Source organism: Gilliamella sp. BG3 (genome assembly GCF_046635605.1).
In the GTDB taxonomy this organism is placed as follows: Bacteria; Pseudomonadota; Gammaproteobacteria; order Enterobacterales; family Orbaceae; genus Gilliamella; species Gilliamella bombi.
The window spans coordinates 1-57,671 of record NZ_JBIDFE010000007.1; the positions used below are offsets into that span (position 1 = coordinate 1).

Annotated in this window: 48 protein-coding genes, 1 tRNA gene and 6 pseudogenes (1 of these 55 running past the window's edge); 23 read left to right on the forward strand and 32 right to left on the reverse strand. The window is 35.2% G+C overall.

Features of this window, described 5'->3' with window-relative positions; all coding sequences use genetic code 11:
* Both ACGH6S_RS04545 and ACGH6S_RS04550 read left to right on the forward strand, forming a co-directional pair.
* Positions 1–384: pseudogene (locus ACGH6S_RS04545) on the forward strand (hypothetical protein); the annotation flags it as partial.
* Between the two features lie 514 nt (positions 385–898).
* Positions 899–2,080, forward strand: a complete 1,182-nt coding sequence (locus ACGH6S_RS04550; RefSeq protein ID WP_411578362.1) for an NAD(P)/FAD-dependent oxidoreductase — start codon at positions 899–901, stop codon at positions 2,078–2,080.
* Here the strand turns inward: ACGH6S_RS04550 and ACGH6S_RS04555 are convergent.
* Complete coding sequence (locus ACGH6S_RS04555; protein WP_141673734.1) at positions 2,073–3,509, reverse strand: sigma-54 interaction domain-containing protein; 1,437 nt, start codon at positions 3,507–3,509, stop codon at positions 2,073–2,075. The two genes, ACGH6S_RS04550 and ACGH6S_RS04555, sit on opposite strands and share 8 nt — an antisense overlap.
* 249 nt (positions 3,510–3,758) lie before the next feature.
* Here ACGH6S_RS04555 and lysA point away from each other — a divergent pair, with 249 nt between their 5' ends.
* The 4 genes from lysA to ACGH6S_RS04575 are packed head-to-tail and all read left to right on the forward strand — an operon-like array spanning position 3,759 to position 9,208.
* Entirely contained in the window at positions 3,759–5,156 is a 1,398-nt protein-coding gene (lysA, locus tag ACGH6S_RS04560) for a diaminopimelate decarboxylase (protein ID WP_065561486.1), read from the forward strand.
* A gap of 52 nt (positions 5,157–5,208) precedes the next feature.
* Positions 5,209–6,615: an APC family permease gene (locus tag ACGH6S_RS04565; RefSeq protein WP_411578363.1), complete on the forward strand. Its 1,407-nt coding sequence runs from the start codon at positions 5,209–5,211 to the stop codon at positions 6,613–6,615.
* A 25-nt stretch (positions 6,616–6,640) separates the two neighbouring features.
* Positions 6,641–7,747: an alanine/ornithine racemase family PLP-dependent enzyme gene (locus ACGH6S_RS04570; protein WP_065635461.1), complete on the forward strand. Its 1,107-nt coding sequence runs from the start codon at positions 6,641–6,643 to the stop codon at positions 7,745–7,747.
* 54 nt (positions 7,748–7,801) lie between these two features.
* Positions 7,802–9,208, forward strand: coding sequence for an amino acid permease (locus ACGH6S_RS04575; RefSeq protein WP_065635460.1), 1,407 nt, complete (start codon positions 7,802–7,804; stop codon positions 9,206–9,208).
* Positions 9,209–9,385: 177 nt separating this feature from the next.
* Here ACGH6S_RS04575 and ACGH6S_RS04580 read toward each other — a convergent pair whose 3' ends face one another.
* From ACGH6S_RS04580 to aas, 13 genes and pseudogenes are all read right to left on the reverse strand, one after another.
* Positions 9,386–9,988 (reverse strand): MarC family protein, encoded by a 603-nt coding sequence (locus ACGH6S_RS04580; protein ID WP_065561484.1) that lies wholly within the window; start codon positions 9,986–9,988, stop codon positions 9,386–9,388.
* Positions 9,989–10,151: 163 nt separating this feature from the next.
* Positions 10,152–10,502 carry a 50S ribosomal protein L19 gene (gene rplS / locus ACGH6S_RS04585; protein WP_034913735.1) on the reverse strand — a complete coding sequence of 117 codons (351 nt, stop codon included), beginning with the start codon at positions 10,500–10,502 and terminating at the stop codon, positions 10,152–10,154.
* Positions 10,503–10,533: 31 nt separating this feature from the next.
* Complete coding sequence (gene trmD / locus ACGH6S_RS04590; protein WP_296300493.1) at positions 10,534–11,286, reverse strand: tRNA (guanosine(37)-N1)-methyltransferase TrmD; 753 nt, start codon at positions 11,284–11,286, stop codon at positions 10,534–10,536.
* Positions 11,287–11,302: 16 nt separating this feature from the next.
* Complete coding sequence (gene rimM / locus ACGH6S_RS04595) at positions 11,303–11,833, reverse strand: ribosome maturation factor RimM (protein ID WP_065609116.1); 531 nt, start codon at positions 11,831–11,833, stop codon at positions 11,303–11,305.
* A gap of 23 nt (positions 11,834–11,856) precedes the next feature.
* Complete coding sequence (gene rpsP / locus ACGH6S_RS04600; protein ID WP_034900786.1) at positions 11,857–12,105, reverse strand: 30S ribosomal protein S16; 249 nt, start codon at positions 12,103–12,105, stop codon at positions 11,857–11,859.
* A 215-nt stretch (positions 12,106–12,320) separates the two neighbouring features.
* Complete coding sequence (locus tag ACGH6S_RS04605; protein ID WP_065589383.1) at positions 12,321–12,695, reverse strand: DUF956 family protein; 375 nt, start codon at positions 12,693–12,695, stop codon at positions 12,321–12,323.
* Between the two features lie 147 nt (positions 12,696–12,842).
* On the reverse strand, positions 12,843–13,754 hold the full coding sequence (locus tag ACGH6S_RS04610) for a PTS system mannose/fructose/sorbose family transporter subunit IID (protein WP_034946776.1): 912 nt from the start codon (positions 13,752–13,754) through the stop codon (positions 12,843–12,845).
* 16 nt (positions 13,755–13,770) lie between these two features.
* Positions 13,771–14,565 carry a PTS mannose/fructose/sorbose transporter subunit IIC gene (locus ACGH6S_RS04615; RefSeq protein WP_065608764.1) on the reverse strand — a complete coding sequence of 265 codons (795 nt, stop codon included), beginning with the start codon at positions 14,563–14,565 and terminating at the stop codon, positions 13,771–13,773.
* A gap of 26 nt (positions 14,566–14,591) precedes the next feature.
* Positions 14,592–15,125: pseudogene (locus ACGH6S_RS04620) on the reverse strand (PTS system mannose/fructose/N-acetylgalactosamine-transporter subunit IIB); the annotation flags it as partial.
* 60 nt (positions 15,126–15,185) lie between these two features.
* Positions 15,186–15,566 (reverse strand): annotated as a pseudogene (locus ACGH6S_RS04625) (PTS sugar transporter subunit IIA); the annotation flags it as partial.
* Between the two features lie 163 nt (positions 15,567–15,729).
* The gene (gene murQ / locus ACGH6S_RS04630) at positions 15,730–16,626 is read right to left on the reverse strand and encodes an N-acetylmuramic acid 6-phosphate etherase (protein ID WP_411578364.1); all 897 of its coding nucleotides are present in this window, start codon (positions 16,624–16,626) and stop codon (positions 15,730–15,732) included.
* On the reverse strand, positions 16,613–17,800 hold the full coding sequence (lplT, locus tag ACGH6S_RS04635) for a lysophospholipid transporter LplT (RefSeq protein WP_034913708.1): 1,188 nt from the start codon (positions 17,798–17,800) through the stop codon (positions 16,613–16,615). The genes murQ and lplT overlap by 14 nt, the downstream gene beginning before the upstream one ends.
* Before the next feature lie 15 nt (positions 17,801–17,815).
* Entirely contained in the window at positions 17,816–19,957 is a 2,142-nt protein-coding gene (gene aas / locus ACGH6S_RS04640) for a bifunctional acyl-ACP--phospholipid O-acyltransferase/long-chain-fatty-acid--ACP ligase (RefSeq protein ID WP_411578365.1), read from the reverse strand.
* Positions 19,958–20,145: 188 nt separating this feature from the next.
* Here aas and ACGH6S_RS04645 point away from each other — a divergent pair, with 188 nt between their 5' ends.
* Positions 20,146–21,120: an ornithine cyclodeaminase family protein gene (locus ACGH6S_RS04645; RefSeq protein WP_411578366.1), complete on the forward strand. Its 975-nt coding sequence runs from the start codon at positions 20,146–20,148 to the stop codon at positions 21,118–21,120.
* A 70-nt stretch (positions 21,121–21,190) separates the two neighbouring features.
* On the opposite strand, the gene gpsA is transcribed toward ACGH6S_RS04645, so the two are convergent.
* Genes gpsA through ACGH6S_RS04660 form a run of 3 tightly spaced genes read right to left on the reverse strand, consistent with a single transcriptional unit; the run spans position 21,191 to position 23,189 of the window.
* Complete coding sequence (gene gpsA / locus ACGH6S_RS04650; protein ID WP_411578402.1) at positions 21,191–22,207, reverse strand: NAD(P)H-dependent glycerol-3-phosphate dehydrogenase; 1,017 nt, start codon at positions 22,205–22,207, stop codon at positions 21,191–21,193.
* Between the two features lie 40 nt (positions 22,208–22,247).
* Complete coding sequence (gene secB, locus ACGH6S_RS04655; protein WP_065561473.1) at positions 22,248–22,724, reverse strand: protein-export chaperone SecB; 477 nt, start codon at positions 22,722–22,724, stop codon at positions 22,248–22,250.
* Positions 22,725–22,748: 24 nt separating this feature from the next.
* Positions 22,749–23,189 (reverse strand): rhodanese-like domain-containing protein, encoded by a 441-nt coding sequence (locus ACGH6S_RS04660; RefSeq protein WP_065589391.1) that lies wholly within the window; start codon positions 23,187–23,189, stop codon positions 22,749–22,751.
* Positions 23,190–23,319: 130 nt separating this feature from the next.
* Between ACGH6S_RS04660 and ACGH6S_RS04665 the strand changes: the two genes are divergently transcribed.
* From ACGH6S_RS04665 to fruA, 13 genes and pseudogenes are all read left to right on the forward strand, one after another.
* The gene (locus tag ACGH6S_RS04665) at positions 23,320–23,523 is read left to right on the forward strand and encodes a hypothetical protein (protein ID WP_411578367.1); all 204 of its coding nucleotides are present in this window, start codon (positions 23,320–23,322) and stop codon (positions 23,521–23,523) included.
* A 175-nt stretch (positions 23,524–23,698) separates the two neighbouring features.
* A pseudogene (locus ACGH6S_RS04670) lies at positions 23,699–23,947 on the forward strand (hypothetical protein); the annotation flags it as partial.
* Positions 23,948–24,173: 226 nt separating this feature from the next.
* Entirely contained in the window at positions 24,174–25,583 is a 1,410-nt protein-coding gene (gene glnA, locus ACGH6S_RS04675; protein WP_411578368.1) for a glutamate--ammonia ligase, read from the forward strand.
* Positions 25,584–25,655: 72 nt separating this feature from the next.
* On the forward strand, positions 25,656–26,705 hold the full coding sequence (gene glnL, locus ACGH6S_RS04680) for a nitrogen regulation protein NR(II) (RefSeq protein ID WP_085164323.1): 1,050 nt from the start codon (positions 25,656–25,658) through the stop codon (positions 26,703–26,705).
* A gap of 10 nt (positions 26,706–26,715) precedes the next feature.
* On the forward strand, positions 26,716–28,170 hold the full coding sequence (glnG, locus tag ACGH6S_RS04685) for a nitrogen regulation protein NR(I) (protein ID WP_411578369.1): 1,455 nt from the start codon (positions 26,716–26,718) through the stop codon (positions 28,168–28,170).
* Between the two features lie 212 nt (positions 28,171–28,382).
* Positions 28,383–29,336 carry a siderophore ABC transporter substrate-binding protein gene (locus ACGH6S_RS04690; RefSeq protein WP_174798691.1) on the forward strand — a complete coding sequence of 318 codons (954 nt, stop codon included), beginning with the start codon at positions 28,383–28,385 and terminating at the stop codon, positions 29,334–29,336.
* Between the two features lie 11 nt (positions 29,337–29,347).
* Positions 29,348–30,304 carry an ABC transporter permease gene (locus ACGH6S_RS04695; RefSeq protein WP_174798709.1) on the forward strand — a complete coding sequence of 319 codons (957 nt, stop codon included), beginning with the start codon at positions 29,348–29,350 and terminating at the stop codon, positions 30,302–30,304.
* Positions 30,294–31,265 carry an iron chelate uptake ABC transporter family permease subunit gene (locus tag ACGH6S_RS04700; protein ID WP_174798690.1) on the forward strand — a complete coding sequence of 324 codons (972 nt, stop codon included), beginning with the start codon at positions 30,294–30,296 and terminating at the stop codon, positions 31,263–31,265. Before ACGH6S_RS04695 ends, ACGH6S_RS04700 begins: the two co-directional genes overlap by 11 nt.
* Positions 31,262–32,017, forward strand: a complete 756-nt coding sequence (locus tag ACGH6S_RS04705) for an ABC transporter ATP-binding protein (protein ID WP_411578370.1) — start codon at positions 31,262–31,264, stop codon at positions 32,015–32,017. Before ACGH6S_RS04700 ends, ACGH6S_RS04705 begins: the two co-directional genes overlap by 4 nt.
* 134 nt (positions 32,018–32,151) lie before the next feature.
* Positions 32,152–33,156 carry a catabolite repressor/activator gene (gene cra, locus ACGH6S_RS04710; protein ID WP_411578371.1) on the forward strand — a complete coding sequence of 335 codons (1,005 nt, stop codon included), beginning with the start codon at positions 32,152–32,154 and terminating at the stop codon, positions 33,154–33,156.
* 214 nt (positions 33,157–33,370) lie between these two features.
* Positions 33,371–34,576, forward strand: a complete 1,206-nt coding sequence (fruB, locus tag ACGH6S_RS04715; protein ID WP_411578372.1) for a fused PTS fructose transporter subunit IIA/HPr protein — start codon at positions 33,371–33,373, stop codon at positions 34,574–34,576.
* The gene (gene fruK, locus ACGH6S_RS04720; protein ID WP_065589400.1) at positions 34,576–35,511 is read left to right on the forward strand and encodes a 1-phosphofructokinase; all 936 of its coding nucleotides are present in this window, start codon (positions 34,576–34,578) and stop codon (positions 35,509–35,511) included. The genes fruB and fruK overlap by 1 nt, the downstream gene beginning before the upstream one ends.
* 8 nt (positions 35,512–35,519) lie before the next feature.
* The gene (fruA, locus tag ACGH6S_RS04725; RefSeq protein ID WP_296301817.1) at positions 35,520–37,214 is read left to right on the forward strand and encodes a PTS fructose transporter subunit IIBC; all 1,695 of its coding nucleotides are present in this window, start codon (positions 35,520–35,522) and stop codon (positions 37,212–37,214) included.
* Positions 37,215–37,277: 63 nt separating this feature from the next.
* Here the strand turns inward: fruA and ACGH6S_RS04730 are convergent, their stop codons facing one another.
* Entirely contained in the window at positions 37,278–37,853 is a 576-nt protein-coding gene (locus ACGH6S_RS04730; protein ID WP_411578373.1) for a TIGR00730 family Rossman fold protein, read from the reverse strand.
* A 148-nt stretch (positions 37,854–38,001) separates the two neighbouring features.
* Between ACGH6S_RS04730 and ACGH6S_RS04735 the strand changes: the two genes are divergently transcribed.
* Positions 38,002–38,077: transfer RNA gene (locus ACGH6S_RS04735), tRNA-Asn, on the forward strand.
* Between the two features lie 322 nt (positions 38,078–38,399).
* Here ACGH6S_RS04735 and mutT read toward each other — a convergent pair.
* The 5 genes from mutT to ACGH6S_RS04760 form a co-directional block, all read right to left on the reverse strand.
* Positions 38,400–38,804 (reverse strand): 8-oxo-dGTP diphosphatase MutT, encoded by a 405-nt coding sequence (gene mutT / locus ACGH6S_RS04740; protein ID WP_065608733.1) that lies wholly within the window; start codon positions 38,802–38,804, stop codon positions 38,400–38,402.
* Between the two features lie 117 nt (positions 38,805–38,921).
* Complete coding sequence (gene secA / locus ACGH6S_RS04745) at positions 38,922–41,654, reverse strand: preprotein translocase subunit SecA (protein ID WP_411578374.1); 2,733 nt, start codon at positions 41,652–41,654, stop codon at positions 38,922–38,924.
* Between the two features lie 77 nt (positions 41,655–41,731).
* Positions 41,732–42,076 carry a hypothetical protein gene (locus ACGH6S_RS04750; protein ID WP_085164302.1) on the reverse strand — a complete coding sequence of 115 codons (345 nt, stop codon included), beginning with the start codon at positions 42,074–42,076 and terminating at the stop codon, positions 41,732–41,734.
* Positions 42,077–42,280: 204 nt separating this feature from the next.
* On the reverse strand, positions 42,281–43,825 hold the full coding sequence (locus ACGH6S_RS04755; RefSeq protein ID WP_174798684.1) for a multicopper oxidase family protein: 1,545 nt from the start codon (positions 43,823–43,825) through the stop codon (positions 42,281–42,283).
* Between the two features lie 121 nt (positions 43,826–43,946).
* Positions 43,947–44,324, reverse strand: coding sequence for a hypothetical protein (locus ACGH6S_RS04760; RefSeq protein WP_411578375.1), 378 nt, complete (start codon positions 44,322–44,324; stop codon positions 43,947–43,949).
* A 219-nt stretch (positions 44,325–44,543) separates the two neighbouring features.
* Here ACGH6S_RS04760 and ACGH6S_RS04765 point away from each other — a divergent pair, with 219 nt between their 5' ends.
* Both ACGH6S_RS04765 and folA read left to right on the forward strand, forming a co-directional pair.
* The gene (locus ACGH6S_RS04765) at positions 44,544–45,608 is read left to right on the forward strand and encodes an MJ1255/VC2487 family glycosyltransferase (RefSeq protein ID WP_411578376.1); all 1,065 of its coding nucleotides are present in this window, start codon (positions 44,544–44,546) and stop codon (positions 45,606–45,608) included.
* Between the two features lie 10 nt (positions 45,609–45,618).
* Positions 45,619–46,122 (forward strand): type 3 dihydrofolate reductase, encoded by a 504-nt coding sequence (gene folA, locus ACGH6S_RS04770; protein ID WP_174798681.1) that lies wholly within the window; start codon positions 45,619–45,621, stop codon positions 46,120–46,122.
* Positions 46,123–46,169: 47 nt separating this feature from the next.
* Here the strand turns inward: folA and relA are convergent, their stop codons facing one another.
* The 9 genes and pseudogenes from relA to ACGH6S_RS04815 all read right to left on the reverse strand — a co-directional run.
* Entirely contained in the window at positions 46,170–48,428 is a 2,259-nt protein-coding gene (gene relA / locus ACGH6S_RS04775; protein WP_411578377.1) for a GTP diphosphokinase, read from the reverse strand.
* A gap of 3 nt (positions 48,429–48,431) precedes the next feature.
* Positions 48,432–49,775: a 23S rRNA (uracil(1939)-C(5))-methyltransferase RlmD gene (gene rlmD, locus ACGH6S_RS04780; protein WP_411578378.1), complete on the reverse strand. Its 1,344-nt coding sequence runs from the start codon at positions 49,773–49,775 to the stop codon at positions 48,432–48,434.
* Positions 49,776–49,787: 12 nt separating this feature from the next.
* Complete coding sequence (coaD, locus tag ACGH6S_RS04785) at positions 49,788–50,276, reverse strand: pantetheine-phosphate adenylyltransferase (protein WP_174798678.1); 489 nt, start codon at positions 50,274–50,276, stop codon at positions 49,788–49,790.
* A gap of 166 nt (positions 50,277–50,442) precedes the next feature.
* Complete coding sequence (gene galM, locus ACGH6S_RS04790) at positions 50,443–51,444, reverse strand: galactose-1-epimerase (protein ID WP_411578379.1); 1,002 nt, start codon at positions 51,442–51,444, stop codon at positions 50,443–50,445.
* Entirely contained in the window at positions 51,435–52,592 is a 1,158-nt protein-coding gene (galK, locus tag ACGH6S_RS04795) for a galactokinase (protein ID WP_411578380.1), read from the reverse strand. Before galK ends, galM begins: the two co-directional genes overlap by 10 nt.
* Positions 52,593–53,642, reverse strand: a pseudogene (gene galT, locus ACGH6S_RS04800) (galactose-1-phosphate uridylyltransferase). It lies immediately after the preceding gene.
* Between the two features lie 44 nt (positions 53,643–53,686).
* A complete protein-coding gene (gene galE / locus ACGH6S_RS04805) occupies positions 53,687–54,700 on the reverse strand; it encodes a UDP-glucose 4-epimerase GalE (protein WP_411578403.1) in 1,014 nt (337 codons plus the stop codon).
* 49 nt (positions 54,701–54,749) lie between these two features.
* A pseudogene (locus ACGH6S_RS04810) lies at positions 54,750–56,023 on the reverse strand (MFS transporter).
* 547 nt (positions 56,024–56,570) lie between these two features.
* Positions 56,571–57,671: the 3' portion of a histidine-type phosphatase gene (locus tag ACGH6S_RS04815; RefSeq protein ID WP_174798676.1), read on the reverse strand. The gene runs 63 nt beyond the window's last position; only the last 1,101 of its 1,164 coding nucleotides appear in the window; the start codon falls outside the window, past its right edge; the stop codon is at positions 56,571–56,573.

The window sequence follows — 57,671 nt, forward strand, 5'->3', positions numbered from 1 at the left end:
AGTGAATTTGGAATTGGTTTATTTGGAATAATTAGTTATCAACTTATTTTATTTGTCGGTGATATCTTTATTGTTTACAATTTAATTGTTGTTGCAATTGTTAATTTCTTATTGGTGCTTATTCCAGCCCTTTTGATGGGAGCAACACTTCCAATTTTAATTACTTATATAGCACAGTTTTGGAAAAATATTGGTCAAACCACTGGACATCTTTATGCGATTAATACTTTTGGTGCGGCAATTGGTGCAATTTTGACAGGATTTATTTTATTTAACTATTTTGCTCTTAATGTTGTAACGATATTTGCTGCACTAGGAAATTTTGTTGTTGCTATATCTGCTTATCTATTTTTTAATAAAATGCGAATAAAAAAGAGCGGATAAGAAGATAGAATAGTACTATAAAGATATTAAAAATGATAAATCGGTGATAGTTGTCGCTGGTTTATCAATATATTATTAAAATCAATTAGTTAATTATTTAAACAATACAAGCTTTTTACTACTAATTAAGTTTAAATAAGTAATAAAGATTATTTTGATATATTTACCCTCCTTTTATAAAAATTGCATAATCATACCTTTATAATTGGATGAAAAATAAAAAGAATGCTGGCTTAATAAATATATTTATAAGTCAATCTTTTAATAAGTTATATAAACGTTATTAATAAAGCTAATAGTAGTATTTACGTTTATGATTTATTTTTTTTTATAAGTTAAGGCGTTGCTTTTAAATTTGGCTTTAGAAAATGGGATATAAGTTCTTTTTCTTTCTTGTTAAAAAGTTTCAGGTAACTATGTGTTTGAGTATAAAATATGTTATTTGATTCAATAACTATGTGTGACAATTGTATACTGTTATAATTTGTTATCTTTTATTTTTTATCTATTAATAATGCAAACTAAAATTACGATTGTGGGTGCTGGCGCCGCTGGGCTTTTTTGCGCAGGTTTACTGGGGCAAAAAGGGTATGATGTTACTGTGATTGATAATGGTAAAAAGTTAGGACGCAAAATTCTAATGTCTGGTGGTGGTAAATGTAATTTTACTAATTTAATGGTTGAACCTAGTAATTATATTTCTTGCAATCCTCATTTTTGTAAATCAGCTTTGAAACAATTTACTCAGTGGGACTTTATCCAATTAGTAAATCAGTATGGTATTGCTTACCATGAAAAAGATCATGGGCAATTATTTTGTGATAATTCAGCGCAAGATATTGTTGATATGCTATTAAACGAGTGCCAAAAAGGGCATGTTCATTTTATGATGCAGACTCAGGTTGAAGATATTAGCAGTGATAAAATAGAATTTAAATTACATACTTCTCGAGGCATTATTGATAGTGATAATCTTATTATTGCTACGGGAGGCTTATCGATGCCTGCCCTTGGCATGACTTCAATTGGCTATAAAATTGCTGAAAAATTGGCTATTCCAGTGATACCAGTCAAAGCAGGATTAGTACCGTTCACGTTACATAAACCTTTACTTGATATATTATCAACCTTGTCTGGTATTGCTGTTGCTGTTGAAGTTTCTAATGAAAGAGTTAGTTTTAAGGAGAATCTATTATTTACTCATCGAGGAATTTCAGGACCAGCTATTTTGCAAATATCAAGCTATTGGCAGGCTGGAGAGTCAATTACTATTAATTTATTACCTGATTTCACATTCGAATCATCGTTTAAACCATTATTAGAGCAGAATCGTAATCAAACTATAAAAAATTGTTTAGCACAGGTTTTACCTAAAAGGCTTGTTGAGGTGTTAATACAACTCAATTTGATAAACGATATAATAGTTAAGCAAATTAATCCCAAACAACAGCAAGACTTGTATAATGCTTTAACACATTGGCATATTACTCCAAATGGGACTGAGGGTTATCGTACTGCGGAGGTGACTCTTGGTGGTATAAGTACTGATGCGTTGTCTTCCAAAACTATGGCAGTTAAAACACACCCCAACCTCTATTTTATTGGTGAGGTTGTCGATGTGTCAGGCTGGTTAGGTGGCTATAATTTTCAATGGGCATGGAGTAGTGCATTTGCTTGTGCTCGATCGTTTAATTAATTACGCCCATTTGAATATGGTATTTTTTTACTTTGTATTGTAACGTTGTGCGTGAAATGTTTAATAGTTTTGCCGCCGTTATAATTTTGCCGTTGGCTTGATTTAATGCGTTAATGATGAGTTGTCGTTCATAGTTTTCAACTTGTTCAATTAAGTTGTTTCCATCAGTAGATGTGTTGATAGGTAAATTTTCTGGTTTATTGATATCATCGTTTTGAGAAGATGAACTATTAAGATCGAATAGATCTTCATCAAGGACAATATTCTGTAATTCACCCGGTTCGTTTTGTAATACCATACTTCTGACAATTGTATTTTCAAGCATACGGACATTACCGGGCCAAGGAGCTGATATTAATTGTTGTAGTGCATGTTCACTGATACCGCTAATTACGACATTGACGTCGTTTTTATGTTTATCAATAAAATAGCGTGCTAACACCGGAATATCTTCTGTTCTGTCGCGTAAAGCGGGGAGTTTTATTAAACCAACGTTTAAGCGAAAAAACAGATCACTTCTCATTTTTCCTGTTTTTAATAGTTCTGTAGGTGGTTCATTCATGGCAGCAACAATACGAACATCTGAATGCATTTCTTTATTACCACCTAATTGCCAGTAGGTTTTTTCTTGTAAGAATCGTAATAATTTACTTTGCATTTCAAGAGGCATAGCATTTAATTCATCAAGGAATAATGTGCCTCCGTTAGCCAGTTCTAAATAACCTTGTCGGTTTTCAGCACCCGTAAATGCGCCTTTGACCGTACCAAATAGGGTGCTTTCAATCAGTGTGGTTGGTAGTGCACTACAGTTGAGCGAGATAAATGCTTTGTCACGGCGTTGGCTTGTTTGGTGGATTAAACGAGCAAATAGCTCTTTACCTGTTCCTGTTTCGCCAACTATTAATACAGGAACATCATTTGCTCCCAAGATGTTAGTTTGATCGATAACCTCTTGCATTGTTTTTGATACAAAAACAATTTCTGGTAATGGTTGTTCTTTATTTTGATATAGCTTGCTATTGAGCTTGAATACTTGGTCTTGTAATTGCCTAACAGTAGATAAATTTCGACCTATTTCTATTGCGCCGATAATTTTTTGATTTTTATTATAAAGAGGAACTGTTGTGTGCATATAATCTACAAGTTTACCTACATGGTTATAATAGCTTTGGTAATTGTTTTGATATTCTTTCCCATGTTGTAGGGCTTGCAACATCGTGCTGTCTTCTTTTCGCATCTTGGGATAAACTTTAAGCATTGGTTTTCCTATAGCTTGTTCTATAGGGTAACCATCAAGTTCAGCACTTTCCTGATTGTAATAAACATATTTGCCTTCTTTATCAATAATCGCCATTGGTTGATGGATTAAATCAAAAAAATGTTTAAATATTTCCAATGATTGTAATAATTCAGGATCGATTGTCATGATATTCGTGCCTTTTGAACTAGGGTGATTTGTTATATTTAGCTTTGTTTAATTTAAACGCCTGTTAATTATCATATAAAAATGACAAATTTTTGTCATAAAAACGGATTTTATACTAAATGATTAAATTTTTACTTGCGTTTTGTTTGTTAATATATTGATTATTTTTTTTTTAAAAGTTGGCATGCTGATTGCACAACAAGTGAGAAGCCATTTTACTTATTTTTTATGTAATCATTAACTGGAGGCTATATGTCCGACAAAATTATGTCAAATTATAACAAATTACGTACTGATCTTGTAACTAAAGATCGTCGTTTTAGCGCTGAAAGTGGCAAACTTTGTTTTGATGGTGTTAATTTAGAAGAGTTAGCCAAAAAATATCCAACGCCTTTTTATGTGTTTTCTGAAAAGGAGATTGATCGTAATGTGCAAGAAATTAAAGAGGCATTTAAAGCTCATCCAAAAACAAAAATTTTCTATGCATCAAAAACTTGTTCAGTAATGGGCGTTCTTAAAGCGATTAAAGATGCAGGAATTTATGCCGAAGCGAACTCAATGTTTGAAGTGCGTAAATGTTTAGATATCGGTTTCCCTGGTAGCCAAATTGTGTTTAATGGTGTTGTTAAAAAACCAGTGGATTTAGAGTTTGCTATCCAAAATGATCTGTATATTATCAACGTAGATAGCTTATATGAGCTTGATATTATTGATGAGATTTCAAGACGTTTGAAAAAGGTAGCAAATGTTTGTGTGCGTGTTGAACCAAATGTTCCGTCAGCAACTCACGCAGAATTAGTCACTGCTTATCATGCTAAATCAGGTATCGATTTAGAACAAGCAGAAGAAACATGTCGTCGTATTTTAGAAATGCCATATGTTCATTTACGCGGTTTACATATGCACGTTGGTGATCAGGTTCCAGAATCAGAGCCTTTTGCTAAAGCTACGAAAGTTTTAGTTGATGAATCACGTCGCTTAGAAGAAGTGCTTGGTATTAAATTTGATTTAATCAACGTAGGTGGGGGGATCCCTGTTCCTTATAAATATGATGAAGAAAATGGTAATCCATTAGAAGATAATATGTATGCAGGTATTACTGCACAAGATTTTGCTGATGCTGTTATTAGTGAAGTACACAAATGGCGTACTGATGTTGAAATCTGTATTGAGCCAGGTCGTAAAGTAACAGGCTCAGCAGGTGTGCTTGTAACTGAAGTTGCCTGTGAAAAACGTAAAACCAATTATGATTTAGATGGCAATATTGAAGAGCATGTTGAGTGGAAATTTGTTGATGCTGGTTATAGTGTGCTATCTGATAGTCAACATTTTGATTGGTTCTTCTATGTTTATAATGCTTCAAAAATCAATGAAACACATGATGAGTACATCAAATTGGCTGGTCCTTTATGTGATGGTGGTGACTATTTCCATGTCGGTGTTAAAGGTGAAGAATTCTTAATGCCAAAAGACACTCAAATCGGTGATATTGTTGCTTTCCTTGATGCTGGTGCTTATACCATCGAAAGCCAAACTGTTTATAACAATCGTCCTCGTACTTCTGTTGTAATGATAGATAAAGAAGGCAAGGATAGATTGATTCGCCGTGAGGACACTTACGAAGATATGGTTGGATACGACATATATTAATCATCAATATCTGGGGCATTTTATGCTCCAGATATGATAAAGTGAGGTTATTATGAGTGATTCTAAAGATTCAAGTCTACTTGGTATTAAAGACATTGTTTTTATGAATGTCATTGCAATACTAAGTTTGCGTCAAATTCCTAATGTTGCTCCTTATGGGGCGTCAGCAATGGTACTTTGGTTACTTGCTGCATTTTGTCTTTTCTTCCCATTAGCTATGGTTTGTGGCGAACTTTCAACCGGTTGGCCAAAAGATGGTGGAATTTTTGTTTGGGTAAAAGAAGCATTTGGTAAACGTATCGGTTGGATAGTTGTTGTTTGCTTTTTGTTCTCTTGCGTTCTTTTCTTCCCGTTAATGTTGCAATTTGGTTTTACTGCAATTGGGTATATGTTTAGTGCTGAGTTAGCTCAAAATCAAGTATTTATTGGTGTTGGCTCTATGGTGGTATTCTGGATTTTAACACTGATGAATATTAAAGGGATGCAATGGACTAAGATTATTAATAGTGTGAGTGCATGGCTTGGTGTATTTATTCCAGCCGCTATTATTGTGCTATTAGCTGTTGTATGGTTATTCACAGGGCATCCTATGGCTACAAGCTATAGTCATGTTAGTGATTGGTTACCTGATTTAAGTAGTTGGGATACTATTGTTTTTCTATCTAGCATGATGTTCGCATTTGCTGGTCTTGAGGTGGCTCCAATGATTGCAGGGCGTACACGAGATCCACAACGAGACTTTCCAAAAGCAATGTTGGTTTCAGCAGTGGTAATTGTTGGTATTTATATGGTCGGAACATGGGCTATTAATACTTTATTACCAGCAGCGGATACTGATATCGTAGCGGGTGTTATGCAAGCAATGGAAGCCTCAGCTAAAGAATTGCATATGCCTTGGTTATTACCAGTAATGGCAATTTGTTTGTTTTTTGGTGCATTAGGACAAATAAACTCATGGTTAGTTGGTCCGATTTATATGCTACAAGAAGCATCAAAAGAAGATAATTTGCTTGGAGAACGCATTGGTCGTTTACATCCAGTATATAAAACACCAGCCTTTGCGTTAATTATTCAAGCTATTATTGTTACAGTACTTTGTTTTTCAACTTTTGTGTCGCCAAGTATTGCAGCGGCATATTGGATGTTAACAGCACTTACAACAATTTGTTATTTTATCCCATATTTAGTGATGTTTATTGCGTATTATCGTTTACGCTTTACTCAACCTGATGTACCGCGTAGCTTTAAAATTCCGGGTAAGGTGTTGCCAATTGTGTTACCAGCACTTGGTTTCTTATCTACTCTATTTGCTGTGGTATTAGTGTTTATTCCACCTGCGCAAATAGATATGGGGGGGTATGTCGAATATATTGCTAAAATTGTTGGTGGTGCAGTACTTGCCATTGGTTTAGCTGAATGGATTTATTATCGAGCCCAAAAACGTAACCGTTTGCAGTAGTAATAATATATAGAGGAGTAAAATTATGTACAAACCTATATTAGAAATTGATTTACGCAAATTAAGAAATAATGCTCGTGTTGAAAAAGATTTATTAGCTAAACACGGTATTGAAGTTATGGCTGTTAATAAAGTTTTTGATGGTTGTGTTGAAACAGCCAAAGCAGTACTTGAAGGCGGTATTGATGTGATTGCTGAATCAAGAACATACAATTTAAAGAAATTAAAAGAAGCTTTAAATTGTAAAACCTGCTTATTACGTAGCCCTTGTTTAAGTGAAATTAGTGATGTTGTTAGATATGCTGATATTAGTTTAAACAGCGAAAAAGCAGTAATTCAGGCACTTTCTGATGAAGCCGTTAAACAACAAAAAGTACATCAAGTTTTATTAATGGTTGATATGGGGGATTTACGCGAAGGTATTTGGTTTGAACATATTGATGAAATCATTGATACGGTTAAACTTATTCTTTCTTTACCCGGTGTTGAGCTCTATGGGCTCGGCACCAATTTTAATTGCTATGGTACTGTACTACCTACAGTTAAAAATGGAGTAGACTTTTTAAAAATAGCGCGTAAAGTAGAGCAAGTTTGTAATATTAAAATAAAGTATTTATCGGCCGGTAATTGTACCAGTTACCACTTATTGGATAAAGGTATTTGGCCAGAAGGATTAAATCATTTGAGAATTGGTGGTTTACACGAGTTTGGTATTGAATATGTGGATATGAAATATCTTGACGAGTTTCATCATTCAAATAAACCCGTTGATAAAGCATGTAGTAATATTTACAAATTATATGCGCAAATCATTGAACTCAATAGTAAACCAACAGTTCCTGTTGGTGAATTAGGTGTAGATGCTTTTTTAAACAGTAAAACCTTTGTTGATAGCGGTACACGCAAACGCGCACTTCTTGCCTTTGGACGTCAAGATGTGCCAGCAGAAAGCTGTATACCCATCAATGATGATATTACTGTATTGGGTCAAACCAGTGATCATACCTTGGTTGATATTGAAGATGTTACTCAAACACTTCGTGTTGGCGATGTTATTGGATTTGAGCTTGATTACACTGCTTTACTAATGGCTTGTCAAACTAATGGTGTAGAAAAACGGTTTATTTATTAATTTGTGTTAACTGCTGGGTAACCAGCAGTTTTTATTAATTACTAGGCGGTTTATATGACAACATCTGAATCACAAGAAAACCCTTATCCCAGTAGTAATTTAAAGAAAAACCTAAAAAATCGTCATTTATTGATGATTTCATTAGGTGGATCAATTGGTACTGGATTATTTATTGGTATTGCAGCTCCACTTAGCACAGTTGGTCCGTTAGGAACAATTATTGCTTATTTAATGGCAGGAAGCATAATGCTTTCAACTATGTTATGTTTAGGTGAACTTTCTTGTGCATTTCCTCATGCAGGTTCATTTCAACACTATGCGTTGATGTTTATACCCAATCCAATTTGGAGTTATACCATCGGTTGGTTGTATTGGCTTAGTTGGGTACTGTCTATGGCGGCAGATTTAACCGCTGCTTCAATGATTGCTCACCAAACCTTCCCTTCGATTCCTATTTATCTTTTTAGTCTATTAATTCTAATTGTTCTTACTTCAGTGCATTTAACCTCTGTTCGTGCATTTGGAGAAAGTGAGTATTGGTTTTCAACTATTAAGGTTCTTGCGATTATTGCATTTATTGGGGTGGGGATTTATTTACTTAATCACCAATATAGCGAAACGCATATCTTACCAACATTTAAAACCGAAAAAGGGTGGTTTCCTAATGGTTTTTTAGCCATATTGGTTTGTATGACTATCGTGACCTATTCCTTTCAGGGTGTCGAATTAATTGGTAGTGCAGCTGGTGAGGCGCAATCTCCACAGTCTGTGTTACCCAAAATTATTACTGGTGTTGCTTTTCGCATTATTCTATTTTATGTTCTGGCTATTGCTGTTTTAGCCCTTGTTTATCCATATGGAACGGTTCATTCTGAAATTAGCCCATTTGTGTGGGTATTTAATAAAGCAGGAATTTCAATAGCTTCGTATTTAATGCTTTTTGTTATTTTTTGTGCGGCAATATCGGCGGCTAATTCTGCAATTTATGCCAGTTCAAGAATGCTGTGGTCTATGGCACAAGATAAACTCGCACCTCAATATTTTTCAGACGTAAATAAGCGTGGAGTGCCCACAAAAGGTATTTTATTTATTGCTATTATTGCGCTAGTTTCACTATTTTCGAAATATATTGCCGCTGAAAAATTGTATATTTATTTAGTAGCGGGAACAGGGCAAGTGGGATGTTTTGCATGGATTATTATTGCTTGGTGTCAATATCAGTTCCGTAAGGGAGTAAATAACGGTAAATATCCCAAAGAGATGGTAAAGTTCAAATCGCCATTATTTCCTTGGCTGGCAGGGGTTTCTATTATTGTTAATATTGTGATTATTATTGGTGTTTGGTTTGGGGAGTCAGGGCATTTTATTTTATTATCAGAAGTTGTTTTAGTAATAATTATTTTGGTTTCTTACTTTTTCTATAAGAAACGAAATTCTTTAATAATAAAAACGTTAGATTAATTTTATTGACCTATTAATTTGTTTGTAATCACCTAATAAATCGGTTTAGGTGATTACATTTAATTTTTAAAATCAGATTATTAATGTTTTTACTATTTGTGATTTATCTTTATTTTAAGGCACTAAGTTAAGTGCGTTTGCTTGGTATAATCTTGATGAAATCCTTTCTGATACAAGTTATTTTAGAAAAGCTGATACACCCGTAAAAACGACTTGCGCAGCAATAGCTGATATTAGCAACCCAGTTAGTTTTGATAAGATAGCAATACCTGTGTTTTTTAATACTTTAGCAATACTTTTTGCACATAATAGCATTGCATAAATCCCTGAAGATGCAATGAATAAAGAAACAGCGCCAATCATATTGGCTGCAAAGCCTACGGAGCTTGTTCCCATAACAATGATAGTACCAATGGAAGCGGGTCCCATACAAAGTGGAATTGCAAGGGGTACAACACTGATATCGTCATCACTGTTAATTTTGTTCTTTTCTGGAGAATCATTCATTAGTGACACTGCAGTGATAAATAGCAACGCTCCAGAACCAATTCGGAATGCATCAAGAGTAAAACCAAAGACACTAAACATGGTATTACCAAAAAAGAATAGTACTATACCGATGATAAATACGGCACAGGATGTTTTGAGTGCTGTTTTGCGTCTAAGCTGTTCGTCGTATTGTTTTGTGCCACTTAAAAATGCACTTAAAACAGCAGGAGGTGTCATTAATGCAAATAGCTTTACAGTTGTGGCAAGGATATTAACAAGATAGTCATCCATAGTGTTACCTTTCAAAGAATAACAATTAAATTCCCTTTAATTTTGTTAACATTATTAGTTGCTAGGGAATGATTTTTGTTAGATACAAAAACGGCCACCAAAAAGGTGACCATGTTTAATCTGATATTTTTTAATTGGTTTTAGACAATTAAACCAATAAAATTTAGTTAAGGCGCTCTTTGATACGAGCTGCTTTACCACGAAGTTCGCGTAAGTAGTAAAGTTTAGCTTGACGTACTTGACCACGACGTTTCACAGTAATTGAATCAACAATTGGTGAGTGAGTTTGGAATACTCGCTCAACACCTTCACCATTCGAAATCTTACGTACGGTAAATGCAGAGTGCAAACCACGGTTGCGAATGCCAATAACAACACCTTCATAAGCTTGAAGACGTTTTTTGTTACCTTCAACAACCCATACTTTTACTTCAACCGTGTCACCAGGGCGAAAAGACGGGATGTCTTTTTTCATTTGTTCTTGTTCTAATTGCTGAATAATTGCATTTTTCATAATATTATCTCTTACTAGTTATACTGAAATATTAATTGCTTAGTTTGTCACTGTATTCTTGTTGGAATTCAGCGAGTAAACATTGCTCTTCATCAGTCAGAGCTAGATTTGCAAGAAGATCTTCTCTTCTTAACCAAGTTCGTCCTAGTGATTGTTTTAATCGCCAGCGACGAATCGCTTCATGGTGACCAGACATTAATACGTCAGGTACCGCCATTCCATCTAACACCTCAGGACGAGTATAGTGTGGATAGTCAAGTAAACCGTTAGCAAAAGAGTCTTCTTTTGCCGATGATTGGTGATTTAGCACGCCAGGAATAAACCTTGCTAATGCATCAATCATGGTCATCGCTGGTATTTCACCACCACTTAACACGTAGTCCCCAATTGACCATTCTTCGTCAATTTCGGTTTGAATAACGCGTTCATCTATACCTTCGTATCGTCCACAAATCAAAATTAAATTTTTATTTTGTGACAATTCGCAAACACCTTGTTGGTCTAATTTGCGCCCTTGTGGGGAAAGATAGATTACTTTTGTATTGTTACCTGCCACTGTTTTTGCCGCATGAATTGCATCTTTAAGTGGTTGTACCATCATTAACATGCCAGGACCACCACCATAAGGCCTATCATCGACAGTCTTATGCTTATCATGCGCAAAATCGCGAGGGTTCCAATACTCTACTGTTAACAGCCCATTTTTAACGGCTCGACCAGTTACGCCATAACAGGTAATAGCTTGAAACATTTCGGGAAAAAGGCTAATTACGCCAATCCACATAGTTTTACCTTACCAATTAAAAAGCAGGATCCCAATCGACCACAATCATTTTTGTTGTTAAATCAACTTGTTTTATAAATTGATTATCAACAAAAGGGATTAAACGTTCTGTTGCTCCAAATGCATCTTTTAGATTTGCTTTAACCACTAATACATCGTTAGATCCGGTTTCCATCAAATCAGTTACCAGTCCTAAATCATAGTTATTAACTGTTTTAACTCGGCACCCAATGAGATCTTTCCAATAAAAATCACCATTGCTAAGTGCTGGTAATTTTTCTGCATCAACAAACACTTCAATATTGGTTAATGCAATGGCTTGATCACGATCATCAATGCCTTTAAGTTTTACAATCATATCATGATTATGCGGTTTAAAGCTCTCTACAATTACCTCTTGCCATTGCCCAGCACGCTGGATATACCAAGGAGTGTAATCAAAAATGCTATCTGGGAATTCTGTAAACGAAAAAATTCTGAGCCATCCGCGAATGCCGTAGCTTGAACCAAGTTTACCAACAACAATAAGATTCTCAGTATTCATCATTACAGTGATTATCAATTACTAAATTAAGCAGCTTTTTGTGCTTGTTTAATTAGTGCATTAACACGATCAGAAACAGTTGCACCTAAACCAACCCAATGATTTACGCGATCAAGATCTAAACGTAATTCTTCTGCTTTACCTTGTGCAATTGGATTAAAAAAGCCAACGCGCTCAATAAAACGGCCATCACGTGGGTTACGGCTATCAGTGACAACTACTTGATAAAAAGGGCGCTTTTTAGAGCCACCACGAGCTAAACGAATAGTTACCATAACATCCTCTTAAATTAAAAAATAATCTTTTTCCTGCCCAACACGGACAAAATCAAAGCCCCAGAATTATACTCTTTCTAGCAAAAAGTGCAATGGCTGTTTGTTGATGAAGCGGTGTTATATTGATTAACTTAAAAAAAGAGTGGGAAAAATGATACTAACTATAATTTATTTAATTTAAGTGGAAATCGATAAATATAATAAAATAGTGATTTTTATTTTTTGTTCTTTTTGTGAAAAAAAGCTCTCTTTAAAACATCAAAAAAGCCAAGTGAGCGTACCATTTTTTGCCCGTCAATATAAACTCGAATGGCTTTTAATACCTTCTTGGGCTCTTTAGATGCAAAGGTGAATGTGCCGTTTTTTTTTGTTTGTATTGAATAACGAGGGATCCATCTACCACCTAACAATACAGAAGCAATCACATAATCAATTTCATTCCATGGTATTTGGATATATTTGCGTGGATCGTGTTGATGATAAAACTCGAAGGCTTTGTCACCAATTATTATATTGCCGTATTCAGATAAGCCTGTAAATGCGGTTGCTTTCATTGTTAAATCAATTTTAGTATTTAATGATTGAACCATCTACCCTATATCCATGCAAAGTTCGAATGATTAATGATACCTTTTCATCACATGGTGTGATGAAAAGGTTAATGTAATATTAAATAGAAAGTTGGCGTTATTTTAAAATATCATACTTTCTAAATATATATAGGCATAGCTATATGTTTATAAAAGACCGATTACATGGCCAACAATACCTACTATAAATAATCCCAAAATAATTAGGATTGGTGATACTTTTTTACGAAGTAACCACATGCAAAAGAAAGTCAATAGTAAGGGGACAAGTCCAGGTATTAATTGATCTAAGTTATTTTGTAAGGTGGTTACCTTTTGTTGAGTCAGTGATAATCCGCTTTGCATTTGAATTAATGCTTGTTGAATGCCTTCAGCACCTGCTGGTAATGTATTCCAATCAATAAAAGCACCATTGTCTAGCTTGACAGTAGATACAACTGGTTGGAATTTAATTGATACCCATCTTTGTACTAAGGCTGCCAGTACAAACATTCCTAAAATAGAAGCTCCTTTGGTGATTTTTTGCAGTAATCCGCCTGATAAATTATCGGTTATTTTAGAGCCTGTACGGTAACCAAATTCTTGGGTATACCACATGAATCCCCAACGAATAATATTCCATAATAAGAAGAATAAAATTGGTCCCATAATATTACCGCTTAGTGCAAGTGAAGCGCCAAGAGCGCCGAGCATTGGACGTACGGTAAACCAGAATACAGGATCACCTACACCCGCTAGTGGTCCCATCATCCCAACTTTTACCCCTTGAATTGCTACGTCATCAACAGCAGCTCCATTAGCCCGTTCCTCTTCAAGTGCAAGAGTTACCCCAAGTACTGGAGAAGCTAAATAAGGGTGAGTATTAAAAAATTCTAGGTGACGCTTAAGAGCTGCAGAGCGAGCCTCTTTGGTGGTGTATAATTTTTTGATAGCAGGGATCATTGAATAGACCCATCCACCATTTTGCATACGTTCATAGTTCCAAGACCCTTGGAGGAAGGTTGAACGCCAAGCAACCGCTAAACGATCTTTTTTGTTTAATTGGATTCTATCAGTCATTTTCTTCTCCAAGTTTTTAGTAATCATTTAAAATATCATCAAGTGGGTCACCTTTGCTACCACCATTGGATGAATTGCCACGTTCTGAAAGATTAAGGTAAATTAGTGCTAATGCTATACCTAAAGCACCAAGTGCAATCAGTGTTAATTGTGATATCGCGGCAACGACAAAACCAATAATGAAAAATGGCCATACTTCGCGGTTTGCCATCATATTGATTACCATCGCATAACCAACAGCAACAACCATTCCACCACCAATAGCCATTCCCGTTGTTAGCCATTCTGGCATTGCTTCTAATGTACTTCTAACAACTTCAGCAGGAATAAAGAGTAACGCAGCAGCTGGGATTGCGATACGTAAACCTTGTAAACAGATACCTAAAATTTGTAACCATTCAATTTTTTGAATATTGCCTTCTTCTGCTGCCGCATCCATCATGTGTACTAATGGAACAGCAATAGTTCGTACAATCATGGTTAAGAATAGCCCTGCAACTGCAAGTGGAATAGCTACAGCTATAGCAGTAGATACGCCTGTTATACCTTGGCCGCCTAATACTAAAATAATTGATGAAGCAACCGATGCTAAAGCTGCATCAGGCGCTACTGCCGCCCCGATATTGGCCCAACCGAGTGCAATCATTTGCAACGAACCGCCCAATACAACACCAGCTTCTAAATTACCTGTTACAAGTCCAATTAAAGAACAAGCCACTAAAGGTTGGTGGAATTGAAACTGATCTAAAATACCTTCCATACCAGCTAGAAAGGCAATAACTATCACTAAAATGATAGCAATAATTGACAATGTCATAACATAACCCCTTAAATAAACTAATTCTTTTGTTGCGCCAATTCTTCTTTCGCTTTTTTCAATAATTCGTCCATATTACTACTAGAGTCATTAGGTACTTTGCGAACATCAAATTTCACATTTTTTGTTTTTAATTTTTCAAATGTATCAACATCATCAACATTCATTGACAGCACTTTATTAACCATAACCTTTCCTACGGAATGGGCCATTGAACCAATATTAAGTTCATTGATATCGACGCCGCCCTCTATGGTTCGTAGCACATCTTGTGGATTTTCAAATAGAAGTAGCGCTTTGGTATTGCCAAAACGAGGATCGCGTGAAACTTCAATAATTTTTTTAACTGGAACAACATTTGCTTTTACACCAGGAGGTGCTGCTTCTTGGATGAGTTTTTTTCTTAATTCATCTTTTGCAACCGAATCAGAAACAACAATAATACGGTTAGGATTGGTTGATTTTGTCCATGCTGTCGCCACTTGTCCATGTAATAGGCGTGAGTCAACACGAGCTAACACAATTTTCATTTTACCATCTCCAACTACTGTTCCTTCGGGGATAGTAGTTGCGTTTTTAGTAGAAGCAGAAGATTGTGTTGGTATTTCGACTGTTGTTCGAACACCTTCTTTGCCTGGTTCAATAATTGCGGCAGCAATTTCTTTCGCCGTTTCCATTGAAAAACGAGATGAATAGGCTTCAATTAACATTGGTAAATTTAAACCAGCAACAATAGCCCAATTGCTATGTTCACCACATAAATTGTTAGCTTGATTAAATGGTGTTCCTCCCCATAAATCTACTAAAAACAGGACTTCTTCTTGATTAGCAAATGTTGCAATCGCTTCAAGCATTCGTTCTTTTAAACTTTCAGGACTATCACTTGGGTGCAAGGTAACAGCTTTAACATTTTCTTGCTCTCCAAATATCATCGATCCTGATTGTAGAATACCTTCCGCAAACTCACCATGAGTTGCTAGGATAATTCCAACCATATAACGACCTCCTAATTTTTTATATTAATTGCATAATATAAAGTATATAAAATAAAAATATCTAGTTATTTTACAGGAAAAAATAAGTTAAAAATTATGTGAGCATCACATTTTAATAAAAAACTTAATTTTTTATTGTTTATTAAAGTAAATTTAGCCTATCTTACAGAGTTTGACGAATAAAACCATTCTCTTTTTTTAGTCTCAGTCTGGCTTGCTCTGCATTTAAACCTGAAAGAATCATCAAAATAGCAGTTTTACAATGCTTATTACTTTCGGTTAATGCGGTAATGGCTTTTTCTCGACTGCAATCTGTAGCCTGCATAACAATGGATATTTGCCGTTCAACAAGTTTGGCGTTGGTAGCTTCTACGTCAACCATCAAATTACTATAAACTTTGCCGATTTTTATCATGCTGGCAGTAGTTAACATGTTGAGAACTAATTTTTGTGCTGTACCTGCTTTCATTCTGGATGAGCCAGTAATTACTTCTGCACCAACAATTGGTGTAATAGCAATATTGGCTAAATTAATCATTGGAGCTGATGGGTTACAGCATAAGCTGATCACTGTTGATCCAATTGATTTAGCATATTGCATAGCACCTATTACATAAGGTGTGCGCCCACTAGCGGCAATGCCAACTAAAACGTCATTTGAGCTAAAATTAATGTTTTTTAAGTCAGTAATTGCCAATTCTGGGTTATCTTCGACGTTTTCAACCGCCTTAAAAATGGCTGTTTTGCCTCCAGCAATTAAGCCAATAACTTGTTCTGGTAATGTGCCATAAGTTGGTGGACATTCACTTGCATCTAAAATACCTAGTCGTCCTGAAGTGCCAGCACCTATATAGATTAGTCTACCTTGATTTGAAAATGCTAAACTAATCGCATCAACGGCTTTTGCGATATTGGGTAGCTCTTTTTCAATAGCCAATGCGACTTTTTTATCTTCATTATTGATGATTTGTAGTATTTCTAATGTTGAACAGTTATCTATTTTTTCGCTATTAGGATTACGACTTTCTGTTATCATTGCTGATAGATTAATGTGATTCATTATTTTTTAATCCTAACCATAATAAAAATATAACTAAAGCAAATAAGCTTCCAAAACCAACACCGATAGCAGTAACCGATAAATTTAAAGCAACGGCTAACGTATAAAATCCTAACATTACCATCATTGCAGTATATTCGCTTAAATTTTGCACTGAAATAACACTACCAGCACCAACTAACTCTTTACCTATTTTTTGAATAAAGGCATTTAATGGCACTAAAAAGAACCCACCTAATGCACCAATAACAATAAGTAGTATATAAGATGAAATGATATGGCTTTGTAATGTAAAAGCGATTACAGCTATTCCCATCATTATTCCTGCTGGAATACAACGTAATGTGTTGTTAATATTAATAAATGTACTAGCTAGACCTGCGCCAATAACAATACCGATAGCAACGATTGCATTAAGGTTTGTTGGTGTTGCGTTGTCATGAATATTTAAGATAGCTGGAACCCAACTAATTAATAGAAAACGTAAAGTAATACCAGCTCCCCAAAATAAACTGGTACCCAATAGTGTAAATAAAACACGTTTATTATTGCATATGATTTCTAATGTATTAGTAAAATCGTTTACCATATTGATAAATTGCCATGAAATATTTTGCCGTGCAGCAGGTAATTTAGGAATAAAAAAATTAGCAATAACAGCTAGCCCATACACTAACACGCACACAAGTAAGGAAGCGCTCACATTAAGATCGGCAATATGACCACCAGCTAGCGAACCAAGTAAAATGGCGGCAATGGTTGATGCTTCTATTAACCCATTTGCTTTAACTAAATTATCACCTGTAGTTAGTTCGCCTAAAATTCCATATTTAGCGGGAGAGTAGGCCGCAGCACCTATACCAACTAAAAAGTAACCAACAAAAGGACTTATATTTAAACAAATACAACCTGCACCTAATAATTTGATGCTATTTGAAATCATCATTGCTTTGCCTTTTGACATGCTGTCAGCAAATTGCCCCACAAAAGGTGAAAGTATGATAAACGGTGCGACAAAACTAATTTGTAATACCGATTGGCTCCATGTTGGATAATGTAAATTCTTAATGAAAGCTAAAATAGCAAAAAAGATTGCATTATCAGCAAATGCTGAAAAAAACTGCGCAAGCATGGTTGCAACCATGCCTTTGCTTAATAGAGAATGTTGTTTCATGTGACATCCTTTAGTTTATTCATCAGCCATTTTTCGTAAAGTAATAAAATCAATTTTCCCCGTACCTAGTAGCGGTAACTCTTTTACTATACGAATATCACGAGGAATAGCTAGTGCTGGAATGCCCAATTCTTGAGATGCCTGATTAAGTTGCTCTCGATTTAATTTTGTTGAGGTAGTAAATAAGACAATTGCTTCCCCTTTAGCTGCATCGGCTTTAACTGTTGCACCGTGCATTGCATCAGAGTCAACTTCTTTTGCTAAGGATTCAACACTTTCTAATGAAACCATTTCACCAGCAATTTTTGCAAATCGTTTCAAGCGTCCTTTAATTGTCAAAAAACCCTCACTATCAATAGCAACGATATCACCGGTATCATACCAACCTTTTTCGGCTTGTCCATTTTCATCAACTGCTACTGGTTCTTCAAGTTTGCCCGGATTTTCCACCCGTAAATAACCTTTCATCACATTAGGTCCTTTGACTTGCAATTGGCCTCCATCGCTAATGCCCGGAATGTGAATTAATCTTGATACCATGCCTGGAAGTAATCGCCCTACAGTCCCAGCTTTAAATGCCATAGGAACATTAAGGGCTACAACAGGTGCACACTCGGTAACGCCATAACCTTCTAAAATACGAATACCATATTTATCTTTCCATTGTTCTCGTACTGCATCTGATAATTTTTCGGCACCTGCAACAACATAGCGTAAACGCATAAAATCATATGGGTGCGCATAACGGGCATAGTTTGCCAAGAAAGTTGGCGTACCAAATAAAACCGTACAATTTTGGTCATAAATAATTTCAGGGACCATACGGTAATGTAATGGATTTGGATATAAAAATGTACGGCTACCTGAAAATAGCGGTAAAAATAATCCTGCTGTAATACCAAAAGCATGGAATAATGGTAGAGCCGACATGAAGCGATCTGCAGGGGTTGGATCTATAACCGTTCGAATTTGTTCAACATTAGCAAGTAGGCTTCCATGACTATGAGCAACACCTTTAGGGTTTCCCTCTGAACCAGAGGTAAACAGTACTAGTGCTTCGTCATCGCTTGATTGTTGGTATTTAATTAAGCGTGGAATATATTGATGTACTGCAACATAAAGCTTATCTTTTAAAGTTAAGTTTTTACGCAAATCTTCAAGAAAACACCACTTAACGTCTTTGATTTCTTCAAGTAGATAATCAAGTTTACCTTTTCTAATAAATTTGCGTGAAGTAATAATCGTTTTGATTTCAGCAGCAGTAATGGCACAGTTTAAGCCTTTTGTTCCCGCAGTATAGTTAAGCATTGCTGGAGTTCGATTTTTTACTGACAAACCAAAAATAGTTGCAACAGTAATAGTTGCATTGGGTAATAAAACACCTACTCGCTCTTTATTTTTAGTAATTTTGGCAATAATACAACTAACACCTATAATTTGTTTTAATAAATTGCGATAAGATGCTTCGTTAGTTGTAGGATCTTGTACCATTCTTGATTTCACGCCATAGCGAACTTGTGCTTCTAATAATGCTTCAAACAGCGTTAATTTTGGACGACTTGCCATGCGTGCATTCATCATAATTTGATGAAGTTTTTCACCTGCAATATAACGCCTTTCACTAGCTTTAGGCGCATCGGGCATCGGAATAGATGTAGGGTTAAGTACATGAATGGTTATTTTAGGGAATAAACGACGTTTAAATAAACCTTTTAAACGACTAGTTAAAGTAAATTCAGCACCTTCGATCCACACTGGTACAATGGTGGCTTGAGAGCGAGCAGCAACAAAAGCAGCACCATCATAAATTTTCATTAATGAGCCAGTTATAGTAATTCTTCCTTCAGGGAATATGACTATCGGGCGGCCTTTTTCAACTTCGCGAACTAATCGCTTTATTGCCATTGGACTAAGTGGATCCATTGGAACAAAATCAACATAGCGCTTTGCTAAGCGAACTAACCAATGATTAATATAACCCGAATAAATAGCAAAGACTGGTCTTACGGGTAAAAATACGCCGATTAGAATACCATCAAGAAAAGATACATGATTAGGGGTAATGAGAAGTCTATCTTGTTTTAAGTTTTCAAAATTACCATGAATTCTTACATGAAATAGGATCTTTAAGAAAAATTTTAATATTTTAAATAGCATCTGATTTCTCAAATATCGTGCAATATTACACGCTGTAATAATAGTGAAAATATAGAAGATATACAAGAACTGCGATTTTTGTTATATAAAACAGTTTTTTATGGTTTAATTAACAATAAATCTTGATCTAAAAAATAGATAATAGATACTAAAGTTCAAAAAATATAGAAAATCAATAAGGAATAAAAATGCTTATTTTAACGGCAAATGATATTGAAAGATTTTATACAATGAAAGATGCGATAGCTGCAGATAAACAAGCTTTGAAAATCTATAGCCAAGGAAACAGTGATGTGCCGTTACGAATAAATTTTGATATGCAAAAGGGAAAATCCTTGTTTATGCCCGCACATATTAAAGGTAGCGATATTGTGGGTATAAAAATTGTTTCGGTATTTCCTGACAATCCTAAATTGGGTAAACCATCAGTACCAGCTCAAGTTTTAATGTTAGATCCGCAAACAGGTGAAGTCTGTGCTATGTTAGATGGCACTTTTGTCACTCAGCTTCGTACAGGAGCCGTTCAAGGTGCAGCAACCGATTTGCTGGCGCGTAAAAATGCTAGTCGAGCAGTGTTGATAGGTACTGGTGGGCAAGCTGTATCTCAATTAGAGGCAATGTTAACTGTTCGTTCACTTACTGATGTCGCTATTTTTGATATTGATACACAAAAAGCGGAACAATTTACAGAAGAGATGAAATATCGTTTTGCTCATTTTTCTACTAACCTTTATTTTTCAAAAAATTTGGATGATGACATTAGTCAAGCTGATATTATTACTTCGGTTACAACCTCAAAAGTTGTGACATTTAATGGCGAAAAAGTAAAACCTGGCACGCACGTTAATGGAGTGGGTGCTTATACGCCAGAAATGCATGAAATTCCTGAATGTGTAGTTGAAAAGGCTAATATTCGGGTAGTTGATACTAAAGAAGGCGTATTTGCTGAAGCAGGTGATATTATTGATCCAATTAAACAAAAATTGGTATCAGAAGATGATTTTTTAGAGTTAGGAGATTTAGTGATAGATCCAACCCAATGCCGTCTAAATGATCAGCAAGTCACGCTGTTTAAAACTGTTGGTACAGCTGTATTAGACGTGTATATTGGCTACGATATTTATCTTAAAGCAAAAGAAAAAGGAATTGGTACGTTTTTATAATACTTAGATATCAAGTTAGTATAATTTTGTGTCAAAAAGTTTCAGGTAACTAGGTGTTTGAGTATAAAAATTAGCTTTTTAGTTCTTCTTTTTGTGAACGCCTAAGTAATGCCACTGCGGCTTGTTTTGGATCTTTATTTTCATAAATAACTTGATAAATTTGTTCAGTGATAGGCATATCTACATGATATTTTTGAGCTAATAACCAGACTTCTTTTGTATTGTTGCGACCTTCAACAACTTGGCCAATAGCATCTTGAGCTTCTTGAATGGATTTATTTTGGCCAAGTAACATTCCAAAACGACGATTACGGGATTGATCATCGGTACAGGTTAAAACCAAATCACCTAATCCAGCCATTCCCATAAAGGTTGCTGGATCTGCCCCTAATACTGCACCTAAACGCATCATTTCAGCAAGTCCACGTGTAATTAATGCTGTTCTGGCATTGGCTCCAAAGCCAAGACCATCAGATAATCCAGCACCAATAGCTATAACATTTTTGATTGCACCACCAAGTTGCACTCCAATAAAATCTTTGCTGCTATAGACTCGGAAGCTTTTGCTACAATGAAACAAAGTTTGCAGTTGATTTAAAAAATGCTCATTAGTTGATGCTACAGTTACCGCTGTTGGTAATCCAGATGCGACTTCTTTAGCAAAAGTTGGACCAGAAATGACCGCTAATGGAATCTTATTGCCCAAAATCTCCTCTGCAACATCTTGTAATAATCGGCCAGTATTAACTTCAAGTCCTTTTGTAGCCCAGACAATTTTTGTATCTTGGCGTAAAAAAGGTTTGATTTGAGTCAAAATACTTGCAAAAGCATGACTTGGCACCACAATAAGTAAAATTGGCGCAGCTAAAACTGCCGTTTTTAAATCAGTTTCAATTTGTAACAGATTTGGGAAAGGAATATTTGGTAGAAACTGTTTATTTTGTCTGTCATGCTGCAGAATGGTCATTTTATCAGGATTGTGCCCCCATAATAAAGTTGAGTGACCATTTCGAGCCAGCAAAATAGCTAAAGAGGTCCCATAAGATCCAGCGCCAATTACTGTTACTGCAGCATCTTTTTTCATAATCATCTAATAAATTTATTATCAGTTAATTGTAATACAATGACTATTGTAGTGTTTCTTTTGATTCAGCTTCAGCTTGTTGTTGCTGAATATAGTTCATAAATAGTGCTTCAAAATTTACTGGTTCTAAATTCACTTGTGGGAATGTACCTTTATTCACTAAACTTGAAATTACTTCACGAGCATAGGGGAACAAAATATTTGGACAATAAGCACCAACACAATGTTGAATTTGGCCTTCGTCAAATCCGACAAGTGAGAAAATACCCGCTTGAGTAACTTCACAGATATACACAACTTCGTTTTGTTGTTTTACTGTTACAGTGACACGAAGTGCAACTTCATATACATTTTCACTTAAAACTTGCGAAGATGAATTTAATTCAAGATTCAGTTCTGGTTGCCATTGTTTAGTAAAAATTTCTGGAACATTATTAGTTTCAAATGAAACATCTTTAGTATAAATACGTTGAATAGCAAACTGTGTTTCTGGTTGTTGTGTATTGTTTTGTTCTGTCATGATAAAACCTTATTTTTTATAATATTATTTTCTAACTAATGGTAAATTCTCGCCGTTCCATCCAGCAATACCGTCTTTTAATACAAAGACATTTGAAAAACCTTGTTTGACAAGTATTTCACCTATACCTGTTGATGATAAACCATTCTCATCAATTAAAATAATGATATTTTCTTTAAACTTTTCAATTGTTTTTGCACTTGCATTTTTAATGTCGATAGGCAAAATGTTATGAGAATCTGTTATATGCCCTTTTTTGAAGCTATCAGCAGAGCGAATATCAATAATAACTGCATCTTGTTTATTTACCATATGGATTGCCTGAGCATTATTGATAACTTTAACTTTAGATAGCTTTCCTTTAATGGTTAGTACAATGATTGCAATAAACAGCACAATCCAACCTAGGGACAGTAAAAAATGATTTTTTACAAAAGGTAGAATTTCGAGTGTTATAAAGTCCATATTTGTATGATTACCTAGTCATTTCAATATAAGGTGAGATTATAACGATATTATGCACTGAAATACAGCACCAATAAGAAAATCTTGCTATTTTATAAAAAATATTTATTTAATTTTAAGGGATAGGTTAATGAGATTGAAACAATTTATCTTTTGGGTTTGTGTTGTATTTTCCATTATTTCTCCGGCGTTTGCTGATAATTCTTCTGAATTTAATAAATTTAATTCTCAAACTATTGAAGACGAATCTTTATTAGCTAATTATTATTTAGAAAATGGTGATTATCATCAAGCTTATGCTGAACATATTTTAATAAACAAATTTCTGAGTTAAAGAGAACAAAACTTCGTAACGTAAAAATCAAACATTCAGAATATTTCCCGCATTATGACTATGATCCAGATTTAACTTGTCGTGATTTTTTGCGTGAATTTGATGCAGATGCGTCCGATTTCTTTAAATATAATGATTGTATACAAAATGATAAAGAACAAGGAAACCCCTTAAAGTTATTTATAAAATTGAAGGTAAATATGCAAAACAAGCACATCAGTATTTAGCTAACACCATGGGAATAGGTGAACTTAAATTAATTTGCTGTTATTGGGGTACGGATGTTTATCCTTCTACATCTTTTGTAAATCCTAAAGATCATATGCTGTATCACGTGGTGTTTAGTTCAGAAGAAACGATTGAGCATGACTGGAATAAAATAACTTTTCATTTGAGCATTGAAGCACTGCGAGAAGATATATAGAGCATAAAAATTGGGTTTAATTTTTTATATGACTATTTTGGTGCATTATTCTGGTGCTTATTGCATTATTTTAGTGCAACTGTAATATTTATGTTACTATAGCTACTTATAAAGCCACCAAAAATAGAGTTAAAAAATTGGCATTATATTTGCATAAGTTATAGCAATTTGGTAAGAATACCTTAAAAACTGAATAATTATTGTTTGTCCTCAATGGAGAAGATACATGTCTATACTAAAAGTTTTAACACAAATTAAAGAAAATGATGTTAAGTTTATTGATTTACGCTTTACTGATACAAAAGGTAAAGAGCAACACGTTACAATTCCTGTTAGTCAAATTGATGACAGCTTTTTTGAAGATGGTAAGATGTTTGACGGTTCATCAATTGCAGGTTGGAAAGGTATTAATGAATCAGATATGGTGTTAATGCCAGATACATCAAGTGCTGTTATCGATCCTTTTTTTGAAGATGTGACATTAAATCTCCGTTGTGATGTTTTAGAGCCTGCAACATTACAAGGATATGATCGTGACCCACGTTCAATTGCTAAACGTGCCGAAGAATTTTTAAAATCATCAGGTATTGCTGATACTGTTATTTTCGGCCCTGAACCAGAATTTTTCTTATTTGATGATGTTCGTTTCGGTTCGCCAATGTCAGGTAGCTTTGTACATATTGATGATATTGAAGCGGCCTGGAACTCAGGTACTAAATATGACGAAGGCAATAAAGGCCACCGTCCAGGTGTAAAAGGTGGTTATTTCCCACTTCCTCCAGTTGATTCATCACAAGATATCCGTTCTGAAATGTGCTTAATTATGGAGCAACTTGGCTTAGTGGTTGAAGCTCACCATCATGAAGTTGCAACAGCAGGTCAAAATGAAATTGCCTGTCGTTTTAATACGTTAACTAAAAAAGCAGATGAAGTACAAATTTATAAATATGTTGTACAAAATGTAGCACACGCATATGGTAAAACCGCGACCTTTATGCCAAAACCAATATTTGGTGATAATGGTTCTGGTATGCACTGTCACCAATCATTGGCAAAAGATGGCGTAAATTTATTTGCTGGTGATAAATATGCGGGCCTTTCTGAAATGGCATTATTCTATATTGGCGGTATTATTAAACATGCGAAAGCAATTAATGCATTTACAAACCCTGCAACTAACTCTTATAAACGTCTTGTCCCGGGATATGAAGCACCAGTTATGCTTGCTTACTCGGCCCGTAACCGTTCAGCATCAATCCGTATTCCAGTTGTGACTAGCCCTAAAGCTCGCCGTATTGAAGTTCGCTTCCCAGATCCAGCTGGTAATCCATACTTATCTTTTGCTGCGCAGTTAATGGCTGGTTTAGATGGTATTATCAATAGAATTCACCCTGGTGATGCAATGGATAAAAACTTATATGACTTACCACCAGAAGAGTCTAAATTAATTCCTCAAGTTGCGGGTTCACTTGAAGAAGCACTTAACGCATTAGATGCAGATCGTGAATTTTTAACACGTGGTAATGTATTTACTAACGATGCTATTGATGCATACATTGATTTAAAACGTCAAGATGTTGATCGTGTACGTATGACACCTCACCCAGTTGAGTTTGAAATGTACTATAGTCTATAAGCTATATAGTAATTTAACCTATCAAACCACCGTTAATTTGCGGTGGTTTCTAATCAGGACGGAAAACCAACGATGACATTTGATAATGAATCTGATGCTAATCTTGTTCTCGATTCTATGATTACAAGTATTTTATTACTTGATACTAAGCTTAATATTCTGTATGCCAATATTGCTGCACAGCAATTATTAGCACAAAGTTCAAAAAAATTATTAGAAAGTTATCTTCCTGATTTGCTGGGATACTTTTCTTTGGATATAAATTTAATGCTCAGTACATTAGAGCAAAATCAGGGTTTTACAGATAATGAAGTCAATTTAGTTATTAATAATGAATTACATATTTTAACGTTGACAGCTCAACTATTAGGTAATGGACAGATTTTAATTGAAATGACGCCATTAAATAGCCATAAACGCCTTAGCCAAGAACAATTGCAACAAGCGCAACAGAGTGCAGCTCGTGAATTAGTTCGTGGACTAGCTCATGAAATTAAAAATCCTCTCGGAGGGCTTCGAGGCGCCGCTCAATTATTATCACGTGAACTACCTAAAAATGAATTGCAAGATTACACAAAAATTATTATTGAACAAGCAGATAGATTAAGAAATCTGGTAGATAGGTTATTAGGTCCACAGCAGCGATTACAACAAAAAGAACAAAGTATTCATCAAGCAATAGAACGTATCTATGCTTTGCTGTGTTTGGAAAAACCAATCAATATTAAAATTCTGCGTGATTATGATCCAAGCTTACCTGATTTTATTCATGACTCCGAACAAATAGAGCAGGTAATTTTAAATATTGTTCGCAATGCTTTACAGGCTATCGGATCCAATACTGGCACAATTATTATCAGGACAAGAACTGCTTTTCAGATCACTTTACATGGCCAGCGCTATCGTTTGTGCGCTCGTATTGATATTGAAGATACTGGACCAGGTGTGCCTGTTCATATACAAGATACTTTGTTTTATCCTATGGTGAGCGGGCATGAAGGAGGTACAGGTATTGGACTTTCGATTGCAAATAATATTGTTGATCAACATCATGGTAAAATTGAATTTAATAGTTGGCCTGGGCATACTCAATTTTCTGTCTATTTGCCAATTAGGCAGTGAGGTAAATAAAATGAATGTGTGGATTGTTGATGATGATAGCTCTATTCGATGGGTATTAGAAAAAGCATTAACTAATGCTCATTTTAACTGTGTTAGCTTTGAGAGTGGTAAGCAAGTTATTGATGCATTAGATACATATGTACAAAAACCAGCTGTACTAATTTCTGATATTAAAATGCCAGGACTTGATGGTTTGACATTGCTTCATCATATTAAAGAGCAAATGCCGAATTTGCCAGTTATTATTATGACTGCTCATTCCGATCTAGATGCAGCAGTAAATGCCTATCAAAAAGGTGCTTATGATTATATTCCTAAACCTTTTGATGTGGACGAAGTTATTCAATTGGTTGAACGTGCGATTTCACAAACTCAAAGTAATAAAACCAATAATAATACAACAAGTAAAGCATCGACCGGCATTATTGGTGAAGCACCTTCAATGCAGGAAGTTTTTCGTATTATTGGTAGGCTTTCCAAATCATCAATTAGTGTATTGATTAATGGTGAATCAGGAACGGGGAAAGAATTAGTTGCAAAAGCATTACATATCCATAGCCCTCGCTCACAATCCCCTTTTATTGCGCTAAATATGGCAGCCATCCCTAAAGATCTTATTGAGTCAGAACTTTTTGGACATGAAAAAGGGGCGTTTACTGGAGCGGCTCAAATTAGGCACGGTAGGTTTGAACAAGCGAATGGTGGTACATTATTTCTAGATGAAATTGGTGATATGCCACTTGATGTTCAAACTAGATTATTAAGGGTGCTTGCTGATGGGCAATTTTATCGTATTGGCGGTTATTCACCTGTCAAAGTAGATGTCCGTATTATTGCAGCTACTCATCAAGATTTACAAGCTAGGGTTCGTGAGGGTAAATTTAGAGAAGATCTTTTTCATCGTCTAAATGTAATTCGCATCTTATTACCACCGCTACGCGATCGAATTGAAGATATACCAAAACTATCAGAACATTTTTTACATACAACCGCCAAAGAATTGGGGGTAGAAAGTAAAGTATTCAGTTCGGAAGCTTTAAATGTTTTATGTCGCTTTAATTGGCCAGGTAATGTTCGTCAACTTGAAAATATTTGTCGCTGGGTTACGGTGATGTCTTCAAATAAAGAGGTTTTAGTTCAGGACTTGCCTCCAGAATTGTTGCAATTATCGACAGTTAAAACAGTGGTTACAAATGAAAATACCACATTGCCTACAAGCCACTTTTCTCAACAAGAAGTTGATTGGAAAGTATTGCTGGAACAATGGGCAAAACAAGCTCTAATAGATGGTAAAACAGGAATTTTGACTGAAGCAATAAATGATGTTGAACGAATCTTACTAAGAAGTGCACTTAATTTTACTCGAGGTCACAAACAAGATGCTTCTCATCTGTTAGGCTGGGGGCGAAATACATTAACTAGAAAACTTAAAGATTTATCGCTTGATCCCACTAAACACCCTTAATCACCAATATTAATTATGCTATCGAACAAATCGATAGCTTTTTAATCCATTCATTTGAGTGCTATTTAATCTATCTTTTATCACATATTAAATTTTTAAATAGTTAAAGTGCATTGAATAGAGCAAATTTTTTGGTTACAATCTTAATGTAAATGATAATTATTATAATTATCGTTTTTTGTTTTTTATTTGGTTGATAATTAGGAGTTACAATGTATTCATATATCAAAGTGAAATTTTTAGTTTTGCTTGCTGTTTTGCTTGTTTTGGTTGGATGTGACAATAAAAAAGAACAGCAAACCTCTGCAAATACGCTTACCATTGAACATGCTCAAGGTAAAACCGATGTGCCTGAAAATCCTAAAAAAGTTGTTGTTTTTAATACTGCAACACTTGATATCATGGACGCATTAAATATTCCTGTGACAGCAGTGCCTCAATCAGATGTACATTATCCAACTTTCTTATCTAAATATGGACGCAAAGACTACACTAATGTGGGCACTTTATTTGAACCAAATTATGAAGTTTTAAGTTCAATTCAACCAGATGTTATTGTTGCTGGAGGTCGCGCTACTGATGCTTATAAAAAATTGAATGATATTGCTCCGACGATTTCTTTAGATATTGACCCAAATAATTTTTTAAGTAGTTTAACTCAAAGAACAGAACAATTAGGCTCAATCTTCAATAAACAAAATGAAGCTAAGAAACTTATTGCCGATTTTAATCAAAAAATCGAACAATTGAAAACCAAGACAACTACTGCTGGCACAGCACTAGTGATTATGATTAATGGCGGTAAGATGTCGGCTTATGGCTCAAAATCTCGTTTTGGTTTTGTGTTTGATGTGCTCGGTTTTCAGCCAGCAACTACTTTCCAAGAAGCTGGTCGTCATGGTAATGCTGTTACCTCTGAATTTATTTTGAGTGTTAATCCGCAGTGGATATTTGTGTTAGATAGAGATAATGCAATAGGTAATAAAGAAGCTCAGTCTGCACAACAAGTACTTGACAACGAATTGATCCGAAAAACTGCTGCATGGCAACAAAACCATATTGTTTATTTAGATTCTTCTTCCATGTATATTGCTGGCGGTATTCAAACCTATAGCCGTTTGATGGATCAAATAGGTGTCGCTTTGCAAAGTGAACCAGCGCATTAATGTAAAGCATGATTAAATCATTTTATTTTATTGCAGGTATGTTCATTTTATTGATCATGACTGCAATAAGTTTATTTATTGGTGCAGGGCATGTGACACTATTTGATTTATGGTCAGATAGCAATATGCGTGAGATTTTTTTTGTAAGCCGTATTCCTCGAACTGTTGCCTTATTGTTAGCAGGTAGTGCCATGAGTGTTGCAGGTTTGATTATGCAATTATTAACACAAAATCGATTTGTTGAACCTTCTTTAGTTGGCACTACTCAATCGGCTAGTCTTGGCTTATTAGTTATGATGGTTTTAGCTCCTGGCGCTAGTGTCATGACTAAAATGGTTGTTGCTAGCCTATTTGCTATGATTGGCACAATGATATTTATGGCGATTTCTCGAAAGATTATTTTAAAGTCAGCAATAATGGTACCTCTTATTGGCATTATGTTAGGTGCAGTTATTAGCGCTATTACTACATTTTTTGCCATGTATTTTGATTTATTACAATCACTTGGTGGTTGGGAATCAGGTGATTTTTCAGCTATTTTAAAAGGTCGTTACGAATTATTATGGTTGGTGGGTGGTTTGACATTACTTGCTTGTTGGTGTGCGGATCAGTTTACTGTAGTTGGCTTGGGGCGTGATTTTTCTATTAATGTAGGGCTTAACTATCGTCGTGTTATGTTAACAGGACTTATTGTTATTGCATTAATTGGTGGTATTGTCGTTGTAGTTGTTGGAGTTTTACCATTTTTAGGATTGATTGTACCAAATATTGTTAGTTTATTATTTGGGGACAATGTTCGTAAAACCATTCCATGGATCTGTTTGTTTGGTAGTGGATTAGTTTTAATTTGCGATATTATTGGGCGTGTAATTCGCTATCCTTTTGAGATCCCCGTGAGTGTTATTCTTGGCGTAGTTGGCGCTATTATTTTTTTAATATTGTTGAGTCGAAAACGTCATGTTAGTTAATCAAAAACGCCATATTTTGTGTCAAAAAAGAGTTCTTTTATTGTTAATTATTGCTTTAATATGCATAACATGTTTTATGACCTTCAACCTTAAAGGCAATATTAGCTATATTTTGAAGCATCGAACGTGGGTAATGCTAACTATGATTTTAGTCGCTTTTTCGGCTGCGACATCAACACTGCTTTTTCAAACAGTTACCAACAATCGAATATTAACACCTTCTATTATGGGATTCGAATCACTATTTGTACTTATTCAAACTGTTGTAATCTTTTGTATTGATTCACAAGGTATTCCTTATATTGGTATTATTGGTAAATTTGTATTCGAATCACTTTTATTAATTTTATTCTCTTTATTTTTATATCGAGGCTTGTTTACTAGACTCAAGAAAAATTTACATTTGGTATTATTAATAGGAATTATTTTAGGCACATTATTTCGTAGTTTTTCTAATCTATTGCAACGCTTAATGACCCCGTCTGAATTTGCTGTGCTTCAAAGTCGTATTTTTGCTACATTTACGCGTGCAGAGCCTGTATTGATTATCTTTTCGTTAGTAATAGTAGCTATTGTTGGTCTATTTTTATGGCAAATGCGATTTAAATTTGATGTACTTGCGTTGGGTCGGGATAATGCAATCAATTTGGGTATCGATTATCAAAAAAGTGTCACTATTATATTATTGCTAGTTTCAGTTTTAGTGTCAGTGTCAACGGCATTAGTCGGTCCATTCACTTTTTTAGGGCTTTTAATTACTAATTTAGCTTATAGTATTAGTGGATCAAGCCAACATCGTTTTTTGCTACCTACTGCTTTTTTGTTAGGTGTTATTTTTCTGGTCGGTGGACAAATGTTCTTAGAGCGAGTATTAAATATGGTTGGTGCATTATCCATTGTCATTGAATTCATTGGTGGTTCTTTGTTTATCTTCTTATTATTAAAAAAGGTTCCAAAGTGATAAAAATTGATAATGTTAGTAAAAACTATCAAACAGTATCTGTATTAAAAAATGTCAACGCGACGATTTCACAAGGTGGAATTACTGCTATTATTGGTCCAAATGGGGCGGGAAAATCGACGCTATTATCAATTATAAGTCGTCTTCTATTAGCTGATGAAGGACAAGTTAAAATTCAAAATATGGATGTTGTTAATACGCCAAGTGATAAACTTGCCACTTATTTATCAGTATTGAGACAAGAAAACCGTTTTACCAGTAGATTGTCTGTTTTTGAACTAGTTGGATTTGGGCGTTATCCTTATACCAAAGGGCGTTTAAATGCTGATGATTATAACTATATTTATCGAGCGCTCGATTTTTTAGATCTTACTGAATATAAAGACCGCTTTTTAGATGAATTATCTGGTGGTCAACGGCAACGAGCTTATGTTGCTATGGTGTTATGTCAAGATACTAAATATGTATTACTTGATGAACCACTCAATAATCTTGATATGAAACATGCTGTTGCCATGATGAAACAATTGCGCCGCGCAGCCGATGAGCTGGGTAAAACCATTGTGATTGTTATTCATGATATCAACTTTGCATCCGTATATTCAGATTACATCTTAGCGATGAAAAATGGTGAATTAATATACCAAGGCAATTCACAACAGATTATGAAAGCCAATATTTTAGAAGATATATTTGATACACCGGTCAAAATTGAAAATATTCACAATCAAAATATTGCTATTTACTATTAACAAATACAATGGAAATTAATTAATCTTAATAGTAAAAAGTTACAATTGTTTAATTAAGTAAATAAAAATTATTGTTTACTATTTATTTCTAACCATGTTAAATAATTGGCAATATTTTTGTCGAGATAATTATAATGAAATTACAGGAAATAGCACTTTTAGCTGGTGTATCAAGGACGACGGCCAGTTATGTGATCAATGGAAAAGCCAAAAAGTACCGCGTTAGTGATAAAACAGTCGAAAAAGTTATGTTGGTGGTGAAAAAACATAATTACCAACCCAATGCGGTAGCAGCGGGGCTTAGAGCAGGTAAAACCCGGACTATAGGCATTATTATTCCTGATTTAGAAAACAACAGTTACACTCGCATAGCTAATTATTTAGAACAATTGGTAAGAAAGGAAGGATATCAATTACTAATTGCATGTTCCGAAGATAATCCACAAGTCGAAAGAGAGTGTGTCAAACACCTTCAGCAGCGTCGCGTAGATGCCTTAATTGTTTCTTCTTCGTTTGTTTTTGCTCAAGATTATTTTTTTTATGATGACTGGCAAAACGAAAAGATTCCATTATTTGCACTTGATCGAATATTATCCATCTCTAAATTTAGAAATATTGTAGGTGCAGATAAACAAGATTCTAAATCACTTGCTCAAGCATTTAATAACTTTGTACAAGATTCAGTGGTTTATATAGGAGCCTTACCAAACTTATCTGTTAGTCAACTTCGTTTAGATGGTTTTAAAGATATCAAACTTGACAATTGTAATAAAGTTGATTTTTTATATGCAAATAACTATAGTCGTCAAGATGCTGATTTAGCCTTTAGTCAATGGCTAGAAAGTCATGAATTGCCTAATGGCATATTTACTACCTCTTTTTCTTTATTACAGGGAAGCATTGATGCAATTTTAAGAAAATTTGGGCACTTACCCGAGAGTTTAACTATTGCTACCTTTGGAGATAATGAATTGTTAGATTTTTTACCATGTAAAGTTATATCACTTTCACAAGATCATAAAGAAGTTGCCGATGTAACAATAAAACTGTTTTTAAACTATCTACATAACAATAATTACCAATCGGGCACAACAATAATTCCAAGACGATTGATCTATCGAGGTAGCTTAAGCCGTTAAGGTATTAATAGGCATAAAAAATATGTTAATTTTAAAACAGTTCAAATTAAAAAATAAGATCCAGATCACAAATTACTTATTAATAGACATAATTTATTTGATAATTAATGTTTATTTATTCATTATTGCTGAAACGATTCAATTGATTAAAGGATTTGTATTTTCTAAGTCATTTTAGTCGACCCAACATTATTAACCCAGAGGTATTTATTATATGTTTCATTTAGTTAAAGAAAACATTCATTTAAATGAACAAGCTACCAATAAAACTGAAGCGATAAAAAAAATTGCTACGGCATTAACCAATGCAGGATTTGTTGAAGATGGTTATGTCGATGGAATGCTAGAACGAGAAGCACAAGCAGCCACATATCTGGGTATAGGCCTTGCTATTCCCCATGGAACTACTAAAACTCGCCATTTAGTCAAAAAAACAGGGGTACAAGTATTTTGTTTTCCTAATGGTGTTCAATGGGGGGATGATGGTGAAAAGGCCTATCTTGCAATTGGTATTGCAGCAAGCTCTGATGAGCATTTAGAATTACTCCGTCAACTAACTCACGTACTTGGAGCTGAAGGGGTAGAGGAGCGAATTAAAAAAATTCAGTCAGCCGACGAAGCAATTGCTATTTTAACTGGTAAAACAAGTTCTGAAGATAGCCAATTTTCTATAAATGAATCTGCATTATTATTGGATATTCCTGCTGATAGTTTAGCAACTTTACAAGCATTAAATGCATCACGTCTAAAACAGCAAAATGCTGTAAATTCAAGTTTTATTGCCGATGTGTTGGACAATAAACCTACATATTTAGGTGATGGAGTTTGGTTAAATGATAGCAAACAAGGTAATTTAAAAAATGCTATGGCGATTAGTCGCACCATCAGTAATATTAATGAAGATGGTAAGCCTGTTAAGTTACTCATCACCATATCAGCAGTTGATGATTCTATTTCTGATATTGTAAATAATATTGCAACTTTAGTTTTTAACCAAAAATTACAATTACTATTATCAGCAAATACAGGTGATCTTATCAGCCTTCTTTTATCTGGTTCTGCGACAATAGAATCTAATAAATCAGAAATCCAATCGACATCTTCAAATGAGTCGACTGTGGCTGAATCGAATAATGAATCATTAAGTCGTGAATTTATTATTCCAAACGAAAATGGCTTACATACACGCCCATCATCAGTACTAGTAAAATTAGTTAAAGAGTTTAATTGTAAGGTTACTGTCGCTAATTTAGATGGTAAAGGTGAACCAGTAAGTGCAACGAGTTTAATGAAAATTGTTGCGCTAGGCGCTAAAAAAGGTAGTCGATTACGATTTACTGCAATAGGTGAAGATGCTACTCAGGCGCTTGATGCTATTGGTAAAGCAATTGGGGATGGTTTAGGTGAGGGGACTGAATAATGACTTATCGTGTCGCAACAATAACTTTAAACCCAGCTTATGATCTTTTGGGTTTTTGTCCCAAAGTTGAGCTTGGTGATGTTAATTTAGTCCAAACCAATGCGTTACTTGCTGCAGGCAAAGGTATCAACGTTGCTAAAGTTTTGTCGGATTTAGATGTCCAATTAACTATTGGCGGTTTTTTAGGTAAAGAAAATCGTGATGGTTTTAACTTATTATTCAAATCATTAAATGTGATTGATCAGTTTGAAACAATTGAAGGTCGTACTCGCATTAATGTTAAATTAACTGAGGAAAATAGTGAAGTGACTGACCTTAATTTTTCAGGCTTCACGATTAGCGAGCAAGATTGGCAACGTTTTGTTACAAATTCTCTTGAATGGTTAAAAGATATTGACATGGTGGCTATCAGCGGTAGTTTACCTGCTGGAGTATCACTTGATAAATTTACTAAGTGGATGGAACAAGTTAAAGCGATTTGTCCAAAGATCGTATTTGATAGTAGCCGAGATGCATTAGTTGCAGGATTAAAAGCAAAACCATGGTTAATTAAACCCAATGACAAAGAGCTAGAAATGTGGGTAGGTCGCAAATTACCAACATTAGAAGATGTTAAAGCAGCTGCTATGGAGTTAGTTAACGACGGCATTGAAAATGTAGTGATCTCGCTAGGAAGTAAAGGCGCTTTGTGGGTAACTAAAAATGAAGCATGGCTTGCAAAACCACCAAAATGTCATGTAGTTAGTACTGTTGGTGCCGGTGATTCAATGGTCGCCGGGTTGATGTATGGCTTAATGACTAATCGTTCAATTAAAGATACTTTAGTCTTTGCATCAAGTGTTGCAGCTTTATCAGTTGGGCAAGCTGGTGTTGGTATATCTGATTGCCAAATTGTAAATAATATGCTAGAAAAAATTGAAATAATTTCTGAATAGGAGTATTCATGAATATATATATTATTGAAGGTAGTAATACAGGCCCAGTAAATGGACGTTTGGCTAAAGCGGAATTAGCTTTAGCCGCAAACGAATTAAATCTAAATCTGGTTGATAATGCAACATCGGCTGATGTTATAGTTGCAGTAGGCTCTGGAACTATCAGTGATAAAGCAGTTGTTGGTAAAAAGGTTTATGCCGTTGATGATTTAAATCAAATTTTTGCTAACCCAAAACAGATTTTAACAGATGCGCAAAGTAAAGCGAGTGTTTATCAACAAACAGCCGAAGCTATGTCTTCACCAAGCAATAATACCAGTGTAAAACGTATTGTTGCGGTAACTGCATGTCCAACAGGTGTTGCTCACACCTTTATGGCAGCAGAAGCGATTGAAGAGGAAGCCAAAAAACGTGGATGGTGGTGTAAGGTTGAAACACGTGGCTCAGTTGGTGTCGGTAATGAATTAACACCAGAAGAAGTGGCTTCAGCCGATGTTGTAATTGCGGCTTGTGATATTGATGTTGATTTGAGTAAATTTGCAGGTAAAAAACTTTATCGCACCAAAACAGGTCCAGCTCTGAAAAAAACAGCACAAGAATTTGATAAAGCATTTGAAGAAGCAACCGTATATCAACCGTCATCAAATACTTCAACCGCTAAATCAAGCAACGAGAAAAAAGGTATTTATCAGCACCTTCTAACAGGTGTATCTTATATGTTACCAATGGTGGTTGCAGGTGGTTTGATTATTGCGCTTTCATTCGCTTTTGGTTCATTTGAAATGGTTGATGGAGTACAAAAATTAATTGGAGAATCGCATTTAGCCGAAATCGGTGGTCTTGCTTTCTCACTTATGGTGCCACTGCTTTCAGGTTATATTGCTTATTCCATTGCTGACAGACCCGGTCTTGCACCAGGACTTGTTGGCGGTTTACTAGCAGTTTCGACGGGCGCTGGCTTTTTAGGTGGAATTATTATTGGTTATTTTGCAGGTTATCTAGCACTATTAATCACTAAATATTTACCATTACCAAAAAGTCTAGAGGCATTGAAACCAATATTAATCGTACCACTATTTGCAACGCTTATTACCGGTCTTGTGATGCAATTTATTGTTGGTACGCCTATTGCGTGGTTAATGAACGTTGTAACAGTATGGTTAAATTCAATGGGTACAGCCAATGCCGTTATATTGGGCGCTATATTAGGTGGCATGATGTGTACTGATATGGGTGGACCAATAAATAAGGTTGCCTATGCATTTGGTACAGGTTTAATTTCAGCGCAAGTTTATGCTCCAATGGCAGCGGTTATGGCTGGGGGCATGGTTCCACCTTTAGCAATGGGAATTGCGACATTGATTGCGCGCAAAAAATTTGCTAAAACTGAACAAGAAAGTGGTAAGGCTTCATTGGTATTAGGCTTATGCTTTATTTCAGAAGGAGCAATTCCATTTGCTGCGCGCGATCCATTACGTGTTATCCCATGTTGTATTGTTGGTGGTGCTATTACTGGTGGTATGGCGTTAGCCTTCGGTTCAACATTAATGACGCCGCATGGTGGTTTATTTGCTTTAGCAATTCCAGGCGTTGTTAAACCAGTAGTTGGCTACTTATTGTCTATTGTTGTTGGTGCCGTTATTGCTGGTGTAGCATATGCATTTATTAAACAACCAGAGTCAGAAGCTGTAACTGCTGCGTAATTTTAAACATATAAATAAAAGCGCCATCAAGTGATGGCGTTTTTATATAATATGACATTTAAGCTATTTTTTTACCCAGCGCTGTAAATCTTTAGGGATAAAATGATCCATTTGTTGTAGTATAGTTCGATGATCTTCCGAAACAATTAATGTTTTATAAAAACTATCTCGAACAAAACCTTCATTAACTGCATGTTGCAAAAAATTAAGCATTGGTTGCCAAAATTCTAACACATTAAATAATGCAACGGGCTTTTCATGATAACCTATTTGCATTGCTGTCCAAACTTCAAAAACTTCCTCTAGCGTACCTGTTCCGCCGGGCATTGCAACAAAACCATCAGCAAGCTCAGCCAGTCTTGCTTTACGTTGATGCATATTATCCACCACCTCTAAGCGCGTAATACCGTGGTGTGCAGTTTCGGCTTTGACTAAACGTTCAGGAATAATACCAATCACCTCACCGCCGTGCGCAAGTACTGTATTAGCAATAATCCCCATTAAACCTTTATTACCACCACCATAAATTAGCCGTCGATTTTGTTCTGCTAAAGTTTTGCCTAATTGTTCTGCTTGTGTACGATATTCTAATTGGCTTCCTTCGTTTGCTCCGCAAAAAATACAAATATTTTTTTTCATAAATGCTATTTTACCTGTTAATAATATATTTAATTATCTTAGCATATCTACAGATTAATTTGATTACAAGCTGAGCAGTTAATTCTATTTGCTGTTTTAGAGATTGACATTAGCGTTATATATAGTTAATATTCATCCCGTTAAGTGTTCCTCCATAGTTCAGTCGGTAGAACGGCGGACTGTTAATCCGTATGTCACAGGTTCAAGTCCTGTTGGAGGAGCCAATTTCCGAATTTATAAAACCTGCTTATTGCAGGTTTTTTTATATACAAAAATCCTTACTTATTCGTTTCGTTGTTACAGTAAATAGACCTAAATCCGAGTTTATTGGGTATGTATTTAGTCATTGCTAAATGGATTATTAGTTAAAATAAGATCAAAGCTTTGTGTTAGTAAATTTTTGCTTTAGCATTGTGTTATTCTAGGTGTTGGGGAACAGCGTACATTTATTTTATGAACTAAATATAATAGCTCTAAAATTATACAAAAAACTAAGTTAAATTAAACAAACTAGACTATCAAACAAGCTAAATTGTAATAACTAAGTTATATTTGTTTATCTAAGTTTTTAAGCATTTCGATGATCGGTCGATTGGCGTCAGGGAATTCGTCGGCATTCAGATCTTCTTGGTCAACCCAACGACTTGGTTGGCCTTCTTTAGCAAAAGGGACTCCATCCCACTCTTCAACTAAATACGCATGAATTGTGATATCGCGATCATCATAATTGTGGTTAAAGGTATCTAAAAATTGGGCTTGGTGGATATGGATGTCAACTTCTTCAGCAATTTCGCGTTGTAATGTTTGATATGGCGTTTCTCCGGTCTCGATTTTTCCACCAGGAAACTCCCAAAAACCAGCAAGATGAGAGTCTTCTCCGCGTTGGGTGATAAATATTTGACAATTTTGTGAACGAATAATACCTACAGCAATTTCAATATGTTTATTCATAATTCTATTTGCCTATGAGTAAAATTAGGGAAAGTTGTAACTTTCCCTTTCAACCTATTGTCGATCCTAATCGACGATTTAATTATCAACTTTATTTGATGATACTAAATTTTTTCTTTACTGAACAGCACCATGGCAATGTTTATATTTTTTACCTGAACCACAAGGGCATGGATCATTACGACCAACTTTGGCTTGAGTTCGTACTATTGGTTGCGAAGAAGTGCCTGCTGATAGTTCTTCATTTTCGCCATTTATACTTGCTACCGAATCATGGTTAGCTTGTTGTTTAGCCATTAGTTTTTCCATTTCTGCTAGGCGTTGGCGTTCAGCTTCGTCAACTTCTTCTTGTGAGCGAATTTGTACGCGACTCAAAATACCAATAACATCATATTTTAATGATTCTAGCATGTTAGCAAACATATTAAACGACTCACGTTTATATTCCTGTTTTGGATCTTTTTGTGCATAGCCGCGCAAATGAATACCTTGGCGTAAATAATCCATAGCTGCTAAATGTTCTTTCCAAAGCGTATCAAGTGTTTGTAACATAACACTTTTCTCGAAATGTCTAAATGCTTCAGCTCCAGCCATATTTTCTTTTTCTAAATATTTGTCTTGAGCAATTTGTAAGATTCGTTCACGCAATGTTTCTTCGTGCAGATTTTGCTCTTCATCTAGCCATTTTGCGACCGGTAAATCCAAATCAAAGTCTGTTTTTAGTGCAGTTTCAAGACCTGGTATATTCCACATATCTTCAATTGATTGTGGTGGAATGTATTGGTCAATTAGAGTGTTAAATACATCACCTCGAATTGAATCAATGGTATCTTTTATATCGGTATTATCAAGTAAACCGTTTCGTTCTCGGTAAATTACTTTACGTTGATCGTTGGCGACATCATCATATTCAAGAAGTTGTTTACGAATATCAAAGTTGCGACTTTCAACTTTCTTTTGAGCATTGGCAATGGCTTTTGTGACCCATGGGTGTTCAATAGCTTCACCTTCTTTCATACCCAATTTACGCATCATATTACCCATACGATCAGAGGCGAAAATTCTCATCAATGGATCTTCCAGTGATAGATAAAAGCGTGAAGCGCCAGGGTCACCTTGACGTCCTGCACGACCTCGTAGTTGGTTGTCGATACGGCGTGACTCGTGACGTTCAGTACCTAAAATATAAAGTCCACCTAACTTAATCACTTCTTCGTGTTTTGTTTGCCAAGCTTGTTTCGCTTTTTCGATGTCTTCTTGTGTTGGATTTTCAATTTTTGCTATATCATTTTGCCAGTTACCACCGAGCATAATATCAGTACCACGACCAGCCATGTTGGTTGCAATAGTAACTGCACCTTTACTCCCTGCATTAGCAATGATTTCTGCTTCTTGAGCATGGAATTTAGCATTTAGGACATTATGTTTGATACCTGCTTTTTTAAATGCTTGTGAAACTAATTCTGATTTTTCGATTGATGCTGTTCCGACTAAAACAGGTTGACCGCGTTTTACACATTCTTGTACATCAGATACAATCGCATTTATCTTTTCCTTTTCGGTCATATAGACAAGGTCGGATTGATCTTTTCGTTGCATTGGGCGATTAGTTGGAATAACAATCGTATCTAAACCATAAATTTGGTTAAACTCAAATGCTTCAGTGTCAGCAGTACCTGTCATGCCCGCTAGTTTTTCATATAAACGGAAATAGTTTTGGAAAGTAATTGAAGCCAGTGTTTGGTTCTCATTTTGGATTTTAACGTGTTCTTTTGCTTCAACAGCTTGATGTAAACCATCAGACCAACGTCGACCATCCATTGTTCTTCCAGTATGTTCGTCAACGATGATAATTTCGTTATCTCTGACAATATAATCAACGTCGCGATGGAATAGGTGGTGAGCGCGTAGGGCTGCATTAACGTGATGCATCAATACGATATTGCTTGGCGCATAAAGTGACTCATCACCTTTCATGATACCTTGTTTTATCAGTAATTCTTCAACTTTAACTAAGCCTCGTTCTGTTAAGTTAACTTGGCGTGATTTTTCATCAATTGAGAAGTCACCATCACCTTGGAACTGGTCAGAGTCTTCTTTTTCTTGACGGGTTAAGTAAGGAATGATTTTATCAACGCTAATATATCTGTCGGAACTATCTTCCGCTTGACCTGAAATAATCAGAGGTGTTCTTGCTTCATCAATTAAAATTGAGTCAACTTCATCGACTAAGGCGTAATGTAATGGACGTTGTACTCGAGCATCTTTGGTAAATACCATATTATCGCGTAGGTAGTCGAAACCATATTCATTATTGGTACCATAGGTGATATCTGCGTTGTAAGCCTCACGTTTTATGTGTGCGGGCATATTTGGCAGGTTAATCCCTACAGTTAAGCCCAAAAATTCGAATAAAGGACGATTATTTTCAGCGTCTCGCTGCGCTAAGTAATCATTAACCGTAACAACGTGTACACCTTTACCTGTTAGTGCATTCAAGTAGGCAGGTAATGTCGCTGTTAAAGTTTTACCTTCACCCGTACGCATTTCAGCAATGCAACGTTCATTTAATACCATACCACCGATTAACTGCACATCAAAATGACGCATGCCAAATACACGTTTACTCGCTTCACGTACCACTGCGAAAGCTTCTTCCAAAATATCATCTAATTGGGTTCCAGAGGCAATCCTGTCTTTAAATTCTGTAGTTTTTGCTTTTAGTTCATCATCAGTTAATGCTTCCATGTCTGGTTCAAGTGCATTAATTTTTTCAACTCGTTTACGCATACTTTTTAATACGCGCTCATTGCGGCTACCAAATACTTTTGTCAATAATTTTAATAACATAACTTTTCTCTTGTTTTTTAATACGGATTTTAAGGCTTTTGCCTTGAATAAAAATTAGTTTTATTTGTGTGTAAATTCTAAGAGGTAGTTTTTGGTCCAGCTCGTATGCCGTTGTAAGGGGATAGTCGGATTGCCTTGCTAGGGGAAAGATCATCATAATTAGGCATTATTAAAAGTACTACAGTATGCTGTTTTTGGGAACATGCTAGTGTTTGTGACTTTCTTTGTGCTGTTTCTCTGTGATCTTGTACAATGGATGTAATAGCAATAATTCCACTGTGCGAAACATCAGATTCCGATGGAAGCGCTTCGTTTTGACATAAACCAAACCCAGCAGCAATCACACCTAATAATAAGTGCGACAAAGCGGTTTTAATAATCAATCGTTTGCGGAGTTTTTGCCAATAGTTAATGACGATCATAATCTGTGCATTTTAGCATTTTTTAGCAAAAGAAAAAACCCTTATTACAAGGGGAATAATTTAATAAAAGGAATTTTAATAAGATGATAGGTTTATAAAAACTCGCTTTTTTTCGGTAATGATAAGCGAGTTTTTGTTAATTTAACTTCCCTTAATCCAACCATACTAAAAATTGAATCAAGGAAAGGAATAAAGGAAGAAATATTATTCCACCATTAATTGCCCCATCATGCCAGTTGTTTCATGTTCAATAATGTGACAGTGATACATGCGAAGCCCAGGAAGATTTTGCTGTATTTTGATGGTAAGTTTTTCGTGTGGTCGCAAATTAATGGTATCTTTTAAGGCAATATAATCAGGCTGAGTTTTTTTACCATTTAACTCGTGCGATTGTACAATAAATTGTGCACCATGGATGTGGAAATTGTGATCCATATGGGAATTATTGAATATTGTCCATTCTTCAATATCGTGAATTTTGCTTTTTAGATCAATTCGCGACATGTCATGACGTTTACCATTAATTAAAAATAACACACCACCACGCGGCTCTTTCATATCCATCACTTCGGTATATTCCAGTAATTTATGGACGACAACAGGCCCCATATTAGGTAGTTGGTTTAATGTGTTTGGTAAGGTGATTGGATCGGATTTAGTCAGTGTTAACTCACCTAATATTATATCTTGTTCTGGTGGTACATTGCCCATTTTATTGCGATCATAACCGATTGATTGTAAATATACAGTACCAGTTTGTTTTGGTATTATGACTAATTCAGCACGTTCAGCCGGAGTTAATAATAAGGGTTTGGTAAGCAGATAGGGTTTAGCTAATAGTCCACCATCAGTGCCAACTAAAAAAACATCGCAGTTAGGGATAGAAAGATTGAGATATCGACCTGAACACGAATTCCATACTCGGATATGTGTGGCTGAATCTATTTTGATTTTTGGGCGGTAACTGCCATTTATCAATACAAATTGGCCTTCGCGTCCATTCATCCAATCAACCATTGAATTATCAGCAATTTGGCCTTTGTCGGTTAATTTTAAGTCAGAAAAGAACCAATTTTGTTCAGGGAACGATGCAAGTGGATCGTGTTTGCTACGAACAATAAATGTACCAGCTAAACCTCGATAAACTTGTTCTGCTACTGTATTGTGTCCGTGAGGATGATACCAATAAGTGCCAGCCGTATCTTTAGGAATGGTAAACTCATAAGTTCGACTGCCTCCTGCTGGAATTTCGTTTTGTGGGTTGCCGTCTTGATCAGATGGAATGAGCAAGCCGTGCCAATGAATTGTCGTTGATTGAGTAAGTTCATTTTTTACAGTGATTTTAACATGGTCTTCTTCAAATACTTCAATTTTCGGACCAGGTATCATTCCATTATAGGTCCAAAATTCCGTGGTTAAATCTGGCGTTAATGCAATTTTGGTTGGTTTTATATGTAATGTTGCTTCAAAAATACCTTTTTGCTTGCTCTCATTTTTTAAGTTGGTCAAAGTTGGTAGATCCATTCCTTGTGGTAGTGCTGAAGTCGATAAAAGTTTTTGCGGCATTTGATTGTGATTCATGTCCATATTCATGTGTTGGTGCATATTATCCCCCTTTTGACATTCATCAGAATGAGTATCACACATTGTGTCATGCATATTATTGTGCCCCATTTGGGCTATAGCTTTAGTTGCGACCAATCCACCGATAGCTGTGGTAATATTTATCAAAAAATTTCGGCGTTTCATGATGTTCCTCAAAAATAGTTAAGTTTAACAATAACCTGCTGGTTATACTGATAAAACAAATATCAATATAATTCAGTTATTACGTGTTGTGTTACTTACTGCTTTTATTTACATAAATCAATTAAACAGCTTGCGGCGGTCTTAACTCTGGAATAAATTCGTTATATTGTAGAATAGGCTTAATGGGCAGATATCGTTCACTGCTAGACGAAATATAAAGTTTTGTAGGAAAATGAGAATTTAAAATATTACAGGTTGAACACTGATGAAACAAAGCACAAGATGATATGATCGTGTTTTTTCGCAAAACCAAAACTGGCTCGTTAGAAATAGATTCGTGTTTAGGTGTTAATTCAGATGTGAAATGAGCAGAATGACAAGTTAAAGCTGGTGATAATAGTAAGTTAGATAAATGCCATGAAGAATAACTAAACCAAAATAGTATTGATGCTAATACAATTATCAGGCAAATTGGTTTATTTTGGGGTGTTATAGGCATCTTGATATCTCGCTATTTTTTGTAAAATAAATAATAGCCCTACTTAAAGTTTAAATATCACCTTGATATAACTAGTTTAATTTAATTGTATTGATTTGTCGACTTGTCTATTAATATATTAAAAATACTAAAATTTTAAGTTAATGTGTAAAAAAATAAGATAATTATGACGTGTTCTGGTATGATATTTATCAATAATAATTGGCAAATAATATTGATATGAAGATTCTTTTTGGTGTTCAAGGAACAGGAAATGGCCATGTCAGTCGTTGTAGAACTTTAGCTAAAGCATTAAAAAAAGCTGGAGCTGATGTTGATTATATTTTTAGTGGACGTGATCCTAAAGACTATTTTGATATGCAAGTTTTTGGTGATTATAAGACTTATCGCGGTGTCACCTTTGCAACACTAAACGGTAAAATTAATTTTCGTAAAACCATACAACGAATTCGCGCTTTCAGGCTGATTAAAGACGTGCGGGAACTCGATTTATCAAAGTATGATTGTATTATTAGTGATTTTGAGCCAGTCACTGCTTGGGCCGCACATCATCAGCAACGTGACTGTTTAGGTATAAGTAATCAGGCCGTATGCCAATATCTTAAACCTAAAGAATATGGGTTAGTTGCCAATGTAATTATGAAATATTATGCGCCAGTTACTAAACCTATTGGTTTGCATTGGTTTCATTTTGGGCATAAGTTATTGCCACCGATGATTGATTCATTTAATGCCACACCAACAGAAGATGGCAGCATTGTGGTTTATTTGCCGTTTGAAGGCATAGATGAAATCATTGGTATGTTAAAACAATTTCAAGATCATCAATTTATCTGTTTTCACCCAGATATAAAGCAAGAATCGCAACGAGGTAATATTAATTTTCAACCTCTTAGTCGTGATAGTTTTACGCAAGCTTTAGTCAATTGCTCTGGCATTATTTCAAATACGGGCTTTGCATTGATTTCTGAAGCATTAACGCTTGGTAAAAAGATTCTTACTAAGCCTGTGGCAGGTCAATTTGAACAAATTTATAATGCTCAATGTTTACGATCTCTTGATATGGCAACGGTTATGGAAAGTTTAAACTGTATCAAACTTAAGTATTGGTTAGATTTACCTTCACCAAAACCAATAATATACCCTGATGTTGCTACAGAATTGTCTAATTGGATCGTTGCTGGACAAAAAGAGGCGTTACTTTCTTTAAGCGAACGACTTTGGAGTCAAACTATCTTTCCTGAGCATGTCAATCAGCGAATAAAATCTTTAGGGTATGTGTAAAGGAACGGATATGATATTAAGTATTATTGTAGCCATGGCCGATAATCGTGTAATTGGCTTAAATAATCAAATGCCTTGGCATTTACCTGCAGATTTGGCATGGTTTAAAAAAAATACACTTAATAAACCCGTTATTATGGGAAGAAAGACATTTGAGTCTATTGGTCGTCCACTACCAAATCGTCATAATATTATTATTTCAAAGCAAGCACCAAGTGAATGTAATTCAACTCAAAATGTAAGCTGGGTTCAATCAATTGATGCCGCCATAGTGTTAGCCCAAGAACAGAATGTTGATGAGGCATTTATTATTGGTGGTGGTAATATTTATAAGCAGACTTTACCGTTAGCAAATCGACTTTATTTAACGCACATAGATGCGGAACTACAGGGGGATACCCATTTCCCTGATTATTCACCTGAGCAATGGCAAGTTATTTATCAAGAAGGACACCAACCTGACGATAAAAATAGCTATTCATATCAGTTTGAAATTTTAGAGAGAAAGCAATAAATATTAAACTTAATTGCCACTAAAAAAGTGGCAATTTAACATGTTAATTAACCTTGAAAACGTTTAGCTTTAATAACATCGGGTAGTTGTTTTATTTTATTGAGCACTCGATTTAACGAATCTTGATCAAAAATTTCCATATCTACGTCGATAGTGGCTAATTGTTGCTTCATATCTGAACGGCTCATTAAACCAAGAACATTAACCTTTTCATTAGCTAAAATCGTGGTGATATCTCGCAATAAACCACTTCGATCGTTGGCAACAATCTTTATCACCATGGTATAACTTGATTGGGTATTGTTGTTCCAAACAGCGTGAGTAATACGTTCAGGCGCATGATTTTTAAGGTCTTGCAATTGCTCACAATCAGCTCGGTGAATTGAAATACCTCGCCCATGAGTTACAAACCCCACAATTAGATCGCCAGGAATAGGGCGGCAACAGTTTGCAATGGTATACATTAAGTTATCCACACCCTCAATAATAATTTCACTGCCTTTTTTGTTGTTGAATTTATTAGTATTTTTAGATTGTATATTCGTTTTTTGGGCAATCTGTTTTAATGCTGCTTCATCTTCCTCTTCAGCAGTTGGTTTATTAAATTGTGCATTGATAAAATTAACTAATTGATTAATCCTTACATCACCACTACCAATACCTGCTAATACCTCGTCAAATGAATGAGCGTTATATTTATTAATTAAGATTTTTTCGACACTTTTTATACTAATGTTTAAAGGTTCAAGTTCACTTTGTAAAATTTGCTCACCTGCGGCGATATTTTTATCGCGATCTTGCTTTTTAAACCAGGCTTGAATTTTAGCTCTGGCACGACTACTATTAACGAATCCAGTATTCGGATTTAGCCAATCTCGACTAGGATTTGGCTGTTTTTGGGTAATAACTTCAACTTGATCGCCCATTTTTAAATTATAGGTAAATGGTACAATTCGCCCGCCTACTTTGGCTCCAATACAGCGGTGACCCACATCGCTATGTATATGATAAGCAAAATCAAGTGGAGTTGACCTAGCAGGCAAGTCAACAACATCACCTTTAGGCGTAAAAACATAAACTCGGTCATCAAAAATTTGGCTACGAACGGCTTCTTGTATTTCACCACTTTCCGACATTTCTTGTTGCCATGTTAATAATTTACGCAACCAAGAAATTCGTTGATCATAAGCTGTCATTTTGTCGGTACTGCCTTCTTTATATTTCCAATGTGCAGCAATACCTAGTTCAGCCTCATTGTGCATTTTTTCAGTACGAATTTGAATTTCGATTGCTTTATCTTGTGGACCATAAACAACAGTATGGATCGATTGATAACCATTTGGTTTAGGATTTGCTACATAATCGTCAAATTCTTTTGCGATATGTTTATAATGGCTGTGGACAATACCTAATGCATTATAACAATCTTCAATACGATCACAGATAATGCGCACAGCACGAATATCATATAGATCTTCGAATTGAAGGTGTTTACGCTCCATTTTTCGCCATATACTATAAATATGTTTAGGACGACCGTATACCTCAGCTCGAATATGATCTTGATTCATCAAATCTTGTAAATGGCTTACAAATTGTTTGATGTACAGTTCACGATCTAATCGTTTTTCTTGCAATTTTTTTGCTATTAATCGATATTCATCTGGATGTAAATAGCGGAAGCAGAAATCTTCTAGCTCCCATTTTAATTGACCTATGCCTAAACGGTTGGCTAAGGGCGCATAGATGTTAAAACATTCTTTAGCTGCAAGGACCTGTTCTTCTTGAGGTGCATTGATTAAATTGCGTAAGTAGGTAATGCGTTCTGCCAATTTAATCACTACACTTCTGAAGTCATTTACCATCGCTAGTAGCATTCGGCGAATACTATCAATTTGTTCGGAAGTAGCACTGCCGTTACGAATTGCTCGTAATTGGCGAATTTCTTTCATCCTAACAATACTAGAAATAATATGAGAAATTTCACGATCAAAATCTTCTGGAATATCTTCTCGGCGAATAATTTTGCTATCAACAAAAGGAAGCAATAAAGCCGCACATAAACTATTAATATCCATATTAAGTGTCGATAGAATTTCGACCATTTCTATCGCATTTTGGAAACAGAAAATTTGCTCTGATGCACCTGCGCTGTTTTCAAAACAAAAATCCCAAACTTCTCTAAACTTCTTATAAGATGCAGGATTAGTTAATAACAATTCTTGTTTTACCCATTGTTCTACATCAAATTGAGCAAGGGAATAGTGTTCTTCACTATGTTGGTGTGCGCCTCTAATAGATACCATAACTTATGTTCCTGATTTTATTAGCAACAACATTGATTCAATGTGTTTGGTTTGCGGAAACATATCTAAAATAGCAATTTGAGCAATTTGATATCCTGCATCGATAAGTTGTTTACTATCTCGAGCTAGTGTAGCAGGATTACACGATATATAAACAATTTTTGATGGGGCTAATTTTGCAATTTCTATTGTTGCATTAAACGCTCCTGCTCTTGCTGGATCTAATAATACTTTATTATAATTATATTGTGATTGACTCCATATCGAAAATTGTTGAGTATCATCTAAATTGCTGGTTAAAAAATTAGTTTCCGCACAAATCTCAGTATTATTTAATATAGCGTTGAATTTTGCTTTTTCAACCAAGGTATCAACACCTTCAACTCCCGTTACAGTTTTACTTAATTTTGCTATAGGTAACGAAAAATTGCCCATTCCGCAAAACAGATCTAAAACCCGATCTGTTGGTTGTAACGTTAGCCAGTTAAGCGCCTGTTCGATCATCTTTTGATTAATTTTACAATTTACCTGAATAAAATCTAGAGGGCTGAATGTTAATTTTAAATGATTAATTAAATAAAAATGCTCAGTATTACCGGCAATATGTATTAAATCATCGCCGTGAAAATAAAGTGAAATATTGTTATTTTCGGCGAATTCTTTTAATAGGTTAACATCATGATTGCTTAGAGGCATAGTGTGTCTTAAAACAAGAATAATACCGCTATCGACCGAAATTAGTTCAACGTGACCCAGTACTTTTTTCTGTTTTATGTTATTGAGCATGCTTTGTAATGGTGCTAGCAATGAATCTAATTCATCAACTAATACAGGACAATGTTTGATATTGATTATTTGATTAGATTCTGCTTGGCGAAATCCAATTGCTAATTGGCCTTTAACGATATTAATTGAAAGTCTTGCACGTCGACGATAATGGTAAGGTTGATCGGCAATAATTTGCGGTGAATTTTTAACGATATTTGATAAAGGTTGTCCTGTCTCTTTTTGTAATAGATTTATCAACGCATCATATTTTGCTTGTTGTTGCATCTGTGGTGCAATATGTTGTAGCTCACAACCTCCACATTGTTGATAATATTCACATAGAGGTTTAACGCGGTATTTGCTTTGATTATGATATCTAATGACTTTAGCTTTAGCGTAATTTTTCTTATTTTCAGTTAACTCAATATCAACGGTTTCATCAGGCAAGGCTGATTTTACAAAAATTGTTTTACCTTTATGATTGGCCACACCTTGCCCAAAGGCATCTAAAGATGAAATAGTTACTGTCAATTTTTGTGGTGTGAACTTTTTTCTTTGTGGAGTGTAAAAATTAACCATAGACGTTTTTATTTATGTTAAGCGTTTTAATAAAGCTGTTTTGACATGTAGTGGTACTAAATTTGTTATATCACCGCCATGGTAGGCAACATCTTTTACTATTGTCGATGAAATAAATCCCATTGCAATTGATGGCATTAAAAAGATAGTGTCTAAATCAGATTTTAATGCACGATTCATTTCGGCAAGTTGCCTTTCGTATTCAAAATCGTGTGTTGTACGAACGCCTCGAACGATAACTGTGGCATTATGGGTTTGTGCAAAATTAGCCATTAAATTGTCAAAGCCAATAACTTCGACATTGAGTAAATGTTCAACTGCTGTTGATGCTAAATTCACGCGTTCTTCTAGATTAAAGAGTGTTTTTTTATTAGGATTTTCGGCAATAGCAACAATTAATCGAGGAAACAGTAACGAAGCTCGTGTAACAAGATCAATATGACCATTAGTAATGGGATCAAAAGTACCCGGAAAAATAGCAGTTAAACTTTTGCTTTTCATATTTAATATTATCCATTAGGTATGATGACTGTATCATACCTAATTTTACTTAGGATTGTTAGTTTAACCGTGCAAAATTCTTTTGCTCAAATTGTTAGATTTCTAGTAATGTAAATATGAAAAAGCTAGATGTTATTAATATACAGCAATAATTAAGTCAAACAACTTATTGATTTATAAGAAATTGGTAAGCAGTGTAATGTTCATATATTTGTTCTGGTTGTAAAAAGCAGCTTGGTTGTGGCCAGTCAGGATGATTAGGGCTGTCCGGTAAAAATTGGCTTTCTAATGCTATGCCAGCAAAATTTCCATATTCACCATTATGCCGGTTTGGTGTATGTTGTAAAAAGTTACCTGTATAAATCTGTAATGACGGTTTGGTTGTAGTAACATTCATTGTTACTTTTTTATCAGATGAAATGAGTTGAGCGGCTATCGCTTTGGTTTTATCTAATAAATAAGCATGATCATAACCACCAGTTATTTGCCTTTCTGCGCTTTCAAGTAGTTTTTCCGATAAAAGTTTTGGTTGACGTAAATCCATATCGTGCATGGCAACACTAGCTAAGCCCTTATTAGGGATACCATTGGCATTAACTGGCAAATAATAGTTAGCATTTACTTTTAATTTGTGATTAAGTATATCCTTGCTTATTTCACCATCTAAATTAAAGTAAGCATGATTAGTCAAATTCACTGGCGTAGTTTTTGTTGTAGTTGCATTAAACAAGATAATTACTTGATTGTCATCGGTGAGTTTATACGTTACTGTTACATTCAGCTCACCAGGAAACCCCTGATCACCATCAGGTGAAATCAAAAGGAAGGTCACTTGCTGATCGGAGCAAGATTGAATTAACCATAATTGTTTATCGAAGCCTAATTTTCCGCCGTGTAATTGATTTACACCTTGATTCGCAGTGAGATAATATTGTTTATTGTCAATATTAATAGTAGCATTGGCAATACGGTTAGCATATCGGCCTATTGTAGCACCTAAATAGGCATCCTGTTGTTGGTATTGTTCAAGTGAGCGACAGCCGAGTAGCACTTCACGAGTCTGTCCATTAACGGGCAATTCACAGGAAAGCCATGTAGCTCCCCAGTTTGAAAGTTTTATTTGCATTCCTTGTTTATTGGACAGTTCAATAATTTGCGTTATAGGCATATCGCGTGTGCTCCTTCACTTGGTTTACAGACATAAAAATCTTCTTTAATACCAAATTTTTTAGCATAACTATCGCTAACAACGGTTTTAACAGCATCAACTTTATCTTTTGGTACTAATGCCACAACACAACCACCAAAGCCACCGCCTGTCATGCGAACACCGCCTTGTTCACCAATTACACCGTGAATTATTTCAACTAGATAATCAATAGCGGGGACTGTAATTTCAAAATCATCACGCATTGAATTGTGACTCTGTGCCATGAGTTTTGATAATAATTTATAATCACCATCTGTAAGAGCTTGTGCTGCCTTTAGTGTGCGCTCATTTTCAGTGATTACATGATGAGCTCGTTTAAAGACAATTGGATCGAGCGTGTTTTCAATATGTTGTAATTCAGTTAAGGACGCGTCTCTTAAGGCTTTTACCCCAAGGGCTTGTGCTGCTGCTTCACACTGTTTACGTCGAGTATTATATTCACTATCAACTAATCCTCGTTTGATATTTGAATTGATGATAACTACAGCAAAATCTTTAGGAATTGAGACTGGTTTAACTTCTAATGAACGACAATCAATTAATAATGCATGTTGGCTTTGTCCAAGGGAAGATATTAGTTGATCCATGATGCCACAATTGCAACCAACAAATTGGTTTTCGGCCTCTTGACCAATTAGGGCTAACTTGGTGCCATCTAAAGCCAAGTTATAAAGAACTTGGAACATTTTAGCTACCGCAACCTCTAGAGATGCTGATGAACTTAGTCCTGCTCCTTGAGGAACGTTTCCACTAATAGCAAAATCGACGCCATGGATATTATTTGCATATTTTTTTAAGTGCTTTACCACCCCACGTATGTAGTTAGCCCACATATAATCTGGATGTTTTTCAATAGGAGAATCTAAAGAAAATTCATCTTGTTGATTATCATAATCAACCGCAATAACTCGAACAAGATTATCTGAACGTTTGTGACAACTTATTATCGTTTGATAATCGATAGCACAAGGTAAAACAAAACCATCATTATAATCGGTATGCTCGCCAATCAAATTTACACGACCGGGGGCTTGTATAAGTGTATCGGGTTTATAATCAAATTTAGATTCAAATGCTTGTGTAGTAGCTTTGATTAATGCGTTCATCTATTTATCCTTTTTGTCTTTATAATGCACATCACTAACGTTACGTAACCTTTCAGCTGCTTGCTCTGGGGTTAAATCACGTTGTACTTCGGCTAACATTTCGTAACCTACCATAAATTTTTTTACTGTGGCGGAACGTAATAAAGGGGGATAAAAATGTGCATGTACTTGCCAATAATCATTTTTATCTTGCATAAATGGCGCACCATGCCAGCCCATAGAGTATGGGAAAGAGCAATGAAATAAATTATCGTAGCGACTCGTTAATTTTTTGAGCGCAATAGCTAAATCACTTTGTTGTTTGTCATTTAATTGGGTTAATTGTGGAATGTGAATTTTTGGTAATAATAATGTTTCAAATGGCCATATTGCCCAAAAAGGAACAACGGCAAGCCAATACTTAGTTTCTACAACGATTCGCTCACGATTAATAAGTTCCTTTTCAGCATAATCAACCAATAAATTGCGATGATATTTTTCAAAGTAATTGCGCATATTTAGATCTTCGCGCGCAATCTCATTTGGTAAAAAGCTATTTGCCCAAACTTGTCCATGTGGATGAGGGTTAGAGCACCCCATTGCTGATCCTTTGTTTTCAAACACTTGTACCCAAGGATAGTTTTCACCCAACTCCTGCTGTTGTTCTATCCAAGTTTTAATTACTCCTTCAATTGCAGGTAAATCAAGTTCAGGTAATGTTTTACTGTGATCGGGTGAAAAACAGATAACTCGACTAGTACCTTTTGCGCTTTGCATTTAGAATAATGGATCGGCGTTTTTTGGTGATTCTGGAGTATTTTCCATTAATGCTGCAAAATCATTAGTAAAAACAAATGGTCCCTTATATTGGGGGTTGATATCTCCTGTTACCCGTTTATTTCCTGGACACAAAAAGCAAGTTGGATCATAACTTGGTTTTTGCTCTTCGTTTAATACTTCTTGTTGTCCTTGCCATGGGCGTTTTGCCCTATGTGGTGAAACAAGTACCCATTGATTGGTCAATGGGTTGTAACGACGATGAGGATGGTCAACTGGGTTAAAAATATCCATTTTTGCCTCTTCTGTTAATTTTGTATGTTTTATAAAATGTATTATTAATCAGGATAGCTTTGAGGGTTATTTGATTGCCAATTCCATGAATCTTTTACCATGTCATCAAGCGTGAGTTTGGTTTTCCAACCTAATATTTGCTCAGCTTTATTAGCATCAGCCCAGAATGCTGGTAAATCACCTGCTCGTCTTGGGGCAAAGTGCCAATTAAGAGGTTTTCCTGATGCTTTTTCAAAAGCTTTAATGACTTGTAATACGCTATAACCAACACCTGATCCTAAATTGTAAATATGCACACCAGCTTTGTTTTGATCGGTTTTGAGTGCAGCGATATGCCCATCGGCCAAATCAACAACATGTATAAAATCACGAACGCAAGTCCCATCTATTGTTGGATAATCATTACCAAAAACAGCTAATGACTCTCTTTTGCCTACAGCAACTTGGGTAATATAAGGCATAAGATTATTAGGAACACCAAGTGGGTCTTCGCCCATTAATCCACTTGGATGGGCTCCAACAGGATTAAAATAACGTAGTAAAGTTAGTGACCAATCGGGCTCAGCAAAGGCTAAGTCCATAATACATTGCTCAACCATTAATTTACTTTTTCCATACGGACTAGTAGGTAAACCTTGTGGTAATGTTTCAACATAAGGAACAGGGGCTAATTCGCCATAGACAGTGGCCGACGAACTAAATACTAACTGTTTAACGCCAGCAGCTCGCATTGCTTTCATAAGTACGATACTGCCGTAGACATTGTTTTCATAATATTCTAGCGGTTTGTGGACTGATTCACCGACTGCTTTTAAACCAGCAAAATGGATCACCGCTTTAATGTCATGTTCTGAAAAAATCTTAGTTAATAGTTTTTCATCGCATACATCGCCTTGATAAAAAATGACGGATTGCCCAGTAATTTTTTGTATTCTATCTAGTACTGATGCTTTACTGTTAAACAAATTATCAATAATAATTGGTGTGTAGCCAGATTTAATTAGTTGAACACATGTGTGACTTCCTATATATCCACAACCACCAGTTACTAATATTATTCATAATAAAACCTTCATCTAGTTTAATAATAGTTATAGTGAGTGTCTGCTAATTTTCAGACTCTTCACTGTTGTTATGTTTCCAAAGATCCCATGGTCCACGCCCTGATAATGTAAAGGATGAAATAAGCGTAAAACTAAATGCGATCAAGCCAAGGATTAAATATGCTCCTTCGAAACCTATTTTAACATACATTAACCCCGCAAAAGTGGACATAAACATGATAGATAATTGTTTTGCAAAACAAAATGCAATTAAGTAAACAGTTGCTGATAAGTGAATAGGGAAGTGTTTAGTAATATATTTAAATGCACCGACAAGTAATAAAGGTGCTTCGAACATATGTAGCGTTTTTAATATCACCACTTCAACAGCTGTGCTGGCAAATGCTGAGCCAGTAATACGAATGGACATGATAGCACCAGCAATGAGTAATGTATTTTTACTGCCTAATTTCATTACAATCAGAGGAGCAAAAAACATCACAGTGGCATTTAAAAATTCACCAAGCGTAGTTACATAGCCGAAAGCTTCACGACCCACTTGTTCGTTAGTAAAAAATGAGGTGAAAAAGTTTGCAAATTGTTGATCAAATACATCATAAGTACAAGCAACCCCCAACAATGTAAAGCATGAAAAACCATGTTTTACGCATACTAAGTAAATCAAGGGCAAGTTTTAGATTGAATGGCTTTGGTTTATTTAATCCCATTTGCTCAACAACTTCAGTCGTTGTGGTTTTTGCAGGATCGGCGATTTTAACTAAAATTAAAAGAATCAATGCAAATCCAGAACATAACCAAAAAACGGCATTGACATCTTTAGAAATCATAATTCCAACAAACGAAGCACATATAGCCCAACCAAAACAGCCAAACATGCGACAGCGACCAAATTCAAAACCACTACGTCGACTTATTTTTTCGACAAGTGCTTCAATAGCTGGTGCCCCCACTAAATACCATACCAAGATAAAATCCACCAACAATTGCGCCCAAGGTGACATTTAATTTAAGTAATGGCCCTAAAACGAAGATAAAAAATGGACCAAATAGTACAAGAAGAAGTGTGATAACCCAAAGAAGATGTTTTTTTAATCCTAGTTTATCAGAAATTAACCCGAACAAGGGTTGAAAAAAAAGCGCAAATAGTGAAATAAATGAAAAAACGTCCCCAGTATTTGCCTCATCAAGCCCATTCATTTTTAGCCAAACAGGAAAAAAAGGGCAGTATGCTCCCATAATAAAAAAGTACAGAAAGAAGTAGAGACTGAATACCCAATAATTCTTATTACTTAGTGATGACTTTATTTTTTGATTCATAATGAACTTCCTTTGTTAGGCTTTAAATGACCACACAATCATTTAAAAAAACTTCTGTATGTATATGAACAGGTAAGTTATTTGTTGAGGCGATAATAGCACTAAAATAATTTTGAAAAAGTGATCTAGATAACATTTTATGAAATCGATTACATTTAATGTTAAATTAATTTTTGTTAAAAAGTTTCAGGTAAATATGTGTTTGAGTATAATTTTTGTATTTTATGATGACAATAGTGCAAATTAAAGATCGGTAATCTACTAGATAGGAGGTTTAAAATAATTAATTGGAATAAAAATAAAATAAAACAAATAAAATGCAATTAATTATTGAAAACGATTACATATTATCTATCTACACTCTATTTAGCCTATTGTAATTGACTATGATTTAAGTAAGCTAAATAATTAACATTTATACTGAAACATATATCTACCTGAAACTTTTTGACAAGGAATTTTTTATTAATTAGTATTAGCTTAACTTTTTATTATTAATTTGTTTAATCTTAATTAAATTGGAAAAATTAGATAACCTAATGGTTAATTACCTAGTTTTAATTGATTTTATTCGTTCCTCAAAATCTGACCAATAATAATAACCATCATTATTAACAGAAGCATTTTCCAAATGAAGTTGATAATGTTGTGGTAAATTATTGTCATCAAGTGCTAGCCCGTTATGGAGTTGTTCAAAACTTTGATAAATATATTCGGCTTTAAAAAAGTATTCGCCTGTAGATAGGTGACGAAAACGCTGTAAAGCTACTTTTCCACCAATTGGGGTTATTTCAAATTGATTTGGTAGTTGGTAGTCTTTAAAGTCTAATGCCCCCAGTAATGAAGCGATAGTACTATCGTGTCCAACAAGTAAATTGACTTTACTATCTTGTAGCATAAGATCGTTTATCATGTTGATAATAAGTGCAGCTGAGTGTTTGGCAAGCGTCTTAGAATGGCAAACTAAATTTATATATTGATTACGAATTGCGCTAATTTGTTGCCACTGCTCTTGGCTAGTCAGTCTACCCCATGCAATTTGTTCTTTTGGAAAGGCTGAATAGTATTGCAATAAGAATGCATCAACGGCTGAAATACCTATCGCAAGTGGTCCGAGGAGTGCTGGTTCTTCATGTTTTTTAAAATAAAGTTCGGATGGAATATCGGCTAAATCGCATTTATATTCAGCATATAATTTTGAATGCTTATAATCTAAAATATCGGAAAGGATTTCATAAGCTGGTGCTAGGCTTTTAAAAATATTAGCTGCTTTGTCAGCTTCTTCAATATCACGCAATACCGCATTTTTAAACTCAGTTGAATCGTCTTGCAAGCTAGGATCGAAAATCGGATCCATTTTTTCAATGGCATATTTATGATGAATAGGAATATCATACCCAGCAAAGGCACCAGCTGTCATAAATTGAGCGGTCGCGACAGTTCTTTGCAGACTATTAGAATACACGAATAATTCAGTATTATGTTTTGATAATTTTATATTGTGTTTTTCAAGCCAAGTCGATAAATAGCGGCCAAAATAAACTTCTAATATTCCACCACGAGTGGTCAAATAACCATATGGATGATCCCATTTAGGCCATTTAAAGGGAGTCACTTTTTCTAAAAACTGCAAAGTATTTTGTAATGG

Excerpts from the sequence above, each read along its gene's own strand:
- ACGH6S_RS04550 (WP_411578362.1), top strand. The coding sequence starts at position 899 with ATGCAAACTAAAATTACGATTGTGGGTGCTGGCGCCGCTGGGCTTTTT.
- lysA (WP_065561486.1), top strand. The coding sequence starts at position 3,759 with ATGTCCGACAAAATTATGTCAAATTATAACAAATTACGTACTGATCTT.
- ACGH6S_RS04565 (WP_411578363.1), top strand. The coding sequence starts at position 5,209 with ATGAGTGATTCTAAAGATTCAAGTCTACTTGGTATTAAAGACATTGTT.
- ACGH6S_RS04570 (WP_065635461.1), top strand. The coding sequence starts at position 6,641 with ATGTACAAACCTATATTAGAAATTGATTTACGCAAATTAAGAAATAAT.
- ACGH6S_RS04575 (WP_065635460.1), top strand. The coding sequence starts at position 7,802 with ATGACAACATCTGAATCACAAGAAAACCCTTATCCCAGTAGTAATTTA.
- ACGH6S_RS04580 (WP_065561484.1), bottom strand. The coding sequence starts at position 9,988 with ATGGATGACTATCTTGTTAATATCCTTGCCACAACTGTAAAGCTATTT.
- rplS (WP_034913735.1), bottom strand. The coding sequence starts at position 10,502 with ATGAAAAATGCAATTATTCAGCAATTAGAACAAGAACAAATGAAAAAA.
- trmD (WP_296300493.1), bottom strand. The coding sequence starts at position 11,286 with ATGTGGATTGGCGTAATTAGCCTTTTTCCCGAAATGTTTCAAGCTATT.
- rimM (WP_065609116.1), bottom strand. The coding sequence starts at position 11,833 with ATGATGAATACTGAGAATCTTATTGTTGTTGGTAAACTTGGTTCAAGC.
- rpsP (WP_034900786.1), bottom strand. The coding sequence starts at position 12,105 with ATGGTAACTATTCGTTTAGCTCGTGGTGGCTCTAAAAAGCGCCCTTTT.
- ACGH6S_RS04605 (WP_065589383.1), bottom strand. The coding sequence starts at position 12,695 with ATGGTTCAATCATTAAATACTAAAATTGATTTAACAATGAAAGCAACC.
- ACGH6S_RS04610 (WP_034946776.1), bottom strand. The coding sequence starts at position 13,754 with ATGACTGATAGAATCCAATTAAACAAAAAAGATCGTTTAGCGGTTGCT.
- murQ (WP_411578364.1), bottom strand. The coding sequence starts at position 16,626 with ATGAATCACATTAATCTATCAGCAATGATAACAGAAAGTCGTAATCCT.
- lplT (WP_034913708.1), bottom strand. The coding sequence starts at position 17,800 with ATGAAACAACATTCTCTATTAAGCAAAGGCATGGTTGCAACCATGCTT.
- aas (WP_411578365.1), bottom strand. The coding sequence starts at position 19,957 with ATGCTATTTAAAATATTAAAATTTTTCTTAAAGATCCTATTTCATGTA.
- ACGH6S_RS04645 (WP_411578366.1), top strand. The coding sequence starts at position 20,146 with ATGCTTATTTTAACGGCAAATGATATTGAAAGATTTTATACAATGAAA.
- secB (WP_065561473.1), bottom strand. The coding sequence starts at position 22,724 with ATGACAGAACAAAACAATACACAACAACCAGAAACACAGTTTGCTATT.
- ACGH6S_RS04660 (WP_065589391.1), bottom strand. The coding sequence starts at position 23,189 with ATGGACTTTATAACACTCGAAATTCTACCTTTTGTAAAAAATCATTTT.
- ACGH6S_RS04665 (WP_411578367.1), top strand. The coding sequence starts at position 23,320 with ATGAGATTGAAACAATTTATCTTTTGGGTTTGTGTTGTATTTTCCATT.
- glnA (WP_411578368.1), top strand. The coding sequence starts at position 24,174 with ATGTCTATACTAAAAGTTTTAACACAAATTAAAGAAAATGATGTTAAG.
- glnL (WP_085164323.1), top strand. The coding sequence starts at position 25,656 with ATGACATTTGATAATGAATCTGATGCTAATCTTGTTCTCGATTCTATG.
- glnG (WP_411578369.1), top strand. The coding sequence starts at position 26,716 with ATGAATGTGTGGATTGTTGATGATGATAGCTCTATTCGATGGGTATTA.
- ACGH6S_RS04690 (WP_174798691.1), top strand. The coding sequence starts at position 28,383 with ATGTATTCATATATCAAAGTGAAATTTTTAGTTTTGCTTGCTGTTTTG.
- ACGH6S_RS04700 (WP_174798690.1), top strand. The coding sequence starts at position 30,294 with ATGTTAGTTAATCAAAAACGCCATATTTTGTGTCAAAAAAGAGTTCTT.
- cra (WP_411578371.1), top strand. The coding sequence starts at position 32,152 with ATGAAATTACAGGAAATAGCACTTTTAGCTGGTGTATCAAGGACGACG.
- fruB (WP_411578372.1), top strand. The coding sequence starts at position 33,371 with ATGTTTCATTTAGTTAAAGAAAACATTCATTTAAATGAACAAGCTACC.
- fruK (WP_065589400.1), top strand. The coding sequence starts at position 34,576 with ATGACTTATCGTGTCGCAACAATAACTTTAAACCCAGCTTATGATCTT.
- fruA (WP_296301817.1), top strand. The coding sequence starts at position 35,520 with ATGAATATATATATTATTGAAGGTAGTAATACAGGCCCAGTAAATGGA.
- ACGH6S_RS04730 (WP_411578373.1), bottom strand. The coding sequence starts at position 37,853 with ATGAAAAAAAATATTTGTATTTTTTGCGGAGCAAACGAAGGAAGCCAA.
- mutT (WP_065608733.1), bottom strand. The coding sequence starts at position 38,804 with ATGAATAAACATATTGAAATTGCTGTAGGTATTATTCGTTCACAAAAT.
- secA (WP_411578374.1), bottom strand. The coding sequence starts at position 41,654 with ATGTTATTAAAATTATTGACAAAAGTATTTGGTAGCCGCAATGAGCGC.
- ACGH6S_RS04750 (WP_085164302.1), bottom strand. The coding sequence starts at position 42,076 with ATGATCGTCATTAACTATTGGCAAAAACTCCGCAAACGATTGATTATT.
- ACGH6S_RS04755 (WP_174798684.1), bottom strand. The coding sequence starts at position 43,825 with ATGAAACGCCGAAATTTTTTGATAAATATTACCACAGCTATCGGTGGA.
- ACGH6S_RS04760 (WP_411578375.1), bottom strand. The coding sequence starts at position 44,324 with ATGCCTATAACACCCCAAAATAAACCAATTTGCCTGATAATTGTATTA.
- ACGH6S_RS04765 (WP_411578376.1), top strand. The coding sequence starts at position 44,544 with ATGAAGATTCTTTTTGGTGTTCAAGGAACAGGAAATGGCCATGTCAGT.
- folA (WP_174798681.1), top strand. The coding sequence starts at position 45,619 with ATGATATTAAGTATTATTGTAGCCATGGCCGATAATCGTGTAATTGGC.
- relA (WP_411578377.1), bottom strand. The coding sequence starts at position 48,428 with ATGGTATCTATTAGAGGCGCACACCAACATAGTGAAGAACACTATTCC.
- rlmD (WP_411578378.1), bottom strand. The coding sequence starts at position 49,775 with ATGGTTAATTTTTACACTCCACAAAGAAAAAAGTTCACACCACAAAAA.
- coaD (WP_174798678.1), bottom strand. The coding sequence starts at position 50,276 with ATGAAAAGCAAAAGTTTAACTGCTATTTTTCCGGGTACTTTTGATCCC.
- galM (WP_411578379.1), bottom strand. The coding sequence starts at position 51,444 with ATGCCTATAACGCAAATTATTGAACTGTCCAATAAACAAGGAATGCAA.
- galK (WP_411578380.1), bottom strand. The coding sequence starts at position 52,592 with ATGAACGCATTAATCAAAGCTACTACACAAGCATTTGAATCTAAATTT.